The organism is Paraburkholderia lebeckiae (genome assembly GCF_050436325.1).
GTDB lineage: Bacteria > Pseudomonadota > Gammaproteobacteria > Burkholderiales > Burkholderiaceae > Paraburkholderia > Paraburkholderia tuberum.
Genome location: NZ_JBNDLZ010000002.1, coordinates 1,410,164 through 1,465,458, shown reverse-complemented (window position 1 = coordinate 1,465,458; position 55,295 = coordinate 1,410,164). Strand labels below are relative to the sequence as shown.

The 55,295-nt window shown below is 65.6% G+C and carries 54 protein-coding genes and 1 pseudogene (2 of these 55 running past the window's edge); 21 read left to right on the top strand and 34 right to left on the bottom strand.

The window, feature by feature from the left end; genetic code table 11:
- Positions 1–73 carry the 3' portion of a hypothetical protein gene (locus OKW44_RS09935; protein ID WP_162634100.1) on the top strand. The gene continues 140 nt to the left of window position 1, outside the view, so only the last 73 of its 213 coding nucleotides appear in the window; the start codon falls outside the window, past its left edge; the stop codon is at positions 71–73.
- Between the two features lie 80 nt (positions 74–153).
- On the opposite strand, the gene OKW44_RS09930 is transcribed toward OKW44_RS09935, so the two are convergent.
- From OKW44_RS09930 to OKW44_RS09915, 4 genes are read right to left on the bottom strand one after another with little or no spacing between them, the layout of a single operon-like run.
- On the bottom strand, positions 154–1,434 hold the full coding sequence (locus tag OKW44_RS09930) for an SEL1-like repeat protein (protein WP_503129140.1): 1,281 nt from the start codon (positions 1,432–1,434) through the stop codon (positions 154–156).
- A gap of 3 nt (positions 1,435–1,437) precedes the next feature.
- Complete coding sequence (locus OKW44_RS09925; protein WP_026226544.1) at positions 1,438–3,345, bottom strand: phospholipase D-like domain-containing protein; 1,908 nt, start codon at positions 3,343–3,345, stop codon at positions 1,438–1,440.
- Between the two features lie 2 nt (positions 3,346–3,347).
- Entirely contained in the window at positions 3,348–3,506 is a 159-nt protein-coding gene (locus tag OKW44_RS09920; RefSeq protein WP_018424557.1) for a hypothetical protein, read from the bottom strand.
- Positions 3,475–5,991 (bottom strand): type VI secretion system Vgr family protein, encoded by a 2,517-nt coding sequence (locus tag OKW44_RS09915; RefSeq protein ID WP_429410000.1) that lies wholly within the window; start codon positions 5,989–5,991, stop codon positions 3,475–3,477. The genes OKW44_RS09920 and OKW44_RS09915 overlap by 32 nt, the downstream gene beginning before the upstream one ends.
- 792 nt (positions 5,992–6,783) lie before the next feature.
- Here OKW44_RS09915 and OKW44_RS09910 point away from each other — a divergent pair.
- The 5 genes from OKW44_RS09910 to OKW44_RS09890 all read left to right on the top strand — a co-directional run bounded on the left by OKW44_RS09910 (position 6,784) and on the right by OKW44_RS09890 (position 11,348).
- On the top strand, positions 6,784–7,059 hold the full coding sequence (locus OKW44_RS09910; protein ID WP_018424558.1) for a hypothetical protein: 276 nt from the start codon (positions 6,784–6,786) through the stop codon (positions 7,057–7,059).
- 98 nt (positions 7,060–7,157) lie between these two features.
- Positions 7,158–8,030 (top strand): VOC family protein, encoded by an 873-nt coding sequence (locus OKW44_RS09905; protein ID WP_018424559.1) that lies wholly within the window; start codon positions 7,158–7,160, stop codon positions 8,028–8,030.
- A 289-nt stretch (positions 8,031–8,319) separates the two neighbouring features.
- Positions 8,320–10,053, top strand: coding sequence for a pyrroloquinoline quinone-dependent dehydrogenase (locus tag OKW44_RS09900; RefSeq protein WP_018424560.1), 1,734 nt, complete (start codon positions 8,320–8,322; stop codon positions 10,051–10,053).
- Positions 10,050–10,670 (top strand): c-type cytochrome, encoded by a 621-nt coding sequence (locus OKW44_RS09895; RefSeq protein ID WP_018424561.1) that lies wholly within the window; start codon positions 10,050–10,052, stop codon positions 10,668–10,670. Before OKW44_RS09900 ends, OKW44_RS09895 begins: the two co-directional genes overlap by 4 nt.
- 15 nt (positions 10,671–10,685) lie before the next feature.
- Positions 10,686–11,348: an ankyrin repeat domain-containing protein gene (locus OKW44_RS09890; RefSeq protein ID WP_026226545.1), complete on the top strand. Its 663-nt coding sequence runs from the start codon at positions 10,686–10,688 to the stop codon at positions 11,346–11,348.
- 9 nt (positions 11,349–11,357) lie between these two features.
- On the opposite strand, the gene gph is transcribed toward OKW44_RS09890, so the two are convergent.
- The 5 genes from gph to OKW44_RS09865 all read right to left on the bottom strand — a co-directional run bounded on the left by gph (position 11,358) and on the right by OKW44_RS09865 (position 15,000).
- The gene (gene gph, locus OKW44_RS09885) at positions 11,358–12,050 is read right to left on the bottom strand and encodes a phosphoglycolate phosphatase (protein WP_018424563.1); all 693 of its coding nucleotides are present in this window, start codon (positions 12,048–12,050) and stop codon (positions 11,358–11,360) included.
- Positions 12,041–12,862, bottom strand: coding sequence for an HAD family hydrolase (locus OKW44_RS09880; RefSeq protein WP_018424564.1), 822 nt, complete (start codon positions 12,860–12,862; stop codon positions 12,041–12,043). Before OKW44_RS09880 ends, gph begins: the two co-directional genes overlap by 10 nt.
- Positions 12,863–13,008: 146 nt before the next feature.
- Positions 13,009–13,431, bottom strand: a complete 423-nt coding sequence (locus tag OKW44_RS09875) for an ExbD/TolR family protein (protein ID WP_018424565.1) — start codon at positions 13,429–13,431, stop codon at positions 13,009–13,011.
- A complete protein-coding gene (locus OKW44_RS09870) occupies positions 13,422–14,189 on the bottom strand; it encodes a MotA/TolQ/ExbB proton channel family protein (RefSeq protein WP_018424566.1) in 768 nt (255 codons plus the stop codon). The genes OKW44_RS09875 and OKW44_RS09870 overlap by 10 nt, the downstream gene beginning before the upstream one ends.
- A gap of 58 nt (positions 14,190–14,247) precedes the next feature.
- The gene (locus OKW44_RS09865; RefSeq protein ID WP_204357183.1) at positions 14,248–15,000 is read right to left on the bottom strand and encodes an energy transducer TonB; all 753 of its coding nucleotides are present in this window, start codon (positions 14,998–15,000) and stop codon (positions 14,248–14,250) included.
- 179 nt (positions 15,001–15,179) lie between these two features.
- On the opposite strand from OKW44_RS09865, the gene OKW44_RS09860 reads away from it, so the two are divergent.
- Positions 15,180–16,295, top strand: coding sequence for a YVTN family beta-propeller repeat protein (locus OKW44_RS09860; RefSeq protein ID WP_026226546.1), 1,116 nt, complete (start codon positions 15,180–15,182; stop codon positions 16,293–16,295).
- A gap of 160 nt (positions 16,296–16,455) precedes the next feature.
- Here the strand turns inward: OKW44_RS09860 and OKW44_RS09855 are convergent, their stop codons facing one another.
- Positions 16,456–16,668 carry a hypothetical protein gene (locus OKW44_RS09855; RefSeq protein WP_018424569.1) on the bottom strand — a complete coding sequence of 71 codons (213 nt, stop codon included), beginning with the start codon at positions 16,666–16,668 and terminating at the stop codon, positions 16,456–16,458.
- A gap of 522 nt (positions 16,669–17,190) precedes the next feature.
- Between OKW44_RS09855 and OKW44_RS09850 the strand changes: the two genes are divergently transcribed.
- Complete coding sequence (locus OKW44_RS09850; protein WP_204357184.1) at positions 17,191–18,096, top strand: lipid A biosynthesis lauroyl acyltransferase; 906 nt, start codon at positions 17,191–17,193, stop codon at positions 18,094–18,096.
- Positions 18,097–18,135: 39 nt separating this feature from the next.
- Here OKW44_RS09850 and OKW44_RS09845 read toward each other — a convergent pair.
- Both OKW44_RS09845 and OKW44_RS09840 read right to left on the bottom strand, forming a co-directional pair.
- Positions 18,136–18,765: pseudogene (locus OKW44_RS09845) on the bottom strand (filamentous hemagglutinin N-terminal domain-containing protein); the annotation flags it as partial.
- Between the two features lie 162 nt (positions 18,766–18,927).
- Complete coding sequence (locus OKW44_RS09840; protein ID WP_018424572.1) at positions 18,928–21,303, bottom strand: TonB-dependent receptor; 2,376 nt, start codon at positions 21,301–21,303, stop codon at positions 18,928–18,930.
- 179 nt (positions 21,304–21,482) lie between these two features.
- On the opposite strand from OKW44_RS09840, the gene OKW44_RS09835 reads away from it, so the two are divergent.
- Entirely contained in the window at positions 21,483–22,481 is a 999-nt protein-coding gene (locus OKW44_RS09835) for a histidine kinase (RefSeq protein ID WP_018424573.1), read from the top strand.
- On the opposite strand, the gene OKW44_RS09830 is transcribed toward OKW44_RS09835, so the two are convergent.
- The 12 genes from OKW44_RS09830 to OKW44_RS09775 all read right to left on the bottom strand — a co-directional run bounded on the left by OKW44_RS09830 (position 22,451) and on the right by OKW44_RS09775 (position 34,034).
- A complete protein-coding gene (locus tag OKW44_RS09830; RefSeq protein ID WP_018424574.1) occupies positions 22,451–23,113 on the bottom strand; it encodes a response regulator in 663 nt (220 codons plus the stop codon). The genes OKW44_RS09835 and OKW44_RS09830 overlap by 31 nt on opposite strands.
- Complete coding sequence (pqqE, locus tag OKW44_RS09825) at positions 23,110–24,360, bottom strand: pyrroloquinoline quinone biosynthesis protein PqqE (RefSeq protein WP_018424575.1); 1,251 nt, start codon at positions 24,358–24,360, stop codon at positions 23,110–23,112. The genes OKW44_RS09830 and pqqE overlap by 4 nt, the downstream gene beginning before the upstream one ends.
- Positions 24,361–24,364: 4 nt before the next feature.
- Complete coding sequence (pqqD, locus tag OKW44_RS09820) at positions 24,365–24,643, bottom strand: pyrroloquinoline quinone biosynthesis peptide chaperone PqqD (RefSeq protein WP_018424576.1); 279 nt, start codon at positions 24,641–24,643, stop codon at positions 24,365–24,367.
- Positions 24,640–25,398, bottom strand: a complete 759-nt coding sequence (gene pqqC / locus OKW44_RS09815; RefSeq protein ID WP_018424577.1) for a pyrroloquinoline-quinone synthase PqqC — start codon at positions 25,396–25,398, stop codon at positions 24,640–24,642. The genes pqqD and pqqC overlap by 4 nt, the downstream gene beginning before the upstream one ends.
- 72 nt (positions 25,399–25,470) lie before the next feature.
- Complete coding sequence (pqqB, locus tag OKW44_RS09810; protein ID WP_018424578.1) at positions 25,471–26,385, bottom strand: pyrroloquinoline quinone biosynthesis protein PqqB; 915 nt, start codon at positions 26,383–26,385, stop codon at positions 25,471–25,473.
- Positions 26,382–27,416, bottom strand: a complete 1,035-nt coding sequence (locus tag OKW44_RS09805; RefSeq protein ID WP_018424579.1) for an alpha/beta fold hydrolase — start codon at positions 27,414–27,416, stop codon at positions 26,382–26,384. The genes pqqB and OKW44_RS09805 overlap by 4 nt, the downstream gene beginning before the upstream one ends.
- Positions 27,413–27,997, bottom strand: coding sequence for a cytochrome b (locus OKW44_RS09800; RefSeq protein ID WP_026226548.1), 585 nt, complete (start codon positions 27,995–27,997; stop codon positions 27,413–27,415). The genes OKW44_RS09805 and OKW44_RS09800 overlap by 4 nt, the downstream gene beginning before the upstream one ends.
- A gap of 81 nt (positions 27,998–28,078) precedes the next feature.
- Complete coding sequence (locus tag OKW44_RS09795; protein ID WP_018424581.1) at positions 28,079–28,915, bottom strand: formylmethanofuran dehydrogenase subunit C; 837 nt, start codon at positions 28,913–28,915, stop codon at positions 28,079–28,081.
- Positions 28,912–29,883 (bottom strand): formylmethanofuran--tetrahydromethanopterin N-formyltransferase, encoded by a 972-nt coding sequence (gene fhcD, locus OKW44_RS09790; protein ID WP_018424582.1) that lies wholly within the window; start codon positions 29,881–29,883, stop codon positions 28,912–28,914. The genes OKW44_RS09795 and fhcD overlap by 4 nt, the downstream gene beginning before the upstream one ends.
- A 10-nt stretch (positions 29,884–29,893) precedes the next feature.
- The gene (locus tag OKW44_RS09785) at positions 29,894–31,603 is read right to left on the bottom strand and encodes a formylmethanofuran dehydrogenase subunit A (protein WP_018424583.1); all 1,710 of its coding nucleotides are present in this window, start codon (positions 31,601–31,603) and stop codon (positions 29,894–29,896) included.
- Positions 31,600–32,979 (bottom strand): molybdopterin-binding domain-containing protein, encoded by a 1,380-nt coding sequence (locus OKW44_RS09780; RefSeq protein ID WP_026226549.1) that lies wholly within the window; start codon positions 32,977–32,979, stop codon positions 31,600–31,602. The genes OKW44_RS09785 and OKW44_RS09780 overlap by 4 nt, the downstream gene beginning before the upstream one ends.
- 305 nt (positions 32,980–33,284) lie before the next feature.
- Positions 33,285–34,034 carry a HisA/HisF-related TIM barrel protein gene (locus OKW44_RS09775; protein ID WP_018424585.1) on the bottom strand — a complete coding sequence of 250 codons (750 nt, stop codon included), beginning with the start codon at positions 34,032–34,034 and terminating at the stop codon, positions 33,285–33,287.
- Between the two features lie 14 nt (positions 34,035–34,048).
- On the opposite strand from OKW44_RS09775, the gene OKW44_RS09770 reads away from it, so the two are divergent.
- The 3 genes from OKW44_RS09770 to OKW44_RS09760 all read left to right on the top strand — a co-directional run bounded on the left by OKW44_RS09770 (position 34,049) and on the right by OKW44_RS09760 (position 36,955).
- Positions 34,049–35,092: an ATP-grasp domain-containing protein gene (locus OKW44_RS09770; RefSeq protein WP_018424586.1), complete on the top strand. Its 1,044-nt coding sequence runs from the start codon at positions 34,049–34,051 to the stop codon at positions 35,090–35,092.
- Positions 35,089–36,198 (top strand): hydantoinase/oxoprolinase family protein, encoded by a 1,110-nt coding sequence (locus OKW44_RS09765; protein WP_018424587.1) that lies wholly within the window; start codon positions 35,089–35,091, stop codon positions 36,196–36,198. Before OKW44_RS09770 ends, OKW44_RS09765 begins: the two co-directional genes overlap by 4 nt.
- Before the next feature lie 166 nt (positions 36,199–36,364).
- Positions 36,365–36,955, top strand: a complete 591-nt coding sequence (locus OKW44_RS09760; protein ID WP_018424588.1) for an amino acid kinase family protein — start codon at positions 36,365–36,367, stop codon at positions 36,953–36,955.
- 7 nt (positions 36,956–36,962) lie between these two features.
- Here OKW44_RS09760 and OKW44_RS09755 read toward each other — a convergent pair whose 3' ends face one another.
- The 3 genes from OKW44_RS09755 to pqqA all read right to left on the bottom strand — a co-directional run bounded on the left by OKW44_RS09755 (position 36,963) and on the right by pqqA (position 38,513).
- Positions 36,963–37,706, bottom strand: a complete 744-nt coding sequence (locus tag OKW44_RS09755) for a (5-formylfuran-3-yl)methyl phosphate synthase (RefSeq protein WP_018424589.1) — start codon at positions 37,704–37,706, stop codon at positions 36,963–36,965.
- Between the two features lie 27 nt (positions 37,707–37,733).
- Complete coding sequence (locus OKW44_RS09750) at positions 37,734–38,333, bottom strand: DUF447 domain-containing protein (protein WP_018424590.1); 600 nt, start codon at positions 38,331–38,333, stop codon at positions 37,734–37,736.
- A 105-nt stretch (positions 38,334–38,438) separates the two neighbouring features.
- Positions 38,439–38,513, bottom strand: a complete 75-nt coding sequence (gene pqqA / locus OKW44_RS09745) for a pyrroloquinoline quinone precursor peptide PqqA (RefSeq protein WP_113062024.1) — start codon at positions 38,511–38,513, stop codon at positions 38,439–38,441.
- 484 nt (positions 38,514–38,997) lie between these two features.
- Here pqqA and OKW44_RS09740 point away from each other — a divergent pair, with 484 nt between their 5' ends.
- From OKW44_RS09740 to rpe, 8 genes are all read left to right on the top strand, one after another.
- Positions 38,998–40,497, top strand: a complete 1,500-nt coding sequence (locus OKW44_RS09740; protein WP_018424592.1) for a form I ribulose bisphosphate carboxylase large subunit — start codon at positions 38,998–39,000, stop codon at positions 40,495–40,497.
- Between the two features lie 117 nt (positions 40,498–40,614).
- The gene (locus OKW44_RS09735) at positions 40,615–41,043 is read left to right on the top strand and encodes a ribulose bisphosphate carboxylase small subunit (RefSeq protein WP_018424593.1); all 429 of its coding nucleotides are present in this window, start codon (positions 40,615–40,617) and stop codon (positions 41,041–41,043) included.
- A 45-nt stretch (positions 41,044–41,088) separates the two neighbouring features.
- Entirely contained in the window at positions 41,089–42,081 is a 993-nt protein-coding gene (gene cbbX / locus OKW44_RS09730) for a CbbX protein (protein WP_018424594.1), read from the top strand.
- Between the two features lie 27 nt (positions 42,082–42,108).
- Positions 42,109–43,212 (top strand): class 1 fructose-bisphosphatase, encoded by a 1,104-nt coding sequence (locus OKW44_RS09725; RefSeq protein ID WP_018424595.1) that lies wholly within the window; start codon positions 42,109–42,111, stop codon positions 43,210–43,212.
- Positions 43,213–43,267: 55 nt separating this feature from the next.
- The gene (locus OKW44_RS09720) at positions 43,268–44,140 is read left to right on the top strand and encodes a phosphoribulokinase (protein ID WP_018424596.1); all 873 of its coding nucleotides are present in this window, start codon (positions 43,268–43,270) and stop codon (positions 44,138–44,140) included.
- A 46-nt stretch (positions 44,141–44,186) separates the two neighbouring features.
- A complete protein-coding gene (gene tkt, locus OKW44_RS09715) occupies positions 44,187–46,238 on the top strand; it encodes a transketolase (protein ID WP_018424597.1) in 2,052 nt (683 codons plus the stop codon).
- Positions 46,239–46,282: 44 nt separating this feature from the next.
- Positions 46,283–47,320: a class II fructose-bisphosphate aldolase gene (gene fba, locus OKW44_RS09710; protein WP_018424598.1), complete on the top strand. Its 1,038-nt coding sequence runs from the start codon at positions 46,283–46,285 to the stop codon at positions 47,318–47,320.
- A 22-nt stretch (positions 47,321–47,342) separates the two neighbouring features.
- Positions 47,343–48,050: a ribulose-phosphate 3-epimerase gene (gene rpe, locus OKW44_RS09705; protein ID WP_018424599.1), complete on the top strand. Its 708-nt coding sequence runs from the start codon at positions 47,343–47,345 to the stop codon at positions 48,048–48,050.
- Positions 48,051–48,063: 13 nt separating this feature from the next.
- Here rpe and OKW44_RS09700 read toward each other — a convergent pair whose 3' ends face one another.
- The 3 genes from OKW44_RS09700 to OKW44_RS09690 are packed head-to-tail and all read right to left on the bottom strand — an operon-like array spanning position 48,064 to position 52,114.
- Positions 48,064–49,446, bottom strand: coding sequence for a DUF6513 domain-containing protein (locus OKW44_RS09700; RefSeq protein ID WP_018424600.1), 1,383 nt, complete (start codon positions 49,444–49,446; stop codon positions 48,064–48,066).
- Positions 49,425–50,054 carry a flavoprotein gene (locus tag OKW44_RS09695; protein ID WP_018424601.1) on the bottom strand — a complete coding sequence of 210 codons (630 nt, stop codon included), beginning with the start codon at positions 50,052–50,054 and terminating at the stop codon, positions 49,425–49,427. The genes OKW44_RS09700 and OKW44_RS09695 overlap by 22 nt, the downstream gene beginning before the upstream one ends.
- On the bottom strand, positions 50,051–52,114 hold the full coding sequence (locus tag OKW44_RS09690; protein WP_018424602.1) for a sigma-54-dependent Fis family transcriptional regulator: 2,064 nt from the start codon (positions 52,112–52,114) through the stop codon (positions 50,051–50,053). Before OKW44_RS09690 ends, OKW44_RS09695 begins: the two co-directional genes overlap by 4 nt.
- A 388-nt stretch (positions 52,115–52,502) precedes the next feature.
- Between OKW44_RS09690 and OKW44_RS09685 the strand changes: the two genes are divergently transcribed.
- Positions 52,503–53,009 (top strand): dihydroneopterin aldolase, encoded by a 507-nt coding sequence (locus OKW44_RS09685; RefSeq protein ID WP_018424603.1) that lies wholly within the window; start codon positions 52,503–52,505, stop codon positions 53,007–53,009.
- 92 nt (positions 53,010–53,101) lie between these two features.
- On the opposite strand, the gene OKW44_RS09680 is transcribed toward OKW44_RS09685, so the two are convergent.
- From OKW44_RS09680 to OKW44_RS09665, 4 genes are all read right to left on the bottom strand, one after another.
- Positions 53,102–53,479 carry a hypothetical protein gene (locus OKW44_RS09680; RefSeq protein ID WP_018424604.1) on the bottom strand — a complete coding sequence of 126 codons (378 nt, stop codon included), beginning with the start codon at positions 53,477–53,479 and terminating at the stop codon, positions 53,102–53,104.
- Positions 53,480–53,616: 137 nt separating this feature from the next.
- Entirely contained in the window at positions 53,617–54,126 is a 510-nt protein-coding gene (fae, locus tag OKW44_RS09675) for a formaldehyde-activating enzyme (protein ID WP_018424605.1), read from the bottom strand.
- Positions 54,127–54,310: 184 nt separating this feature from the next.
- Positions 54,311–55,213 (bottom strand): triphosphoribosyl-dephospho-CoA synthase, encoded by a 903-nt coding sequence (locus OKW44_RS09670; protein WP_018424606.1) that lies wholly within the window; start codon positions 55,211–55,213, stop codon positions 54,311–54,313.
- 5 nt (positions 55,214–55,218) lie between these two features.
- Positions 55,219–55,295 carry the 3' portion of an ATP-grasp domain-containing protein gene (locus tag OKW44_RS09665; RefSeq protein WP_018424607.1) on the bottom strand. It continues 895 nt past the right edge of the window, so only the last 77 of its 972 coding nucleotides appear in the window; the start codon falls outside the window, past its right edge — the gene reads right to left on this strand; its stop codon occupies positions 55,219–55,221.

Genomic DNA, 55,295 nt, shown 5'->3' with positions numbered 1-55,295 from the left:
GCAGGGCTTCGAAACCGGACAGCACCCAGTGCCGTCCTATCTCGACGCACACGGCCAGGTGCCAGCCATTTGATCCTGCGGGCGAGACGCAGGAACAGGCACGCACGAAGGAAAAACCCCGCCGAAGCGGGGCCGATGGGAACCGCGCGCGCACTACGCCTGGTCCAGGTAAGCCTTCAGGCTCCATTCCCTGTTGGTCTTGTGCGTGCGCATGCCGAGCAACCAGTCGAGGCCCGGAATGATGCGCGGGTCATTCAGGACAAGGTGTGGCATCGTCTCGCCCTTGCTGAACCGGCGCGTCGCTTCGGGATGGCGTTCATCGAAGGGCCGCACGCACCAGTAGCCATCGTGCGGACAGACCTCACCGGGGCGCACCTCCGTACCCAATGGAACACGCTCGGCCTTCGCGCTTTTGACGGGCGCGAGCGGCAGGCCCGTTGCGGGATCGAGATTCTTCTCGCGCGCAAGACGCTCGACCAGCTTGTCATCGGGTTTCTGCGGTGGCTTCGCGGCGTCCTGCTCCTTCTGCCACTGGAATGTGCCGTCCCACGGCGGCAGCTTCGCGGGCGGCAGCGGCACGATCTGGTCAATGTCCGGCACCTTGGGATTCAGGCCGTCGTGGTCATCAATAAACTTGCCGATCAACTCGTAACGGCGCGAACGTTCTGGATCGCGTGGAAGTGCTAAAAAGAAAAGCTGATTAGTAGGTAACGGGCCGTTAAAGCCTTCTTGTAAAGCTAACGCCGATTGTGTGTCGCCCGCCATTACACCCCTCTGGAATGCTTTAGCTGCCTCCGGATACAGCTTATTGGTCGAGAGGTCTATGCCGAGATAGTTGGCCGCCTTTCCATATCCCTGATCGGCCGCACACTCCATCATCTGCTGTGAAATGTCCGGGGCACGATCCTTGGGCGAAAGCAGGTCTCCCACGTAATACTGTCCTTCCGGGCTACCCAGATCCGCCGCCTTGCGATAGTAAATCTGCGCGTTCCTCTCGTCCTGCCTCACGCCATAGCCGAGTTCGAGGTAATGCCCCATGTCGTAGTAGCCGCCGGGAATGCTCGCTGCAATCAACCGCTCGGCCAGATCGATCGTTTCCGTGGCTGCATGGGGAGACGACGCCTGCCCCGTGGATACAAGCAGTTGCAGGTTATGGTTCGCCTTGTAATGCCCGTAAGCGGCGGCGACCCGGTAATAGCGGGCAGCAGCATTGAAATCCTTCGGGCCGGGTTTCTTTTCGAGGAATAGTGCGTATTTAAATAGCGTATCGGCCTGCGGGTCGAGCGGCGGCAGATGGTCCGCCTCGTGAGCGCAGGTAAAGGCCAGTTTCGCGCGCACGGCGCTCCATTCGGCTTGGGTTGGCATCGGGTTATCCTTGTTCGAACAGGCGCATAGTACGAGCGCCAGGCAGGTCACTACGGTGCGTGGCTTCATCGTTTAGTCCAGCCGCAGGCGACTCGCGCCTGTCCACATAAAGCCGACGAGTGATGCAATAGGAGCCAAGCCGTTTTTCTGGTTGTTGGAATTTCGGGAGATTATCTGCTCCCAATATTTACCGGCAGTTTGAGGATCATCCTGCGCCCCCTGTCCGTTCGTGTGGATATTCCACAGGTGCCTGCGCAGCGGCTGCGTCACGTCCATGCACTCGTGACAGATGTTCAGTTCGCTGTCTACCTCCATGCTGCGACGATTGACGTTGGCCGAGCCGTGGGTGACAAACACATCGTCAATAATCATGATCTTGCTGTGCACGTACACGTACTGCCAGCTTGTGCCAGGCGGCGAGTCCGGTGCAACCAGCGAGCAGACGTGAACCTTCAGGCCCGGAATGGTCTGCGGCAGGATCGCCTTGCCGCCGTTGATGCTGTCGTCGTACTGCTGTTGCAGTTCGGCCTCTTTGCCTTTCGCCGTGTCAATGGCGCGCTGCGCGTCGGCCTGCTGCTGCGGACCATTTGCATTTCGCATCTGCGTGTTCGCCGCCGTGACTGCTTTCCGGGCATCCAGCAAGGCGCCGCCCAGCGTGTCGTTCTCCTCCGCCCGTGCGATGGTCGGAATGGTGTCTGCGCGGCCCAGGCTGTTGAGCATGTCGTAGGTCGTTCCCGGCCCCTGGCCGATGCCGTCCTTGTTCGCGTTGGTCACAACGAACAGATGAACTGGCTTTGAGGGATCGCGCCCCCACTCGATCTGCGTTTTCACCGCGTCCTTGATCTGTGCCGCGAGGGCTGGCCAGCGGAAGTACTGGTTCTCGATGTAGATGAAATTCGTCGCGTTCCTGACCGTCTGGAGATAAAGCGCTTCAATGTTACGCACGCCCTCCTGAGACTGCGTGCGGCATATCTGTGCCATGACGCGTGCGCCAATCTCGTCGCGCGGTTGCAGCCTGTCCTTCAGCGCCTCGCGAGTGGCGAGTAAGTCTTCTTTTGCACTGCGCTCCCATGCGCGACAGAAATTGTCGTTCAGATATTCGAGAACCGGTCCCGCCACGATGGCCGACATGTCCTGTCGCGGCGTCTCACCGTTGCGCCCCAGGTTCGGCGCTTTCTTGACATGACTGTGCGCGTCGTCGTCCCAGTACGCGTCGAGCGTGTTATGCCCCATCACGAACCCAACGGCTACCTCCGGCGCCTCGTAGTCGATCAGCACCATTTTCTGGTGATGGGAAGGTTCCAGGCCATATGCAGCAACGGTCGCACGCGTCGGCCCGTCGCCACTCGCGCGCATGAGCCTTTCCCGATGCATGATCTCCTGACGGTCGTCCAGCGAGAAGTCACGCGTCACCAGTTCAATGCCGATATCCTTGAAAGACTGTGCACCGAACATCTGGTACGGGTCTTCCCTGAGTGCCGTATACATCTGCGACCCGGCTGGGGCAGCCCCTGAAGGCTTTCCGCCAGCAGGCAATCGGGCATTGTGATACCAGTTCCGGTCGTAGGCGATCTGCCGGGCGTCCTCGTTCTGCGTCATGAACCGCGCGCCTTCAGTCCACCCCGGCACCTCCTGCTCGCCGATCTGTGCGATCCAGGCCGAATCAAGCCAGCACAGGATGCGGACCTTGACGCCCGCTTTGGCCTTCTTGATGAGCAGATCGCCAATGCGCAGCGATTTGCCATCACGTTTGAAATACATCGACGGCTGGAGGCCCCAGCAGATGTAATCAATCGTCGCGGTCGCCTTGTCGATGGCGTCATAGAGCGCACCGAACGCGGCCTCGCCATTGACCAGCGGCGTGTAGTTGGCGGCCTGGGGGCGGTATTTTGTGTGCTGCACGAACCACGGCAGGGTAAAGACGGCACTGTGCGTCTGGGACAGGGCAATGGGTACGGTAATCGGGGATTGCTGGGTCATGGTCAGGCGTCCGTGTCCGGGTCAAGCCAGTTGTTGTAGTCCGCGCGGTGCCGGGCGCGATCGACCGCCCCCGCATCCGTGCCGCTCTGGCCTTCGTAAAAGTGAAAACCGCCATTGGCAAGCGCGCCGTTATCTGCGTCGCCCCGGTACTGTTCGGCCACGGGAATCGTGTAGCTTGCACCGTTGGCGAGCTTGAGCGTGTACTGCTGCGTGGTGGGATGATGGTCGGCCTGGATCAGCCCGGTTTTCGTCCATCACACCCTGCTTGACGAGCGTATTGCCTGCGTACAGGCTGTAGGGCATGTTGGCCGGAATCGCTTCCCGGGAGGCAGGCGACGCGCCCGCGTAGAACGTCAGGGGCGTGGTCGGCATACCGGAGAGCGCCGGATGGTTCAGGTCCAGCGGCATGTTCAGTGACGCCTTGCCCTGCTTCTGTACGGTGATGGTCCTGATGAACAGATCGAGCGGGCCGCCGAGTGTAATGCTGCCGTCCTTCATCTCGATAAACGCGCCGCCCGATCCGAACGTGAGTTCCTGCTTCGCGACGATACGCACCGTGCCGTTGACGCTCGACATGGTGAAGTCCTTGTCCGCAATAAGGGACATCGGGCCACCCTGGGCTTGCACCTCGACCGGCCCTTTGGCCGCGAAGATTTTTATCCCAAGCTTCTGCGCGAACAGCGACACGAGTTCACCCGCCGCGACCGTGAACCGCTTCAGCACGCTCCAGTCGGCGTTCTTCCCGGCCACGGTCGAAATACTGTCCTGCGCCGAAAACTGCACACCACCGCCCGCGACGATGCCCGCCGAAGCGGGCGTGCTCATCAGCAGCCCCGGCTTTTTCAGGCCGTCCAGATCGTCCTTCATCTGCTGCTGCGCGTCGGTGTCGGCAGGCTCGGCCTTCGCGCTTTGCGCCGAAGCGGCAAGCGCCTTTGCGGTCGCCAGCGCGCTTTCAAGCTGTGCGATGGTTTCCTCCATGTCGAGCTGCTTGCCGGTCGCGGCGGGGCGGTCGTAGGCCGTGAGCATCATGCCCTTGCCCGCGCGATTCACCCCGTAACCCGATGTTCTCGCCTCGTAGCCTTCACCCCTGTATTCGAGTTTGCTGTCAACCAGGTAGCCGAGATTCAGTTGCGACTTGCCCGAGTGTTCGGTGCTGAGCTTGACGCCTTCCTGGCCCTCCCAGTCTTCCATGCGCAGCTTGTTGTTCTTCTGCGTGCGGATCATGTTGCGCGACAGCCAGCGGCGATCGTTGGTGACGAGGTCGCGCGCCTGGCTGTGGTAATGGAAAGCCGTGATTTCCGGCTTGTCCGGGTCCCCGTCCCTGAAGGAAATCACGGCTTCGTCGTTATCCAGCGCGACGAAATGCATGCCGGTCTGAAGCTTGCCCGCGAACGGCTTGGCCAGGCGCAACGGCACGCTCTCGCCGCCCCTGGGCCAGGTGCCGAAGTCGGCATCGAGCCGAACCACGTAGTAGCCCGCGGCATTCAAATAGCCATAGGTGTATTTGTCCGGGCTGCAAATTCGGGCAGAAAGCGTTCCCGGAATTTTTGCCCAGGTTTCCGGCTTCAGTTCCAGCCGGAAACGCCGGTCGGCAGGGATCGCCTTGTAGCTGTTGGTGTAGGATGCGTCGCGCGCGCCGCTGTGCGTGACCTCGATCACGACCTGACCTTTGGGCGCATCGGGCAGCACGATATCCGTTTCGAGTACGCTCGCGCACTGCAATGCGAGCACGTTGCTCTCGCCCTCATACACGATCTGGCGGGCAATGGCCGCCTCGTGGCGGAGCTGCGCCTCCCACTTGGCCCCGGCCTGGTCCAGGTGGTTCGTGCCATAGAGGTACGGCTGGCCGTAGGTGGTCGGATCGGCAGGCGCGACATTCGCCGTGTCGCGCAAACGCTCCCAGGCGCCTTCCGGGTTGTAGTCTGCCACGATGAACGATTGCGGCACCGTCACGGTATGGGTCCTGATGACCGTGACGGCTTCCACCCCGTCCGCTTCGAGTCCCGCCGCCTCGCGGTACGGCACGATCCGTTGCGGCTCGTCGTAGCGGTAGTGGTCGATGTCATCGGCAAAAACGGTCATGCCGCCATGTTCCGTTTCCACGATATAGCTGTAGATGCCGGCCTTCTGCATCAGCATCTGGACATAGGCCAGATCATTCACCTGGTACTGGAAACGCCACGCGTGAACCGGATACTGGCGGCGCAGGCGGAACGCCATCAGGTGAGCCGGGATACCGTGCCGGCTCAGGATGGCCTGGATGATCTGCGGGGTCGTGAGGTGCTGGTAAGGCTGGGTGGTCGTGACGGCCTCGAGCCGTCCGAAGTGCGACTTCAGGATAACTTCGTACTTCGTGTAGTCCTTCGTGGTCTGCACCGTCGAGAAGCGCGCGATGAATCCCGAAAACTTCCGCACGGTCCCATCGTCGGCCACGATGCTGAAAACCGCATCACGGTTCAGGTAGTCGGCGCGCGCAAGCTGCTGCGGATGGGTCAACTCGATATGAACCTCGTTCGGTGCACCCATCTTCTCGGTGGCCTTGAACGACACGACCGAGAGCGCCGCTGCGCTGGCCGTGCCGGGGATCTCAAGGAAATGTGCCTGACGGCCGGTAATGCCCTGGCGCAGTGGGTCAAACTCTGCCATGCGTTGGTCCTTTAAAGCGCCAGCGGCGCGGGTTAGACGGCTACAGCGAATTGCCCGGATACAGCATTCCCAGCATCGAATCGTTCCCCAATTCCGTAGCGAATACAATCAGCTAACTGTGGGAAACAGTCACAGATCAATGCGTATTGGCTCGATTTAGCAAGAATTGACATTTAAAATTCCGCGCCAGCCCTATTCCCGACGCATATTTCTGCGGCGATGCACTGGTATCAGTCGGTGGCGTCAGGCGCGCCGCCATGCGCACAGCAATGGGGGCGTGGCGGCGCGTTTGATCCTTTGATAAAAAATCAAACCGTGATGTGGGATCGATATTGACTGCCAGGTCCGGGCCGTGCGGGAGCGTGCAAACAGCTTCGCGACGTTCGCATGAATGTCCGCAAAGTTCGCATTTGCCCCAAGACATTTGCATGAGAGGTTTGCATTGTCCGCACCCGCAACTGGCCCACGCGGGAAGACCTCGGCCTCGGACGGATGCGGACCCTTGTGCCATGCGAACTCCTTTGCGCACCTGTAGCTACTCAATATCCGCGCGTCTTCGTGTCCGCATTACGAAGGTTCGCGGGAAGGAACCGCGCCGCCGTTCTACGGCCTTTCCAGCCGCTCGCGGCACTGGCGCAGCAGTTCATTCACGCGCCGCCGTTCGTCGCGCCACTGCGCCGAATACATGCCGTGTTTCAGCGCATTGAGCGACGACGCCGATTGCCGCGCACAAGCCGGAAATACTTGCGCATCTGCGCGCCGCCGCGAATGACGAGGTTGAGGTCGTCACGTATGGCAACACTTGCCCGTAGGCTCTTCAAGGTAGCGCTGTTTATCGGCCTGTTCCGTTTTTTCCTGCCCTACGTCCACACGTATCCCATACCGATGCCTGAAAGCCAGGAACCTGTCTGGCTACACGTCGCCAACCGGTTTGGTATCCGCGATCCCGATGATTTATTTTTCGTGGTGATGGTGACCGTGAATCTGATCGTTGCTGCTTTGGCGTATGTGGCGATCAAGAGGCTGTGGCGATACTATCGAAGGCGAGATGAGCACATAGCATGGTGATGCCTTGTAGTGCGCGCACCGCGCGCCGTCCGCGAAATGCCTGCCCTGTTGATGCATAATTTGTCCAGCGTTTCGCGGCTCATGCACAAGGCAAACACATGGAACACTCTTACGCTAACGACGATACGGGCAATCTGATCCTGCTCGAACACGTCAACCTGAAAATCCCCAACCAGATTCTCGCGACCGCCTTCTACGTCACCGGCCTTGGGCTCACGCGCGATCCGTTCGTGATGACCGGGGTAGAGAATATGTGGATCAACATCGGCCGGTCGCAGATTCACTTGCCGCACGGGGCGGCGCAACGTCTGCGCGGCAGTGTCGGTCTCGTGGTCGGCGAGCTCGAAGCGCTGGTGAGGCGGCTGCGCTCGGTCGAACCGCTGCTCGCCGGCACCGCGTTCGGCTGGACGGAGCGCGCAGGCAGTGTCGAAGTGACGTGTCCGTGGGGCAATCGCTACGAGTGCCTCGATCCTTTCAATCGATCCGCGTCGGCTCCGTGGTCGGAAATCGATCTGGGCATCGCGTTCGTGAAGATGGATGTGCCGGTCGGCAGCGCGTTGCCTATCGCGCGCTTCTACCGCGATATGTTCGATGCGACCGTCGACATCGAAGAGAAGCATGGATTGCACCGCGCGGTGATCGATATCGGCACGCATCAGCAACTGCTGTACGCGGAAACGACCGCGCCCATTCCTGAATACGACGGACACCACATCGCGATTTACGCCGCTGCTTTTGCGGGGCCGTTCACGCGGCTCGCCGAAAAAGGTCTGGCATATGGAGAAGAGCCGCATCAATACCGGTTTGCCGACCTGGTCGATCTGTCATCCGGAGAGCGTTGTTTCCGGCTCGAACACGAAGTACGGAGCCTGCATCACCCACTTTACGCGCGCCCGCTGGTGAACCGGAATCCGGAACAGACCAACCGGAACTATCAGCAGGGGGCCGATTGGCGCGGCGGCCGGTTCTGATCAGCTCGACGAGCGATGATCGCTCGCCACTCCTTAACGATTTAATCTAGAAAATCCACAACACATCGCCTACCCTTAATCGAGCCGGTTTTCTGCGGACCCATGCATTGCTTCTCCCCACTCTGCGAAGCCGACCCGTCCTGACAAAGCTAACAACGATTCGAAGTCGTACGCTTTTGTTGTCTGCGAGGGTTGCGCCATCGTGCTCTTTCACGCTGTCGTCCGCGTGGATCCATGTCGCACTCCTGCGCTGCAATTCATAGGAACAATAAAAAGCTAGGAGACGCTCATGCCATTCAACCGTATTCAGGGAATTGTCGGCCTGCCACTGCTCGCCATCGCGTTCGGCTTGCCTGCGGCTCATGCCGCCGACGAAGTACAGAACAGCTCGACCACCACCGCCGCGCCGGTGCCATCGACGCTTCAGCCCGTGACCCAGGATCAGCTCGATCGCGCCGGCAGCATGACGGCGGTCTGGCTCCATCCGAACGGCTCGTACGCGCAGACGCGCTATTACCCCGGCTCGCAGATCAACCGGACGAACGTCGCGAAGCTCAGGCCGGCGTTCATCTTCCAGACGGCCGTCAACGAGTCGATGGAAACGGCGCCGATCGTGAAGGACGGCGTGATGTTCCTGACCACGTCGTTCAATCACCTATACGCGATCGATGCGACGACGGGCAAAGAGTTCTGGCATTACAAGCACAAGATGGGTCCGGTCACGACGTTCTGTTGCGGGCCGAACAATCGTGGCGTCGCGATTTCGGGTGACCGGCTCTATATGGGCACGCTCGACTCCAAGCTCGTCGCGCTCGACGCCAAAACCGGCAACGTGCTGTGGCAAAGCCAGATCGCCAATCCCGACGAGGGCTACTCGGAAACGATGGCGCCGACGGTCGTCGACGGCAAGGTGCTGATCGGCACGAACGGCGGCGAGTACGGCATTCGCGGCTTCGTGAAGGCGTACGACGCGAATTCCGGCCAGTTGCTGTGGACCTTCTACACGATTCCGGAAACCGGCCAGGAAGGCGTGTGGGCCACCAAAGACGCGACCGGCCGCGACGAGAAACGCGACATCGACGCGGAGAAGAAGCAGTTGGCCGACAAGGGCGGCGACTTCTACAAGACGCTCGGCGGCGGTGTGTGGATGACGCCGGCGGTCGACCGGAAAACGCACACGGTGTATTTCGTGGTCGGCAACCCGTCGCCGGACCTGTATGGCGCGATCCGGCCGGGAGACAACCTCTATACGGATTCGCTCGTCGCGATCGATCTCGACACCGGCAAGTACAAATGGCACTACCAGTACGTGCCGCACGACGTCTGGGATCTCGACGCAGTGAGCCCGCCGGTGCTGATCGACGTGCGCGACAACGACGGCAAGATGATCCCCGGCATCGTGCATGCGGGCAAGACCGGTCACGTGTACGTGCATGATCGTGCGACCGGCCGTCTGATCCGCTTCTCGCAGGCGATGATTCCGCAGGAAAACATGTGGACCCTGCCGACAGCAGCCGGCGCGCGCATGCTGCCGGGCGCGAACGGCGGCGTCGAGTGGTCGCCGATCGCGTTCGATCCGCAAACGCGCCTTGTCTACGCGGCCAACCTGCATCAGCCGATGACGTACCAGGTCGAGGACGCCGCCTATCCGGGCGGCAGCAAGCTGTGGCTCGGCGGCGCCTTCAAGGTGATTCCGTCCGAGGCGCAATGGGGCAAGCTGTCGGCCGTCAACGTCGACACCGGCAAGGTCGCGTGGGACTACAAGACCGACCAGCCGCTGATCGGCGGCGTACTTGCAACGGCGGGCGGTCTCGTGTTCAACGGCGAGGGCAACGGCCTGTTCCGCGCGTTCGATGCCGCCAGCGGCAAGAAGCTGTGGGAGTTCCAGTGCGGCGCGGGCGTCAACGCGCCGGCCGTGTCGTACACGGTCAACGGCAAGCAGTACATCGCGGTCGCGGCGGGCGGGAATACGCAGATCGACTTCAAGCGCGGCAACAGCGTCGTCGTGTTCGCGGTGCCATGAGGCGGCCGGCGCTGCGGGGAGCGGCGGCGGTGGCGCGCGCTGTATGGGTGGCGCTGTTGTGCGGCGGGTTGATGGCCGCACGGCTGCCGACGGGCGCGCGCGCCGATGCCGAGGCGGGCAAGGCGAAAGCGCAGGTGTGCGCGGCCTGTCATGGGCCGATGGGCAATTCGACCAATCCGGACTTTCCGATTCTGGCCGGGCAAAATGCGCGCTATCTGTATCTGGAACTGAAGGACTTCAAGCAGGGACGGCGCAGCCATCCGCCCATGTCGCCGATGGCGTCGGATTTATCGAGCGAGGACATGCAGGACATCGCCGACTACTTCGCCGCGCAGAAGCTCGTGCCAGTGCGGTTCAACGCCGATGGCGCGAGCATCGAAGCGGGCAGCAGGAAGGCCGCCGAGGTGCTGTGCACGATGTGCCATCAGGGCGGCTTCTCCGGGCAGAACGAGATTCCGCGCGTCGCTGGTCAGCAGTATCAGTACATCGTCAAGCAGTTGCAGGACTTTCGCTCGCACACGCGCACCAACGATGCGGGCAACATGGCCAGCGTGACGCGCAATCTGACCGACGAGGACATCCATCATCTGGCCGCTTATATCAACAATCTGCAGTAGCACGGGGAAGACACCATGACAGATATGTTCATTCGGCCGCTTGCGAGCGCCGTTCTGTTCGCTGCCGCATTCGGTGCCTGCGTGCCGGTGTTCGCGCAGGACCAGGGGGAAATCAACCGCCAATTGCTGGTAGCCGCGAAGGACGACGATCGGCAGTCGGTCGTCGCGGCGCTGCAGCGCGGCGCGTCGGTCGATGCGATGAACCGGATCGGCGACACCGCGCTCGTCACCGCGTGCAAGAAGGGCGATGCGGCGATGGCGCGCACGCTGATCGAGCGCGGCGCGAACGTGCAGCATGCGAACGCGCCGGGCGATACACCGCTGATGGCCGCCGCCTATGGCGGCTTCGACGAGATCGTCGCGCTGCTGCTCGCGCATGGCGCCGATCCGCTCGCGACCGATCGCGTCGGCAAGACCGCGATGGAATACGCGGCGGGCCAGGGACAAACGAAGGTCGTCGGTCAGTTGCTCGATGCGGGCGTCGACGTGAACCGGACCTACAAGAACGATCTGACCGCGCTGATGTGGGCGGCGGGATACGATCGCGCGGAGACCGCCCAGCTGTTGCTCGCGCGCGGCGCGAACCGGTCGTTGAAGGACAACCGGGGGATGACGGCGAAAGATATCGCGGTGCAGACGAAGTCGGAGCGCGTCGCGGGATTGTTGTCGGCGGGTTAGCGGCTCGAATCACGCTCGCAATGCCGGTCGCGCTCGCGCCAGAATCGCCGGCAATGCCTCGAACGAATCGATCAGCGCGTCGCAGCGCGGCAGGTCGGCGCCGCTCGCGCTGCCATAGCCGTAGCTGACGATGAAGACCGGAAGACCGGCCGCGCGCGCCGCCGCGACATCGACCGATGAATCGCCGACCAGCACGCAACGTTCGGGCTCGACATCGAGGAGCCGGCACGCGTGCCAAAGCGGCTCGGGCGACGGCTTCATGCTCGCCACGGTGTCGCCGCCGACCAGCCCATCCATATAAGCGGCAAGCCCCGTTTTGTCGAGCAGCGCCGCCGCCAGCGCCTGCGGTTTGTTGGTCACGCACGCGCGACGGTAGCCGTGCTGCTGCAACGCGCGCAGCCCGGCCATCACGCCAGGAAAAACCCGACCCAGTGCCGCGTTGGTCACCGCGTAGTGCCGCTCGAACACGGCCTGCGCGTGGTCCAGTTCGACGCGCTCGCCGAGGCCCGCCGCATCCAGCGAGCGTTGCACGAGCTTGCGCACGCCGTTGCCGATGAATCCGGTCACCCTGTCGTACGGCAGCGGCGTGGCGCCGAAGTCCGTCAGCATCAGGCCGGCAGCCGCGACGATGTCCGGCGCGGTATCCACCATCGTACCGTCGAGATCGATCAGGACAGCGTGGTAGTCGCGGTTCATTGCCATGACGCGCTCGCGTTCGCCTGGTCCGCGTTCAGTGCGCCGTGCGCGGCCGAATCGGGACGACGCGTGGCGTCCCGATGCCAGCGGCGCAGTGTCGCCAGATCCACCCAGCGATGCCATTCGCCGCGCACCATCGGAACGATCGGCGCGTGCGGATCGCCGAGATGAGGCAGCACGGCCAGCGCGCCATCGAAGTCCTCGTGCGCGGTAAAAGCGCTCGGCGTGACGACGACGGGCACGCGCGCGGCGCGCGCCGCCAGCAGGCCGTTGCGCGAGTCCTCGAAGGCGAGACAGGCCGCGGGCTGCAAGCCGAGCTGTTCGAGCACGTGACGATAGACGTCGGGGGCGGGCTTTTTTGCCGGCGTGGTGCCGGCGTCGCCGATCGCCGCGAAGCGATGGCGCCAGCTGGCGCCGAAATGCGCCTGCAGCAGCGCGTCAAGGTTGGCGGGCGTCGTGGTCGTCGCGATCGCCACGCGTAGACCGGCCTCGTTCGCCTCGTCGATCAGACGCGCGATGCCGGGTCGTAGCGGCACGCCGCGCTCGCGCATGCGCTCGGTGTAGTGGCGCGTCTTCAGCGCGTGCAGCGCGTCGACGGCCTCTCGCGCTCGCGGGCCCCCGGCTTCCTCGCACTCGACCGTGCGCCAGTAATGCAGCAGACGCTCCTTGCCGCCCGCCACTTTCAGTAAGCTGGAATAGAGCGCTTCGTCCCAGAACCAGTCGAGGCCCGCTTCCGCGAACGCGGCGTTGAATGCGTGCAGATGTGCAGTCTCGGTGTCGGCGAGCGTGCCGTCGACGTCGAAGATGAGGGCTTGCATCGTGCGGTCCTCGCGAGGGTGGGGTGCCGTTCAGACACGCACCACGATAGCCGAGCCGTCCGCCGATTCAAATTCAGAGATTCTTTCGCCGCCGATAAGCGGGACTTTACGTGCCGGCACGCACCGAACACGCACGCCGCGCCGCGTCATTTGCCCAACTGCGGGTCGGTCACGAAGCCCAGCTTCGTCAGCCCGCCGCGCTGCGCCGCCGACATCACGATCGCGACACGTTCGTACGGCACCTTGCGATCGGCGCGCAAATGCAGCTCCGGCTGCGGCGTCGCGAGGGCGGCTTGCGCGATGCGCGCGCGCAAGGCGTCGTCGGTCACGGGCTGACCGTCCCACAGCACCGTGCCGTCCGCCTGCACCGCGACGTCCACGTGCGCGGGCTTGAGCGCTTCCGGCTGACTGCTCGCGTGCGGCAGATCGATCCTGACCGCGTGTTGCAGCGCCGGAATGGTGACGAGAAAAATGATCAGCAGTACCAGCATCACGTCGACGAGCGGCGTCATGTTGATCTCGTTCATCAGACCTTGATCGTCGTCGTCGGAGAAAGGGCTCATTGCCATTCGAGGTCTCCGTCGCGGTTTGCGTTCGTCGCGCTGGTGCCGCGCGGCACCACACGCATCTGCGGCCCGGCGCTCGACGGCAACTGCGAGCCGGTCACGAAGTACGCGTGCAAGCCGTGCGCGAATCGCTTCAGGCGCGCGACGATCGAGCGGTTCGCGCGCGTCAGACCGTTGTAGCCGAGCACCGCGGGAATTGCGACGAAGAGCCCGAACGCCGTCATGATCAGCGACTCGCCGACCGGGCCGGCGACATGGTCGATCGAGGTCTGACCGGTCTCGCCGATCACGATCAGCGCATGGTAGATGCCCCATACGGTGCCGAACAGCCCGACGAAAGGCGCGGTGCTGCCGATCGACGCGAGAATCGCCAGGCCGCTTTGCAGGCGCGCGATCGTCTCGTCCATCGTGTCCTGCAGACGCCGGGTGATCCAGTCGGACACGTCGATGCGGTCGTGCAGATGCTGCTGCGTCTGCCGATGATGCGTCGCGGCTTCATGGCCCGCCAGCGCGAGCGCGAGCAGCGGGTTGTCGTGCGTGCCCGATTCCGGATGGCCGAGGCTGCGCAGCCCGTCGTCGAAGCGGTCCGCGCTCCAGAAGCGCGCGTCGCTCCGGGTTGCGCGCCTGAGGCGGATCAGCTGCCACAGCTTCACGATGATCACCGTCCACGACAGCACCGACATGATCACGAGCACGCTCAGAATGCCGCGCGTGACGATATCACCTGAATCCCAGACGTTTGCGAGTCCGTAGTGTTGCATGGCGAGTTCCTTCGTTTGGTGTCCCTGGTCTGTTTGGCGGTGCGCTCAACCTGTCGCGTCACTCGGTCAGTCCGAACACGAACGACTGCGAGTACGCGGCGCGCACCGGCGTGCCGTTTTCGGTGTACGGCTGGCAGGCGCCCGCATGGACGGCGGCGAGCGCCGCGTCGTCGAGCCGAGGGGAGCCGCTGCTGGCTTGCAACTGCGCCGTTTCGATATGCCCGCTCAGCCCGACGACGAAACGCACGATCGCCGTGCCATGCTCGCCGCGGCGCTTCGCGATGTCGGGATAGTCGGGCTTCGGAATCGAGCAGTCGACGTGCGACACGTTGCGCGGCTCGGTCGACACGGGCACCGCCGGATGGGCGGCGGGAGCCGATGCCGCCGACGGCGCGGCGGTCGTTGGCACGGCGGGCATGGCGGCTTGCGCGGTGCTTTCACGCGACGCGGACGGCGTGGGTAGCGGCGTTTCCATACTGCGCGGCACCTGCGCGCGCGGCTGCGGCGCAGGTTTGACGCGCACGGGGGGATGCGTGACCGGCGGCGTTGGCGCCGTCGGAACGACAGCGGCGGGCGGGGGCGGCGCGGGAGGTGAAACAACCGGAGCGGGAGGCTCGGGGCTCAGCAGCGACGCGGTGATCGTGCGCGGCTCGACCGGACGCTCGACGATCCGGTTACGCGAGCTCAACGCGATGGCGAGCAGCGCCAGATGCGCGACGATCACGGCGCCCAGCACGATGGCCGCGCGACGGTAAGCGGCCGTGGCATTCGTAGGACGTCCTGGGTTCACCATGGCAACTTGCAGCATCATCGCCACCTCCGCGCTCATTGTCCCCCGCCGACCCTGCTTTTCAAACCCGCAACGGCCGGCGCGAAGCAATTCGGGAAAATCTCCCGCCGATCCGCGTTGTCAAACAATCGCCCGGTGGGCTACCTTGAAACGATGACGCGAATCATCGCGGCGCCGCGATATCAACCCGGAGTACAACGATGCTGGAGACACGGATTTCCCCCCGACCACCACGCCGTTCCCTCGCGCTGGCCTGCGCGCTCGTGCTGGCCGCGAGCGCCGCGCATGCTGCGGCCGCGCCGCTCGCCTACGTGACGAGCGAGAAGGCCGGCGTCGGCGTGATAGATCTCGACCGGATGACGCTCACGCAGACCTTTCCGGTAGGCGCCGATGGCCCGCGGGGCCTGAGCCTGAACGCCGACGGCACGCGTCTGCTGGTCGCCAACAAGAACACGAACGATCTCGCGGTGATCGACACCGCGACGGGCAAGGTGGTCCAGCGCGTGAAGATCGGCAAAAACCCCGAATATGTGCGGGTGCGCAACGGCTATGCATACGTGACCTACGAGCCCGGCGAGGACGGCGGGCCGCCGGGAGCCAAACCCGACGCGAAGGGGGACAATAAGCCCGAAGCGAACGCGGGCAACAAGCCCGGCGCGGACGACGACGACGCGAACAAGCCGCCCGCCGAAATCGCGATCATCGATATGAAAAACTGGCACGTGATCCGTTCGGTCACGAGCGGCCACGAAACCGAAGGCATCGAATTCTCGCGCGACGGCCAGATGATGCTGGTCACCAACGAAGGCGACGATACGGTGTCGATCTATCACGCTCGAACCGGCGCGCCGATCCGAACCGTGAAGCTCGCGGCGGGCGGGCGGCCGCGCGGCATTCGGCTGTCGCCTGACGGCAAGCATTATGTTGTCACGCTGGAGTCGCTCAGCAAGTTCGTCGTGATCGACGCGCGCACGTTCGAGGTAGTCAAGACCGTCGACACCAAGCTTGGTCCCTATGGCGTCGCGTTCGGCCCGAACGGTCAGCGGCTTTTCGTGGCCGCCGCGCGCGACAAGGTGGTGCAGGTGTTCGACGGCCATACCTTCGAACATGTCGCCGATGTGCCGGTCGGCCAGCGCTGCTGGCATTTCAGCTTCACGCCGGACGGCTCGAAGCTGATGGTCGCGTGCGGTCGCTCCGACGCGGTCTACGTGCTCGACGCGAAGAGCTATCAGCCGCTCAAGCAGATCGGCGAGCTGCCGCTCGCGTGGGGCATCGTCACGTATCCGCACAGCGACGGCTCGATCGAATCGCATTGAGCGGGGCGGGCGAATGAGCTGTTATCGGGTCCTGCCATACCAGTACGTTCGCGGGCGGCACCGCCGCCGCGAGCTGTTCGCGGGTGAGGATCATTGCGCGTCTCCAAAAACGAAACAGCCCCGTCGAAGCGGGGCTGTGTTGATGAAACCGGCGGGGAAATCAGGAAGTGCGACGCGTCGCGAGTGCCCGGTCGATGAACCAGAAGGTCACCGTCCCGCTAAAAATTTCCATGTCACTTGACGTCCAGATGAGATTCGTCGCATCCGCAAGCGATGCGTGCTGCGAGAATGCGATATAGACCGTGAGCGCCTTGTCGAGCGAATTCTCCTTACCTCGGACGCGACCGAACAAACTCGACACTCGCAATACCATGCTGTCTCCCTCCCGCTTGAGGGTATGCATATGGCATCGCTAGGTACAACTCTGCGTGGCATCGCCGATGTCACGAAAACGACCGCGATCATCCGAGCGGCCCAGCTTGCATATCAGGAGCAATACTGGCGTGCTCGGGCAGAACGTGGATGGAATGGGCGTTATATGAATAAGTCGAGACGCGAGCTGACACTGACAGTCCGATCCAGTCGCCAGCGGCCGCTTTCGAGGTAAAGGACGGCAGTCGATCCGGATCTACCCTTCGCCCCCATACGAACTCGGTGGCGGCTTTCGAGTAGAATGGCCGCCTTGGTGGTCTATCGGTGGCGCGGGCGCCTGCCGCCCATGCACAGTTGTTTTCGCCAGGAAGAACCCGTAGCCCGTCCACTTGGGTAGCCCGTCATAAAGTAGTGCGTGCGATACAGTAGGGCGTGCGATACTTCGCTGCCGTCGCCATGCTACGCCGCCAGGATCTCGAATTGTGTTAGACGTCCGTAAGTATTCGTATTTTTCCGTTTCGCGATGAGTGATTCTCACGAGCGGGGTAATTTCCTGGCGCGATTTGGCTATGTTCTGATTGTAGTGCTGCTGCGCGTCTTCGCAGTCCTTCCCTATACGCTCGTCGCAAGGTTCGGCACCGCGGTTGGGGCAATGTTATATGCACTTCCAAGCTCCCGAAAACATATCGTTCTCGTCAATCTGCGTCTCTGTTTTCCCGGCAAGAGCGAGTGCGAGTACGACGACCTTGCCAGAAACCATTTTCGCCACGTCGTTCGAAGCTATCTCGAACGAGGGATTCAATGGTTTGGCAGCGCGAAAAGGATACGGAAGCTGGTCCACATCGAAAGTCGAATCGATCTGGAAGACAGGAATGCTCCACCGACCATCTTTCTGGGCTTCCATTTCGTGAGCATCGAGGTCGGCTGCATACTCTACTCAACGCGCCTGCCCGCCGCCTCGCTGTATACACGCATGTCGAACGCGCGCCTTTGCAGTCTAGCCAAGCGGCAACGCGGCAGATTTGGCGCCGAGATGATCGAACGTTCGACAAGCGCCAGAAAGATCGTCGGCTTACTTCGTTCAGGCAAGCCAGTCATGCTGGCTGCTGATATGGATCACGGCACACACAACTCCGTTTTTGTGCCGTTTTTTGGCGTCCCCGCCTGCACACTTACTTCGGTTTCGCGCCTTGCCCGACTGGCCCATGCGCGGGTTGTACCATTCGTGACTGAAGTATTGCCAGATTACCGCGGGTATAAGCTGACCATCTTCGAGCCGCTCAGCGACTTTCCTTCAGAAAGTGAGACGATCGACGCGCGCCGAATGAATGAATTTCTTGAAACGCAGATCAATCGGTGCCCAGCGCAATATTACTGGGTGCATCGTCGCTTCAAGAATCGTCCACCGGGCGTGCCAGGCGTGTACTGAGCACGCCGTCCTTAAGGCATGCGACCGTTCCTGGTTGTGTGCTCTCGTGAGGGAACGCGATGAGCTCGACTGACAGGCAAGCGTATCGTGATTGACCTGATTCGCGCCGGTGATGACATTCAGGTCGTTGGCACGGATGGCCGCGTTAGCCTGCACCGCGCGGGAGATCAGGTCCACCTGATCAATATTGGTCGCGTCCAGGCCCGCGCCCTGGACGGTAATCATGCCGCCAGTTACTTTGAAACCGCTCAAGTTGCCGCCCGCATCGAGCATCGGCGTACCGGTGGTGAGAATGCCGCGCGTGGTATTGATGAAGCCGCCGCCATCGACCACGATCCCCGAACCGTTTGCCACGACGACTTCGGCCCTGTTGCCCGCCACTTCGAGATAGCCGCGCAACTGGCTGGGCGAACTGCTGTTGACCTGGTTGAGAATGATCCGCGCGGACTGGCCTGGCGAGAGATTCGGGTTACCACTCACCTGTCCTGCGAGTTGCGTGTTCGTGATAACGGGCGAGTTGTTCAGGATCGCGCCGTTTTTCTGCACATCGAACTGCGAATACGTATTAACCGAAACACCCGCATTCGACGCCTTGTTGATATCGACCTGCGGCAGGCCATTGCGCGTCTGGATGACGTTCGGCGCATGCGCGCCCGAGGGCACGATTTGGCGAGCACGAAGTCGTTAGGCATCGAACGCCGGGCCTACGGGTGCCGCGACGAGGTGAACTTATTCCTCAAAAACCGAGCTGCGTTCCCGGGCAGTGCGCTCGTGATAAAGCGTCAGGTGGCGGAAAGAGTGAAGCCATGCGATCCGCCGCGCCAGACGTGACTACTTCCACGCATACCTCATCCCCACCCAGAACCCCCTCGGCGCACCGGGCCCAACGAACTGTTCGTTGACCGGCGCCGCGCCGTTGAACGTATTGCCCGGCCCGGTAAAGAAGTTCTCCCCGAGCGCGCCGAAGCTCGCATAGCGCTTGTCGAGCAGATTCGACACCGACGCGAACACCTGCAACTGCTTCGTCACCTGGTACGAGGTGTCCATATCGATCAACAGATAGCCGGAGATCTTGCCGTTCACGTCCTGGTTGTTTTCGTCTCCCTGCGCGTAGATGCTGCCGCGCCACGTCAGGTTCGTGCCGATTCGCCATTTCGCGGTGGCCGCGTAATCGAGTCGCAGCTTGACGGTCGTCGCCGGAATGCTCGGGATGTGGTCGCCGGGATGCACGGTGATGTTGCCGTTCGCGTCGGCGCTCGAGTTGCTGGGGCTGCTTTCGACCCATGTCGACTGGTAGGTCGCGTTGACGTAGCTGTAGCTGCCGGTCACTGTGAACGGCCCATATTTCGTCTGCCCAGCCAGTTCGACGCCTTGCCGGCGGGTGCGCCCGACGTTCTGGAAAAAGCCCTGCGAACTGCCCGCGCCGTTGCTGCTGATGAACTCGATGTCGTTGTCGAGCGTCGTGCTGTAGGCAGCCGCGCTCCATGTCGTGTTGCCGCCGATCCTGCCGCGCGCGCCGACTTCATAGGTCTTCGAAATGACCGGCTGCAACGACGGATCGGAGATGAAGTCGTTAGGTAGCGAACACGGCGCGTTCGGATCGGCGCAGGCCAGCTCGATTGCGGTCGGCGAGCGCATGCCCTCGTTGTAGGTCGCATAGGCGGTGAGCGCCGGCGTCGGATTCCAGTTGATGCCGACCGCCGGATTGAAGCGCGAGAACGTATGGTGGCCGTCGAGCTGCGGCTGCGTGCCGGTTTCGTCGCCGATCGTCGCATCGGCCCAGTTGTAGCGGCCCGACAGCGTCAGCGACCACTGCGGCGTCAGGGAGAGCGTGTCCGTCAGGTAGATGCCGTAGTTCGTGTTGTGCGTGTTCGCGTTGGTCTGCTGTGCGAAATTCCCGATGCCGACCGTCGCGCGCGAATCGGTAAACGCCGCGTCCTGCGACGACTGCGTGAAGCGCGAATCGGCGGCGTCGACGGCCATGCCCGCGATGAACTGGTTCTGCATGCCGCCGAGCTTGCCGAGCAGCGTCAGTTGCAGGCTCGCGCCGTAGCTGTCGGTCGTCACGGTGGACTGTACGTTGGTCGCCTGCAACGTATCGACGGTGCCGTCGGGATTGATCGTGCCGTAGTCGTTGTTGACGTTGCTGCTGGTGTTGGCATTGCGAAAGTGCCGGTAGTACGCGTTGCCGCTCAGCTCGACGTTGTCGTTGAAGTAATGATCGCCCGACAGCGTCAGGTAGCCGGCGCTGTTCTGATTCCGATCGGGATACGTGTACGGTTGCCTGGGGTTACCGAGGAACGAGCGCGGAATGGTTTGCGCGCCGTGCAGATCGTTGTCCGCGCCGCCGGCCGATAACGACAGCGTCGTGTCGGCGTCGGTATAGCGCAGCTTGCCGAACGCCTGGCGGATGCGGCTCTCGTTCTGCTCGGCCCAGCCGTTGTCGTTCGCGGCGTTGGCGGTGAAGTAGTAGTCGAGGTTCTGGCCGATCGTGCCGCCCTGTTCGATCTGCGCGGCCTTGCGTCCCCACGAGCCGCCCTGAATTTCGGCCTCGCCGACCGGGTTGTCCTTGCCGTTTTTGGTCGTGATCGACAGCGCGCCGCCGAGCGTATTGAAGCCGAAAGTCGGATTGGAGCCGGGGATCAGCTGCATCGTGTCGATCGCCTGTTGCGGCAGCAGGTCCCAGTTCACGACGTCACCGAACGGTTCGTTCACGCGCACGCCGTCGACGAATACCGACAAACCTTGCGGCGTGCCCAGCAGCGGCGACGCGGTGAAGCCGCGATAGAACAGGTTCATCTGATACGGGTTGCCCTGCGCGTCGGAGATCGTGACGCTAGGCAGATTCGCCGCGAGGTAGTCGCTGAGTGTCTGGCGGCCCTGCCGTTGGATATCGGCCGCGTGGACCGTCTGCACGTTGGCCGGCACCAGCGTGAGCGGTGTGCCGATGCCGAGCAGCGGCGTGGTGCCTACGACGACGATCGGCGCGAGGGTCGCGGTAGGTGTCGTGTTGCTGCTGGCGTTGTCGTCGGCTGCCCTGGAAGAGGCAGCGGAAGACGCCGAGGCCGGCGCCGACGCCGCGACTGGCGGCTCCGCCTGCGCCCATACGCTCGTGGACAGACCGGCGAGCGCGCCGCCGACGCAGAAGGTGATGCCGGCACGCCGCTGAAGCCGGCGTTTGCGGCGTGCTTGTGATCGCATGCTCATCGTTATTGTCTCCTGCCGGCTTGATATATGCGCGTGTCGCGCGTTGTTTGACGTTGGTGTAAAGCTTCGCATACGCGTCTGTAAGACGCGCGGGAGCTTTTCCCGATCTGCCGGGGAAGCGTTCCCAAACTCGCGCAAAACCCGCTGCGCGTGCCGGCGCTGAGTAGAATGCAAGCGTCATGTCAAGCGAACCGATCCATTCCTCTTCCGCTGACCGAGCGCCGCCATCGTCGCCGATATGGCGCGACGTCGGCTGGGTCGTCGCCGTGACCGTGCTCGCGGCGGTGCTCGGCGCCGCCTTCGATCTCAGCGAGAAGGTCTACCGGTTCACGCGTGGCATGGAGCGCTTCCAGCTCGACGAGTTGCCGGGCACGCTGTTCGTGCTGTCGATCGCGCTCGCGTGGTTCGCGTGGCGCCGCTATCGCGATGCGCGCCGCGAAGCGCGCCATCGCCGCATGCTCGAGGAACAGGCCGAACGGCTGCTCGCCGACAACCGGCGCCTTGCCAGTCAGGCGCTGCAGGCGCAGGAACTGGAGCGCCGCCATATGGCACGCGAGCTGCACGACGAACTGGGTCAATACCTGAACGCGATCTCGCTCGACGCGGCGCGCATCCGCGATCTATCGGGCGAGCGCGAGCCGGAAATTCATCGCATCGCGCTTGGGCTGATGCAGAGCGCGACGCATGTGTACCGCGAGATCGGTGGCATGATCCGCCGCCTGCGGCCGATCGGTCTCGACGAATTCGGCTTGCCGACCGCGCTCGAACATTGCGTCGACGGCTGGCGCGAGCGCTTGCCCGAGGCGTCGTTCTCGATGACGATCGAAGGCGATTTCAGCGGCCTCAGCGATGCGTTGACGATCACGCTGTACCGGCTCGTGCAGGAAGGACTGACGAATGTGTCGAAGTTTGCGCGCCGCTCGCGGGTCGAACTGTTCATGGTGCGCGCGCCGCGTGAACACAACGGCACGCAGATCGACGAGATCGTCGTCACGATGGCCGACGACGGCCCCGGCACCGATCTGACGAAGCCGCGCAGCGGGCTCGGGCTGATCGGCATGCGCGAACGCGTCGAGGCGCTCGGCGGCGAATTTCACATCGCGAGCGAGCCGCAGAGCGGTTTTCTGTTCTGCGCGCGCGTGCCCGCTCACGCGGGGCTGGCCGAGCCCGTGAACTGAAGCCCGAGGCGGCTTGCCATCTGCGCGAGCTGTACACCGTTGTCGGCGCCGAACTTCTGCCGGATCACTGATTGGTGGTTGGCCACCGTCTTCTGACTCAGGCCCAGCCTTTCGGCGATGCTCGGCAGCGTATAGCCCTGCACGAGCAGCCGCAGCACCTCGAACTCGCGCGCCGACAACTGACGCCCCGGCGGCCCTTCGTTGAACGCGGTGCGCAGCGCGAGCGCCTGCGAGATGTCCGGGCTCAGGTAGCGGGCACGCCGCGCAATCGAGCGCACCGCTTCGACCAGCACGTCGGGCGCGCTCGCCTTGGTCACGTAGCCGAGCGCGCCCGCGTCGAGCGCGCGCCGCACGAAGATCGATTCCTCGTGCACGCTGAAGATCAGCACGCGCGCGTCCGGTTCGCGCGCGAGCATGCGCCGCATCGCTTCGATGCCGCTTGCGCCCGGCAGCGACACATCCATCACGACCACGTCGGGCCGCAGCGCGCAAAAACGCTGGTAGGCCTGCGCGGCGTCGCCCGCTTCGCCGCACACCTCGACGTCGGCATTCAGTTCGAGCAGACGCCGGTAGCCTTCGCGCACCACCGCATGGTCGTCGACGAGCAGAACGGAGATGGTGTCGGCACTCATGATTGGACTCCGGGTGACGCCCGGTTATCGCCGCCGGCGTCGGGCTCGCGGGCAGCGGCCGCGAACTTGCGTGAGTTGGCGTCGTTGCGGAACAGGATCGGCTGTTCGCGGGCCGCTGCTGTCGCCCCGGTTTCCGATGCAGATCCCGATGCTGCACGCCGCACGATCTTGACCACGGTGTCGTGAAACGGCGACTTGTCGCAGACCGGGTCGGCGTTGGCCGCGTCGCCGGTCAGCAGGAAGGCCTGGCAGCGGCAGCCGCCGAGATCATGTTCCTTTTCATCGCAGCTACGGCACGGCTCCTTCATCCACTGCAAACCCCGAAAGCGGTTGAACGCGTCGCTGTCGTACCAGATCTCGCGCAACGGCATGTCCTTCACGTTCGGCAGCGTCAGGCCGGGCAGGCCGCGCGCCGCGTGACACGGCAGCGCGGCGCCGTCGGGAGCGACGCCGAGGAACACCGCTCCCCAGCCGTTCATGCAGCGCTTCGGACGCCGCTCGAAATAGTCGGGCACGACGAAGAAGATCTTGCAGCGCTCGCCATGCGTGCGGCGATAGCGCGCGACCACCGCTTCGGCTTCTTCGAGCTGCTGTTGCGTCGGCATCAGTTGCGCCTGGTTCTCGCGCGCCCAACCGTAGAACTGCGTGTTCGCCAGCTCCAGATATTCGGCGCCGAGAGCCAATGCCATCTCGATGATCTTGTCGACATGCGGCAGGTTGTAGCGATGCAGCACGCAGTTCATCACCATCGGAAAGCCGTGCCGCTTGAGCGCGACGGCGACGCGCTGCTTCAGTTCGAAGGTGCGCGTGCTGCTCAGGAAGTCGTTCAACTGCTGCGTCGAATCCTGGAAGGACAACTGGATGTGATCGAGCCCGGCGGCCTTCAGATCGCCGAGGCGCTGATCGGTGAGACCGACGCCCGACGTGATCAGGTTCGTGTAGAAGCCGAGCCTGTGCGCTTCTGCGACCAGTACTTCGACGTCGTCGCGCACCAGCGGCTCGCCGCCCGAAAAGCCGAGCTGCACCGCGCCGAGCGCGCGCGCCTCGCGCAGCACGTCGAGCCATTGCACGGTGGTCAGTTCGCGGTTGTGATCGGTGTAGTCGAGCGGGTTGTAGCAGAACGCGCAATGCAGCGGACAGCGATAGGTCAGCTCCGCGAGCAGCCACAGCGGCGGCGGCACGACGGCGGCCGCGCCGGTTTGCGCTTGCGCGCCGGGTTGAGAGCCAGGTTGAGAAAGATCGGTCATCGCGCTACTCCAGCCAGCCGCGCCCATGCGCGTCGGCGATGAAGGCCCGCACCTCGCTGCCGATGCCGGTCGTGTGGAACGCCTGTTCGAGCTCGGCGATCAGCGTATCGATGTCGCGTGTGCCGTCGCAGCGCTTGAGGATTTCTCCCGCGCTTTGATTGAGTTTCACCATGCCCTCGGGGTACAGCAGCACGTGCGCGTTCTGCGCGGGCTCCCATTGCAGGCGGAATGGCTTCGCGATCGCGAGCGGCGTGGCGGGGTCGGCGCGTGTCGAGTCGTTCATTGCGGAAACGCCTTCTCGATCGCGTCGAGCATGGTCCACAGAATGTCGAGCTTGAACTGCAGGATGTCGAGCGCCCGTTCCTGCTGATCGCGTCGCGTGAAATGGGCAAGCGTGACCTCGAGTCCGTGCTGCACATCGCGCTGCGCGAGCGAAATGCGTGAGCGGAAGTACGCGAGGCCCTCGGGTTCGATCCACGGATAGTGCTCGGGCCAGCTCGCGAGCCGGTCGCGATGCACCTGCGGCGCAAACATTTCGGTCAGCGACGAGCACACCGCTTCCTGCCACGGCGCGCGGCGCGCGAAATTCACATACGCATCGACGGCGAAGCGCACGCCCGGCGTCACGTGTTCGAGCGACCACAGTTCGTCGCGCGTGAGGCCGACCGCGTCCGCGAGACGCGCCCAGGTTTCGATGCCGCCTTCCGCGCCGTCGTAGCCGTCGTGATCGAGAATGCGCAGCACCCAGCGGCGGCGCGTCTCGCGGTCCGGACAGTTCGACAGCACGGCCGCATCCTTCAGCGGAATGTTGATCTGGTAGTAGAAGCGGTTCGCGACCCAGCCGCGAATCTGCTCGCGCGAGCAGCCGCCGCTATTCATCTTCACGTTGAACGGATGGTGGATGTGATAGGCGGTGCCCTTCGCGCGCAACTGCGCCTCGAATTCTTCACGGCTCCAGGCGGGTCGGTCGATGCCTTGAGTTCCCGTTGTACTCACGTCGCGTGTTGGTGTCGTGTCCTGAATGTCTTTCGCGTTCATGCCGTCTCCGTTTTATCGTCGTTCGCAGCCGCGCCTCGTTACCGCATCGCTCCGTAATCTTCACTGCGCGCTTCAAAGCTCGAAGCTCATTCCGTCATACGCGACCTCGATGCCATGCTCGCCTAGCACGCGCCGCTCGGGGCCGTCTTCGATCAGGATCGGATTCGTGTTGTTGATATGGATCAGCACTTTGCGTTTCGCGCCGAGCGAATCGAGTGTTTCGATCATGCCGCCCGCACCGCTCTGCGGCAGATGGCCCATATCCGCCGAGGTCTTCTTCGACAGGCCGAGGCGGATCATTTCGTCGCCGGTCCACAGCGTGCCGTCGACGAGTAGCAGATCAACCTCGCGCATCGCCGCCAGCACGTGCGGCTCGATCGCGCCGAGCCCCGGTGCGTAGAACACGCGCCGGCCCGATTGCAGGTTCGTCAGGAGGAGTCCGATGTTGTCGCCGCGCTCCGGCGCATTGCGATGCGGTGAGTACGGCGGCGCCTTGCTCGACAGCGGCAGCGCGTCGATGCGTATGCCGGGCAGCGCGTCGACGGCGAGCGGCGCGCCGTCGAGCGCGATACGGCGGTGCTCGACTCCGCAGTAGTGCGACAGGATCGGCGCGACCGGAAAGCCGGAGCGGAGGTCTTGCCAGACCGCATCGGTTGCGTATAGCGGCAGCGGGGTGTCGCGTTCGCGCAGCATCAAGAGGCCGGTCACGTGGTCGATCTGCGCGTCGATCACGAGCACCGCGGCGATGCCGCTGTCGCGCGCGCGCCGCGCTGGTTGAAGTTCGGGATGCGCGGCGATCTGCGCGAGCAGATCGGGCGAGGCATTGACGAGCAGCCAGTCCTCGCCGTTCGCGCTGACCGCGATCGACGACTGCGTGCGGCGCGTCGCCTTCACCGTGCCGCGACGCACTCCGTCGCAATTGCGGCAATTGCAGTTCCACTGCGGAAAGCCGCCGCCCGCCGACGAGCCGAGTACCTTGATCTTCATGCCGCGCGACGCATGCTGCTGCGCCCCTCTTCGACGGTGGGAGTGAACATCGCGGCGAGCGCCCGCGCGACGCATGCATGCAGCGCGGGGTCGCTCGCCAGATGACCCGCCGCGCTGACAGACTCGACGCGCGCCGACGGAACCGCGCGCGACAGACGTCGCAGATTGCCGCGCGGACACACCGGATCGCGCCCACCATGCACGGCCGCAATCGATACCCCGGCCGCCGCCGCGCGGCGCGCGAGCGACAGCAAACGCGTCTCGCCGAGCCAGCAGCGATGCGCGAGGTAGTGCGCCTGAATCCGGTATTTGCCGATCAGCTTGCGCGCGTGGCGTTGGGATTCGCGTGGGTTTCGCAGGTTCGCACGTCGTTGTGCGGCGCCTCGCGGCGATGCGCTCGCGAGCACCGCGTTTTCATAGCCGCGCCAGGCCAGCGCGAGCGCCCGTTGCCGCGCTTCATTCGCGCCGTATTGCGAGGTCTCGCCGCAACGCGCGGCCAGTGTCGCGGGCTGCTCGCAGCGAGCAGCGGCACGCAGTCTCGACCACGCACGCGGCGCACGCTTGCGTGACCCGATGAACAAACCGCGCACTTCGCGCGCGGACGTCAGGAACAGGCCGCGCAGCACGACGCCCGTCACCGACCGCGGACACTGCCCCGCATACGCGAGCGCGAGCGCCGCGCCCCACGATCCGCCGAGTACGCCCCAGCGCGCGAAGCCGAGCCGCGCGCGAATCGCTTCGAGATCGGCGATCAGATAGTCGGTGCGGTTGTGGCGCACGCTGCCGTGCGGCGTCGAGGCACCGGTGCCGCGCTGGTCGATCAGCACGACGCGAAAGCGCCGCAGATCGAACAGCCGCAGCACGCCAGGCTGACTGCCGCTGCCCGGGCCGCCGTGCAGCACCGCGACCGGCACGCCGTCGCGCGCGCCGGCCAGCGCATACCACACGCGATGACCATCGCGCGTGCGCAGCGTATGGACTTCGAGCGCGGCGGCCGCCTGCGTGTGGCGCGATAAGCTTGGCATCGTCATGGCAGCATCCTCGCGAGCAGGTTGTCGCGATCGATCCACTGATGCTTGAACGCGCCCGCCACGTGCAGCACGATCAGCACGATCAGCGCGAAGCCGATGGCGTGGTGAAGGCCGAAGAACAGTGCGCGCAGATGCGCGTCGTCCCAGCCCCACTTCGGCAGCAGGATGCCCCAGAAGCGCGTGCCGTAGGTGTTGAACGACGAGCCGAGATACCCGGCAAGCGGCATCGCCACCATGCCGACATATAAAAGACCCTGCGTAGTGCGCGCGGCGGCGCGTTGCCACGGTGGCATCGGCGGCAGCGGAGGCCGGTGAAGGACCAGCCGCGCGACGATGCGCAAAAGCACCAGCAGGAAAACCGTCAGTCCGAGCGACTTGTGCAGATTGATCAGCGTCGCTTTGACAGGCAAGCCCTTCGGCAATCCGACCATATAAAGCCCGAGCGCGAGCAGCCCGACGATGCCGAGCGCGATCAGCCAGTGCAGCGCGATCAGCAGCCCGGCATAGCGCGGGCCGCCGGCGCTGGCATTTGCGTTGACGTCGATATCAGGCTTCGCGTTTGCGGAATCTGCTGTCGTCATGCCCTGTCTCCATGCAACATCGTTGCGGGACGTTTCTTTTTCGCCGAACACCGTTTCAGTCGCGGCTGACATAGCGCTGCGTCAGCCGACGATCAGTATTTCACCGCGGCCGTCGACCGCGAGGTCGCCCGTGAAGCGGACCGGCAGACGATCCGCGCGCCACTGCGAAAACGGCGCGATTTCGGCCGCGAGACTGCGTATGAGCAATGACCAGAATACGTCGAAACCGTGTCCGCCGCCGGTGAAAGTAGGGGGCGGCAGTGGCTCGGGCCGTTGCGCGAGCAGCAGCGTGCCACGCCTCATTGCATAGGCATAATGCGCGCCCAGTTGCCCCGCCACGCCGACGGTCCCCGCCACCAGTCGCGACGCCGCGAAGTCGCCCGCGTTGCCGCCGACCAGCACGAGGCCGCGGCGCATCCGGTCGGCGAGCCGCGCGCCCGCGTTGCCGTGGATCGTCAGCGTGCCGCCGCTCATGCCTTCCATATCGCCCGTCAGTGCGCCGGCGGCGAAGTCGCCGCTGTCGCCGCGCACCGTCACGCGTCCGCCGCGCATTTCGCAGCCGGTGAAGTGCCCCGCGTCGCCGTCGATTTCAAGCAAGCCGCCGCTCATTCTGAAGCCGCTGTAGTCACCGACCGAGCCGCGCGCGACGAGCCGTCCGCCATCCATCTGCGCGCCGAGCCGGTCCAGCCACCGCGCGGCGCCGTCGATCAGCAGCGTGGCCATGTCGTCGCCGGACGCAGGCGCGTCGTCGCGCGAAACCTCGAAGACGTCGCCGACCACGCAGCGCTCGTTGCCGGCCGGCAGCACGATGCGCTCGATCTCGGCCACGCTCATGCTGGCCAGCGCCGAGGGTGACAGCGCTGCGGCATCGACGCGAAAGCCGGGTGGTGTCGTCACGCGCAACGTGGTCGTGCTCATGCGTGACTCCCGTTGAGCCCCGCAGCCAGTTCGTGCAGATGAAAGTGATACGGCCCGAGCTTGCCGCCGTAGTTGCCCGCCGAAATGCGCAGCACGCCGGCCGCGCGGCCGAGTCCGGCGGCCGCGCCGATCCCGGCCGTCATCGCCGCGCCGACGTCGGCGTCGGTCAGACCGTCGATGACGATCTCCAGCACGCAGCCAACGTCCGCGCTCAACTCGCTGCGCCGCGCGAGGCCGGTCAGGCTCGGGCAGAACGCGTCGTTGGTCGACGCGGTCGCGCCCGCGTACTTCGAGCCGATCTTCGAGCCCGAGCGCACGATGCCGCCGGGAAACGGCATGATCACGTTCGGCAGCCGGCGCATCGCGGCGACCGCGGCTTCGGCGGCCGCGAGCGCGGCGCCGAGGTCGCGCGCGAGCAGCAGCAGGTTGCCGCCGCCGACGGCCTTGACCGTCGCCGCCGTGTCTTCGCAGACGAACTCGCCGTCCATCACCGGCACGCGCCAGTACCGCGTGGGTCCGTTCCCCGCGTCGATCATCTTCGCGATCTGCCAGCCGTCGCCGAAAAAGCGCAGTCCGCTGCCGAGCGGCGCCGGGTCGGACAGCGGCGCGCGGCTCGTGGCCGGATCGATGCCGCCGTAGACGGCCGTGCTCGGGCAGGTGAGCACGCACTGGCCGACGCGCCGCCCGATCTGCTTCGCGAGTTCCTTCGACGACACCGCGAACAACAGCACCGCGACGCCGGGCCGCCCGTCGGGCGTGGCATCGGGCGCGAGGGTACGCTCGACGCCCGCCTCGCAGCCGCAGCCGATCACCGAGGTCGCGAAGCCCGCCAGCGAGTTCGCCGCGTGCATCGCCCACGTCGGCGTGTGCGCGGTGATCACGAGCCGGGTCGCCTTCATCGGAAAGGCTTCGGCGAAGGTCGCGTCGATCGCGGTGCCGTTGATGTCGAGCGGGGCGGGTGCGTTCATCGTGGACGCGTCAGGTTAGACATTCCACGGGCAATAGTCGTCCGCCGCGGCAGCAGCGGCAGGCTTCGTCGTCGCTGATCGCGGCGTGGGCGAAGTTGCTCGCGAGGTTCGCGTCGCTATACGCGCGCAGCGTGGTCTCGATGCCGCGATCGAATTCCGGCGCGACGAAATGGATACCGCCCGTCGGCGTCGCGACCAGCGTGCCGTCGCGCGCGACCAGTTCGCCGTCCTTGAACACATAGGCCGGCGACGTGAACATCCGCTCGCGGTCCGGGTCGTCGCGATAGACGGCGATGTCCGCCGCCGCGCCCGCGCCGAGATGGCCGCGATCGCGCAGACCGAGCAGACGCGCGGGACCGGCGCGCGTGATGATCGCGATCTCGTACAGCGAGAATTCGCGCTTGAGCTCCGGCAGCGCACTGGCGACCTGCGCTTCGGGATGCAGCTTCGCCAATTGCTCATCGCGAAACGGCTTGTCCATCAGCAGGCGAATCAGATGCGGGTAGCTGGTAAACGGTCCGCCGTTCGGATGATCGGTGGTCATCGCGACGCGCCACGGGTCGTCGACGAGCAGGAAGATTTCGAGGCCGATGATCCATTGCAGCGCGTTCACGTAGCTCTGTTCGCGATAACGGAACGGCAGCACGCCGCAACCCGCGTCGCACTCGATATCGCCCACCACCCACTTGTGCGGCCGCGCGAGCGGCGCGTTGCGGAACTGCATCATCGTGTCGCCGGAGGCCGTGACGGTCTGTCCGAAGATGATCTGGCCGACGTCGATCGACACGTTCGGCCGCGCGTTCACGGCCTCGGCAATCTGCCGCGCGCCCGACGAAAACTTGCGCGAACCCTCGGTGCCATAGCTGTGAAACTGGATATGCGTCAGATGGATCGGCAGGCCGTCGGCGGCGTCCATCGTCGCGATGGTCGAGGCGAGGTTGCCGGGCACGCCGAGGTTGCTCGTGTGCACGTGCAGCGGATGCGGCACGCGCAGCTCGGTCAGCGCGCGCGTCAGCGTGCGCAGCACGTCGCGCGGCGTGATGCCGTAGTGCGCGTGCGGCTCGTCGACGTTTAGCGAGCGCTGGTTGAACTTGAACGCCGAGATGCCGCCGGGGTTGACCACCTTGACGCCGAGCGCCTTGCTCGCGTCGATCGTCCAGCCGACGTAATCGCGCAGACGTTCGAAGTCGTCGCGCGCGGCGAGCATCCGCAGAAACAGCTCGTCGTTGCCGAGCATCACGTACGCGCCGTGATCGATGATCGGCGTGTCGCCCATTTCGAGGTGCGTGTGGCGCGCGTTGGACGGCATCATCGCCGGCTCGAACGCGGCCGTGTAGCCCATTTCGGCGTAGCGGTAGCCGGTCGCGAGCGTGCCCGGCGTGCAGACGCCGCACGACGGCAGGCGCAGGTAGCGGCCGTTGTCGTCGCGCGCGGCTTCGTAGGCGGCCTCGCGCGGCGCATGGGCGCCCCGCGCATCGGCGCGATGGTCCTCGGGCAGCAGCAGGCGCGACAGATTGGTCTTGCCGCCGCCGATATGCGAATGCAGGTCGATGCCGCCCGCCATCACGATCATGCCGGTCGCGTCGTATTCACGATCGACGGGCGTGGTGGCGGGCACGTCGACGATGCGGCCGTCGCGGAACGTGAGGTCGCGGCGCTCGCCGTTGACGTTGTGGATCGGGTCGAACAACGTGCCGCCCTTGAGCCGGACGAGAGTCATGGCTGATCCTCGCGCGTACTCGAGCGTTCGCTCAATCGCCCGCTCAACTTCGCGGCAATCGACGCCACCGACTCCAGCGCGGCACCACGCGCGGCGGTGAGCGGCATCACGACCGTGCCGTCGATGCGAAACAGATGCCCGCCGCTATCGACGCCCGGTGTCGCGACCGGCACGAACACGGTGTTCGCGCCGCGTGCCCTGGCGGCATCGGCGAGCGCCGGATGACCGAGCACGATCAGGGGAAGCGCGGGATCGAGCGACGCGGGCCACGCGTGCGGCGCGAAGCCCGCGATCCACAGCAGCGCATCGACTTCGCGTTCGGCGAGCAGCCGAGCCGTCCGATAGCGGTACGGATCGTGATCGAGCGGCGCGGTGCCCGCGGCGTGCGCCGGCATCGACACGCGCGTGCGCAGCGGCAAGCCGGACAGCCACGTGACGGTCTGATTGACCGTCAACGCGCCGTCGTCGCCGCCGAGCGCGAGACATGCCGCGCGCGTCGTGCGATTCACGGCCTTCACGATCCGGTTCAGCGCTTCGATCAGCAGCGCCGCGTGCGGCGCGGGCAGTGCGGCCGGTTCGTAGACGACCACCGTATAGCGCGCGCCGGCGATGCGCGCGTGCAACGACGCGAGCGCGGTTGCCACGTTGGCTGCGCGGCCATCGCCGTGGCTCAGCGCGGCGGCGTCGCGTCCTTCCGCGAGCGCTGACCACAGCGCGAGCGTGTCGTACGGATCGGTGTCCGGCAGCAGCGTGTCGATGCGCGTTTGCGCGAAGCCGGCCGCGGCGGGGTCCGCTTCGCAGCCGACGAAGACCAGCTCGCGCGCGAGTTCGGTGCCCGCCAGCGCGCGCGTGAAAAAGCGCGGATAGCGCCGCGACGGCTGACAGCCGAAGAACACCAGCAGGTCGGCGCGCGCACGCACTTCGGAGAGCGTCGTAAAGAACGAGCCGCGGTCTTGCAAAGCGAGCGTCGCGGGCGTCAGCGCATCGCCGTGCAGATGATCGAGGATCGCGCCGCAGGCGGCGGCAAGCGGATACAGCGCGCGGGTGCCGGCGACGTCGGTGGCGAGGCCGCCGAATAATGGGCGGCGCGCGTTCGCGAGCAACTGCGCGGCGCTCGCCAGCGCGGCATCCTTGTCCACTTCGTTGCCATCGACGGTGCAAGCGCATTGCGCGTCCGTCGCGCCGTACTGCGCGAGCGCGTGAGCGAGCCGCGGACATTCGGTGTCCGGCACATCGAGCGTGCCGTCGTCGTGGGCAGCGGCGGCCAGGTCGTCGCACAGCAAAGGGCAAAACGGACAGATCCAGTCGCGTGTGAGCGCCGCGGCGCGCGTTGCGCTCGGGCTGGGGGGCGATGGATCGATGGAGGGGCTATGCATGGGGCAGGTTTAGCAAGCTCCATGCCGATCTTTCGACACGCCTCGGCGGGCGAGCGCCGCGCTGAAGCGGGCCGCGCCTACGGTCGTACTGCTTTGCATTCAGCGGATGAACATGCGCGGGTCCCTGCGGCAAGCGTGCCTGATCCTGCGTCGGCGCGCGGCGTCAAAGGCCCGCTGCGCCATACAAAATGTGTGCCGTTCTGGAGCAGAGTGTCAAGCAGAGTGTCACGCGCGAACAGTCCGGCTCGTGTTGCGTTTACCGACAGCGCTGTCAGAACGCGTGGCATGGAAATTGTATGGAAGGCCTACGCGGAATCGGAATGCGCGCAGTCGATCTGTCGATCGTGCAGCGCGGACGCCACCAGCCAGGCGCTTGCGCCGGTGCGGGCCGCGGCGGCCAGATCGTCGCGATTGCGAATGCCGCCCGCGCCGATCAGCGTGGTGTGCGCGGCGGCCTGCGCGCGCACGCGCTCGAACGTCGCGAGATCGGGGCCGGCGTAGCTGCCGACCTGGTCGAGCGTCATCGCGATCACGCGCGACGGCCACCGCGCCGACGAGCGATCGAGCGCGGGCGCGGCGAGCAGTTCGCCCGCGCGATGATCGAGCGACAGGATCGGCGCGAGACCGGCGCGCTGAGCCGCGTGCAGTGCGTGGATATCGCGCAGCGTCTCCGAGCCGAACACAGGCACGAGAGTCGCGAGGTGGGAACCGGCAGCAGGGCTGTCGTGTTGATCGATGGCGTCGTCGATGCGCTCGAACAGCGCGCGCATCGACGCGTAGTCCGCGAAACCCGCGTCGAGCCACAGTTCGATGCCGGGCAGCGCGGCCCGCAATGCGGCGAGTGTCGAAGCATGCGCGCCGCGCTGCAGGATGGCGCCGAGATCGGCGATATAGAGCGTGCGCGCGCCGCTGGCTTCGAGCAGCGCGCGGGCGGTGGCAAGTGGGTCGCTCGTCGCGACGAGGCGGGACTGGATGGGCCGATAGGCGCTCCGCTCGCCGCGCACGGCGCGTACGACCTGGCCGTCGAGCAGATCGAGAACAGGTATCACCTGCATAGGGGCGCTTTCCTTTGAACAGAATCTTTGTCTACGAGTATCTCACCGGCGGCGGCATCGACCCCCAGCTCGCCGGCCCGGGCAGTCTCGCCGATTTGAGCGCGCTGATCGTCGAAGGACGCGTGATGCGCGACGCGCTGGTCGCCGCTCTGCGTGAACTCGACGGCGTGCAGGTCACGTTCGCGACCTCGCGCTTCGAAACGCCAGGGGCGGGCGAGGCCCATTGTATGGCCGCACCCGGCGAATCGATGACGGCGTTCGTCGCGCGCGCGGCGCGCCAGCACGATTACGCGTGGGTCGTCGCGCCGGAATGCGACGGGCTGCTGCTGCGCTTTCACGATGCGGTCGGCACCGCGCGCTGGCTCGGCTGCGCGAAGGAAGCGATCCGCGTCGCGTCGAGCAAGAGCGCGACGGCGGCGTGTCTTGCCGCGCATGGCATTGCGACGACGCCGGCGCTCGAACCCGGCGACTCAGCCGCGCAGCACGACGGCCGGTGGGTGGTCAAACCGGACGACGGCGCGGGCGGCCTCGACACCATCGTGTACGAGCGCTTCGCCGATGCCTGCGCCGAGTACGAGGCGCGCGCGGCGGCGGCGCGCAATCCGGTGCTGCAGGCGTGGGTCGATGGCGAGCCGTTGAGCCTGTCGCTGATCTGCCGCGGCGACGCTACCAAGTTCCTCAGCATCAATCGTCAGGAGATCGGGCTGAGCGGCGGCGACGCGTCGGGTGATGTTGCGCGGATCGTCGAGTTCGACGGCGTGCTGGTCGATCAGATCGACCAGCACAGCGACATGGGCCGCGCGCTCGACACGCTCGCGCATCGCGTCGCGCGGGCCATCCCGGGTTTGCGCGGCTTCGTCGGCATCGATGTCGTGTGGCACCCACAACTCGGGCCGGTCGTGATCGAAGTGAATCCGCGTTTGACGGTCGCTTATGCGGGGCTGTCGGCGGCGCGCGGCAGCGGCCTGACGCGCGCGCTGCTGGCCGCGCATGGCGTGCGCCTCGAGCGCTGCGGCGCGGCGCGCGCCAATTGGCCGACGTACGAGGTGCGCCCTTGAGCCCCGCCCGTTCGAACCCGGCGGCGCGGTTCGGCTGGGACGTCGGCGGCGCGCACGTGAAGGTGTCGCTCGTCGACGGCAGCGACGCCGTGCTGGACGTCGTGCAATGGCCGTGTCCGCTTTGGCAGGGGCTCGACCATCTGCACCGCACGATCGACCTCGTTTTCGAGCGTTGGCCGCAGGCCCGCACGGACGCCGCGCAGCATGCGGTGACGATGACCGGCGAGATGGTCGACCTGTTCGCGGATCGCGCCGAAGGCGTGCGCGCGATCGTGGCCGCGCTCGCGCAGCGGCTCGGTCCATCACTGCGTTTCTACGCCGGCGACGCCGGCTGGCTCGCCGCCGCCGACTGCGCGGCCGGCTGGCGTCACGTCGCGTCGGCGAACTGGCTCGCGACCGCGAGCTGGGTCGCTACCCGCATGGCGAACGCGCTGCTGATCGACATCGGCAGCACCACCACCGACATCATTCCGATCGTCGACGGCCGCGTCGTCGCGCGCGCCGCGACCGATGCGGGCCGGCTCGCGACCGGCGAACTCGTGTATCACGGCGTCGTGCGCACGCCGTTGTGCGGCGTTGCGCATCGGATCGAATTCGGCGGCGCCATGCTGAACGTGATGAACGAATGGTTTGCCACGACCGCCGACGTCTACCGGCTGACGGGCGAACTGGACCCGCTGCACGACGTGCAGCCGAGCGCCGACCAGGGGCCGAAAACGCAGGCGGCGAGCCGCGCGCGGCTCGCGCGCATGATCGGGCACGACGCGCACGACGCGTCGGACGTCGAATGGCTGCACTTTGCGCGGCGCTGGCGCGCGCTGCAGGTGCGCGAAATCGGCGCGAACCTGATGCGCGTGGTCGCCGCGCAGCCGGTGCTCGCGGCCGCGCCGCTGGTGGGCGCCGGCTGCGGCCGCTTCCTCGTCGCCGCATTGGCGCGCGACGAGGCGCGCGGCTATATCGATTTCGGCGCGTTGGCGGGCGTGCCCGATGCTTGCGCGGCATGGGCGGCGACCTGCGCGCCGAGCGTGGCGGTCGCGCTGCTCGCGGCGCGCGAGCCGGGCGCGCAACGGCGCGGCGCGCGTGGTATCGCGGCGCGCGCGGCATGAGTCGAGAGGTGCGGCGCGCAATCCGGGGACGCGGCGCGCCGGCGCACGAGTAGCACAAAGAGGGGCAGTGGACACGACAAGGCGAGCGGGACAAGTTCGGTGATGAACGAGGTTGCGAAACGACGCGACCCGGCCGGGCACTCAACTGGACACGAGGGCAACAGTCATGTGGGTGGTCAAGATCGGAGGCAGCCTGAGTCACGACCCGGCACTGCGCCACTGGCTCAGTGAGCTATGCGAAGTCGGCGGCGGACGGGTCGTGATCGTGCCCGGCGGCGGCGATTTCGCGGACAAGGTCCGCCAGTACCAGGGCGAGTGGAACTTCGACGATCTGGCCGCGCACAACATGTGTCTGCTCGCGATGACGCAATATGCGCTGCTGATGCAGGGCGTTTCGCCCGAACTGGTGATCGCGTCGAGCGAGGCGAAGATTCGCCGCACCCTGCGTGACGGTCACGTCGCCGTGTGGGCGCCGACCGCGCTGATGCGCGACACGCCCGACGCGATGAGCAACTGGGACACGACCTCGGACAGCCTCGCCGCCTGGCTATCGACGATGCTCAACGCGGAGCGGCTGGTCGTCGTCAAATCCTGTCCGATCGCCGTCGACGATCCGCTCGAAACGCTGGCCGCGTCGGGGGTGATCGACCGCAAGTTCGTCGACTACGTGAACGATGCGAACTATGTGGTCGAATTGCTCGACAAGAGCAACGTCGCGCTGATGCGCGACCGTTTGCTGAATATTCCGGTGATGTGAGCGGCTGCTACAGCCGCGTCGCGTCGGTCGTGCCCGGCAACGGCGCGCCGCCATCGACGCGAATCTCTCCAGCCGGCCGGTGCAACGCGCTCGCCCATTGCGCGACGCGCTCGGGGTCGAGCCGCGAGCGGCGCCCGTCGGCGCACAGCGCGGTGCGAAAACCGGCCACGTCGGGCGCCAGCGCGCGGATCTGCGGCAGTTGCGCCCAGCCGAGCGCACCGGCGATGCCCGCCATCGCGCCGCGCTGACGCGCGAGCCGCAACCAGCGCGCGAGCGAGTCGACATCGACGTGATCGAACAGCGTGCCGCCGTCCTTGCTCGCGGTATCGAACATCAGCCCGGCGAAGCCGAGCGCCGCAGTGTGGCTGACCAGTTCGTCGTCCATGCCGCCGTCGCATAGCAGCACCGGCACGACGCTAGCCGGCAGATTCGCGAGCTGCTCGATGCAGCGGCGCGCGGCCGGTCCGCGCGCGACGCCGACCTTCACATAGTCGACGCCGGCATCGCTGACGTCGATCACGCGCGCGGCGATCTCGTCGAACGCATCGGCCGGCACGTCGCCGATTGCCGCGCTGATCGGCTTGACCGGGTAGCGCGCGCGAAGTTGTTGCGCGATGTTCGTGATGGCGCCGATCGACAGGCCGCCGAGCGCGCCGTCGTCCGGCTCTTTCAGGTCGATCAGCTCGGCGCCGGCGCGGGCGGCGTCGAATGCTTCGTCAGCCGAGCGGACGCTCGCGAGCAATGCGGTCATCGGGGTTCTCCGCGGAAGAAAGGGTTTTCAGTGATGGGCCGAAGCGGCGGCCTGATGCGCCGCGTCTTCGAGGCTCGCGCGATATCGCGCGATCGCGGCGACGAGCCAGCTCCATGCGGTGCGCTCGTTGTCGCCGGCGGTTTTGTCGATCGCGATCTGCAGATACGCCATTTCCCGATCGACCTTGTCGGCCGGCAGCATGAAGAGCCGGCTCACCAGAATCGCGCCTTCCACGACCGCCGACTGCGCGCGATTGAAGCCCGCGAACGGCGCGTGGTTTTCACGGTGCACGCATTTCATCACCAGCACCGGGCGCTCCGCGTCGTCGCGCAGCTCGTCGAGTTCGAGCTCGGCGTGGGCCAGCGACTCGGCCAGACGTACGCTCGGCACGCGGCTCGCAGCCACGGTCGGCCAATCGGTCGCGCAGTGCGTGACGCAGCCGGCGAAGATACGCACGTCGGTGGTGAAATTCAGCACGGCCGCGCGCGTCGCGATCACGTTGTCGAGCGTGACCGACGGACGGAACGGCGCAAGGATGATGCGCTCACCCTCGTAGCGCGCGCCCATTGGCGCGATATGGGGACGGCCATCGCACGCTGCCGTGGTGACGATCGTTTCGTGGATCATGGCTGGGAACGTGTGTCCCGACAGCGCCGGAAGGCCGGCCGTCAGCAGAAGTCAAACACAAACGGGAACCGCAAAGGGGCCGCGGCGTGCGGCCCGGTTGCGGGCTTAACGCGTAGCGACATACATCACGATTTCAAACCCGAGGCGTACGTCGGTGTAGCTCGGAGTCGTCCATTGCATACGTGCTTCCTCCTTCGATTGAAACAGCGGGTGGAACAGCGTTGCGCCGCCGGCCCGGCGTGATGCCCGGTGTCGACGGCAGCCGGCATGACGCAAGCTCCGTGCCCACGCGCGTACCGGCCGGCCAGGCGTGCGTGCATTCGACGGCCAATACAGCACCCGGCGAATTGCGCCACGCCGTGGCGCTCGCACGGGTTGCCAGACGCAAAGAGCCGCGCGGTGTGGCGAAAACGAAGCAAAGTGTGCCATCGCGATTCGCTAATTCGATTGCGCTGTCACGCTGCACGCGCCTCGCTCACCAACACATTCTGCTCCCATTCGCGTCGCATGGCTCGAAAAAGAACCTCACGATGTGATAGCGATAACCGATCCGTTAAGTCTGCCAAATAAAATCGTGAATTCACCTTGGGCGTGTCCGTGCCTACAGTGCAACTCAAGCGCTTCGTTCTTCTGGCAGTGCGCTTGCCACCTTCGAGGACACGTCATGAACGATTTCAGTCAACCGCCGATCCAGCCCGAATCTCAAGCGCGCGATCCGCACAATCCGCGCGAACGGTACGCGGCGGGCGTGATGAAATACCGCGAGATGGGGTACTGGCAACCGGACTACGAACCGAAAGACACCGACGTGATCGCGCTGTTTCGCATCACGCCGCAACCCGGTGTCGAACCCGAGGAAGCAGCGGCCGCGGTGGCCGGCGAATCCTCGACCGCGACGTGGACGGTGGTGTGGACCGACCGCCTGACCGCCTGCGACATGTATCGCGCGAAAGCGTATCGCGTCGAGCCGGTGCCGGTGTCTCGCGCCGACGAGCCGCAATACTTCGCGTATATCGCTTATGAACTCGATCTGTTCGAAGAGGGCTCGGTCGCGAACCTGACCGCGTCGATCATCGGCAACGTGTTCGGCTTCAAGCCGCTGAAGGCATTGCGGCTCGAAGACATGCGCATTCCCGTCGCGTATCTGAAGACGTTTCAGGGGCCGCCGACCGGCATCGTCGTCGAGCGCGAACGGCTCGACAAGTATGGTCGGCCGCTGCTCGGCGCGACGGTGAAGCCGAAGCTCGGTCTGTCGGGCAAAAACTATGGACGGGTGGTCTACGAAGGCCTGCGCGGCGGCCTCGATTTCCTGAAGGACGACGAGAACATCAACTCGCAGGCGTTCATGCATTGGCGCGACCGCTTCCTGTTCGCGATGGACGCGGTGAACCGCGCCCAGGCCGAAACCGGCGAGCTCAAAGGGCACTACCTGAACGTGACGGCCGGCACCATGGAGGACATGTACGAGCGCGCCGAATTCGCGAAGGAGCTCGGCTCGTGCATCGTGATGATCGACCTCGTGATCGGCTGGACCGCGATCCAGTCGATGTCGCGCTGGGCCCGCAGGCACGACATGATCCTGCATCTGCATCGCGCGGGGCATGGCACCTACACGCGGCAACGCAACCACGGCATCTCGTTTCGCGTGATCGCCAAATGGCTGCGCATGGCGGGCGTCGATCACGCGCATGCGGGCACCGCGGTCGGCAAGCTCGAAGGCGATCCGCTGTCGGTGCAGGGCTACTACAACGTGTGCCGCGACGCGCACAACGCGGTCGATCTGTCGCGCGGCATTTTCTTCGATCAGCCGTGGGCCGGCTTGCGCAAGGTGATGCCGGTCGCCTCGGGCGGGATTCACGCGGGGCAGATGCATCAGCTGCTCGACCTGTTCGGCGACGACGCGATCCTGCAGTTCGGCGGTGGCACGATCGGCCATCCGGCCGGCATCCAGGCCGGCGCGACCGCGAACCGCGTCGCACTCGAAGCGATGGTGAAGGCGCGCAACGAGGGCCGCGACATTCTGCGCGAAGGGCCCGACGTGCTCGAAGCCGCCGCGCGCTGGTGCACGCCGCTCAAGCAGGCGCTCGATACGTGGCGCGACGTGACCTTCAACTACGCATCGACCGATACGCCCGATTTCGCCGCCACGCCGACGGCGGCCTAGCCACGCCGAGCTTTTCCCGCGAGCGCCTCACTAGCGCATCCGCAACGCGGTGCAACGGCACCGCGCGGGGCACCGTTGACGCCGCTCCGAACGCGACATCCATCCACGAGGTTCGTCATGCGTATTACTCAAGGAACGTTTTCTTTTCTGCCCGAGCTGACCGACGAGGAAATCGGTCTGCAAATCGACTACGCGCTGCGCCAGGGCTGGGCCTGTTCGGTCGAATTCACCGACGACCCGCATCCGCGCAACACCTACTGGGAAATGTGGGGTCTGCCGATGTTCGACCTGCACGACGCGGCCGGCGTGTTGCAGGAGGTCAGGGCTTGCCGCGAGGCGCGGCCGCAGCACTACATCAAGGTCAACGCGTTCGACTCGGTGCGCACCTTCGAGACGATGCGCCTGTCGTTCATCGTCAACCGGCCGGACGTGGAGCCGGGCTTCCGGCTGTTGCGGCAGGACGCGCAGGGGCGCACGCAGCGCTACAGCATGACGGGCTACGCGGCTGACCGGCCAGCGGGCGAGCGTTACGGCGCGGCGGGCTGATGCCTATGACAGGTCGCACGACCCCACCCGCAGCTAGGAGGAACCATGACAGACGCCGCCACCGTGGACGCACGCTCCGCGTCCACCGCGCACAGCGACGCCGCCGCGCCCCACATCGACCTCGCGGCGCTGTACCGCGACTCGGGCATCGGCGACGTGCTCGGCGAACTCGATCGCGATCTGGTCGGGCTCGCGCCCGTGAAAACGCGCATTCGCGAAGTCGCCGCGCATCTGCTGGTCGAGCGCGCGCGGGCTTCGCTGGGTCTCGCGGGCGGCGCGCCGACCTTGCATATGTGCTTCTCCGGCAACCCCGGCACCGGCAAGACGACGGTTGCGCTGCGCATGGCGGAAGTGTTGCACCGGCTCGGCTACATTCGCCGCAATCATCTGGTGTCGGTCACACGCGACGATCTGGTCGGCCAGTACATCGGCCACACAGCGCCGAAAACGCGCGACGTGCTCAAGCGCGCGATGGGCGGCGTGCTGTTCATCGACGAAGCGTATTACCTGTATCGCCCGGAGAACGAGCGCGACTACGGGCAGGAAGCGATCGAAATTCTGTTGCAGACGATGGAGAACCAGCGCAGCGACCTGGTCGTGATTCTGGCCGGCTACGCGTCGCGAATGGAAGTGTTCTTCGAGAGCAATCCGGGTTTCCGCTCGCGCATCGCGCATCACATTACGTTTCCCGATTACGAGGAAACGGAGTTGCTCGAAATCGCCGAACGGATGCTCGGCGCCATGCATTACCGCTTCGATGCCGCGTCGCGCCGCGCGTTCGCCGACTATCTGGCGCGCCGCATCCGTCAACCGAATTTCGCCAACGCGCGCTCGGTGCGCAACGCCCTCGACCGCGCGCGGCTGCGCCAGGCGAACCGCCTGTTCGCGAGCGCCTTGCAGGGCGGCGAGCCGATCGACGCCGCCACGCTGACGCTGATCGATGCCGCCGACGTGCGCGCGAGCCGCGTGTTCGACGCGCCGCCGCAGTCCTCGCAATCGCCTTCCACCGCGCGCGCCGTCACGGCGCCGCCGGGCTGAATCACGACACCATCGACGGAGAACGCCATGCAGGACGGACGCACGACACTTTCGAAGTTCCTGATCGACACGCTCGATCGCCCGCCGTGTACGGACGACACGCGCGACACTGCAGGACTCTCCGCGCTGCTGATCGACGTAGCGGCGGCCATCAAGTCGATCTCTGCGATGCTGACCAAGGGCGCGCTAGGCGGCAACTACGGTTCCGCGCAAACGCTCAACACGCACGGCGAGCAACAGAAGAAGCTCGATGTCTCGACCAACGAGATCTTCGTGCAGCAATGCGAGTGGGACGGCTTGCTGGCCGCGATGGTGTCCGAGGAAATGGAGCACGTCTACGCGATTCCGCCGGACTATCCGCGCGGCGAATATCTGCTCGCGTTCGATCCGCTCGACGGCTCGTCGAATATCGACATCAACGGCGTGGTCGGCTCGATCTTCTCGGTGCTGCGCACGCGCGACCCGGCAGAGGATGCAACCAGCGAAGCCGCGTTCTTGCGGCCGGGCTGCGAACAGGTCGCGGCCGGCTATGCCGTGTATGGACCGTCGACGATGCTGGTGCTGTCGGTCGGCAATGGCACGCATGGCTTCACTCTGGAGCGCGACATCGGCAACTTCGTGCTCACGCATTCGAACATCCGGATTCCGGAGGAAACCGGCGAGTTCGCGATCAACGCATCGAACGAGCGCTTCTGGGAGCCGCCCGTGCGCCGCTACGTGCAGGAGTGCAAGGACGGCCGCAGCGGTTGCCGCGCGCGCGACTTCAACATGCGCTGGATCGCGTCGATGGTCGCGGAAGTGCATCGCATCCTGATGCGCGGCGGCGTGTTCATGTATCCGCGCGACTCGAAAACACCGGCGATGGAAGGGCGCCTGCGCCTGCTCTACGAAGCGAACCCGATGAGCTTCCTGGTCGAGCAGGCGGGCGGCCTCGCGATGACCGGCCGGGAACGCATTCTCGACGTCGCGCCGCGCGCGCTGCATGGCCGCGTGCCGGTGATTCTCGGCTCGAAGAACGAGGTCGAGCGCATTGCGCGCTATCACGGCGAATACGACCGTGGCGAGGACAAGCCGTTCACGTCGCCGCTGTTCGGCACGCGCTCGTTGTTCCTGCCGGATTTCACGGCGTGATCAGCGACTGACGGCGCGCTCAGCGCACAGAACACAGTCATCCGGAGACAAACGCATGTCAGTCAAACATCCGATCATCGCGGTGACCGGCTCGAGCGGCGCCGGCACCACCACCGTCATGAAGAGCTTCACGCATATCTTCAGACGCGAGCACATCAATGCGCAGATCGTCGAAGGCGACGCGTTCCATCGCTACGACCGCAACGGCATGCGCGCGGCGATGCAGGAGCGCGAACGCGACGGTGTGCCGAACTTCAGCCACTTCGGGCCGGAAGCGAATCTGCTCGAAGAGCTCGAAACGCTGTTCACGCGCTACGGCGAAAACGGCAGCGGGCAGCTTCGCCACTACGTGCACGACGCGGGCGAAGCGCAACTGTACAAGCAGGACGGCGGCACCTTCACGCCGTGGGAGGAGGTCGCGCCCAATACCGACCTGATGTTCTACGAAGGGCTGCATGGCGCGGCGGTGACCGACAAGGTCGATATCGCGCGGCATGCGGATCTGCTGATCGGCGTCGTGCCGATCATCAACCTCGAATGGATCCAGAAGCTGCACCGCGATCAGACGATGCGCGGCTACACGCACGAAGCGGTGGTCGACACGATCTTGCGGCGCATGCCCGACTACGTGAACTACATCTGCCCGCAGTTCTCGCGCACGCATGTGAACTTCCAGCGCGTGCCGACCGTGGACACGTCGAATCCCTTTACCGCCCGCGAGATTCCGCAACCGGACGAGAGCTTCGTCGTGATCCGCTTCGCGCGGCCGAAGGGTATCGACTTCCAGTATCTGCTGACGATGCTGCACGACTCGTTCATGTCGCGCCCGAACGTGATCGTCGTGCCTGGCGGCAAGATGGGACTCGCGATGCAACTGATCTTCACGCCGATGATCCTGCAACTGATCGACCGACGCTCGCGCGCCTGAGCGGTACCAGACGGATACCGAGGTTCATTTCGCAAGGAGAGATTCGATGAGTGCAGTCGCGCAACCGCTTGACGCACCCGCCACGCGCTCGATGGCCGACGCGCTGCGCATGCTCGCGATCGATGCGGTGGAAGCCGCGAAGTCGGGACATCCTGGCATGCCGCTCGGCATGGCCGAGATCGCGGTCGCATTGTGGGACCGGCATCTGAAGCACAACCCACGCAATCCAGCCTGGCCCGACCGCGATCGGTTCGTTTTGTCGAACGGGCATGGTTCGATGCTGCTCTATGGACTGCTGCATCTGACGGGCTATGACCTGCCGATCGACGAATTGAAGCGTTTTCGCCAGTTGCACGGCAAAACGCCGGGGCATCCCGAAGTGGGCGTGACACCAGGCGTCGAGACGACCACCGGGCCGCTCGGCCAGGGGCTCGCGAACGGCGTCGGCATGGCGCTCGCGGAGGCCTTGCTCGCGCGCGAGTTCAACCGGCCCGGGCATAGGATCGTCGATCATCGCACCTACGTGTTCGTCGGCGACGGCTGCCTGATGGAGGGCATCTCGCACGAAGCGGCGTCGCTCGCGGGCACGCTGAAGCTCGACAAGCTGACGGTGCTCTACGACGACAACGGCATCTCGATCGACGGCCACGTCGCGCAATGGTTCGGCGACGACACGCCCGCGCGCTTCGCGTCCTATGGCTGGCACGTGGTGCGCGAGGTGGACGGCCACGACGTCGATGCAGTGGATCGCGCGTTGCACGCGGCGCGCGCCACCGGCCGGCCGACGCTGATCTGTTGCCGCACGGTGATCGGCCAGGGCGCGCCGTCGAAGGCCGGCACGCACGATGTACACGGCGCGCCGCTCGGCGCCGACGAGGTGCAACGCACTCGCCGCGCGCTCGGCTGGCCGCATCCGCCGTTCGAGATTCCCGGCGAGATTCGCGCGAACTTCGACGCGAGCGAGCGCGGTGCCGCCGCTGAAGCCGGGTGGCGCGCGCGTTTCGACGCGTATCGCCGGCACTATCCGATGGAAGCCGCCGAATTCGAACGACGTATGGATGGCAGCTTGCCCGCGCATTGGCACGACACGGTTCGCGCGCTGCTGCGCGATGCGGATGGCGCGGCCGAATCGATCGCGACGCGCAAGGCTTCGCAAAAGGCGATCGCCGCGCTCGCGCGCTGCCTGCCGGAGCTGCTCGGCGGCTCGGCCGATCTGACCGGTTCGAACCTGACGGACTGGCCGGGCGCCGTCGATGTCCGCTGTGACGAAAACGGTCTGCGCGGCGGCAACTACGTGCACTACGGCGTGCGCGAGTTCGGCATGAGCGCGGTGATGAACGGCATCGCGCTGCATCGCGGCTACCTGCCGTTCGGCGGCACCTTCCTGACGTTCTCCGACTATGCGCGCAACGCGTTGCGTATGGCCGCGCTGATGAAGACGCGCTCGATCTTCGTGTTCACGCACGACTCGATCGGACTCGGCGAAGACGGACCCACACATCAGGCGGTCGAACACGCGGCGAGCCTCAGGCTGATTCCGGGGCTCGACGTCTGGCGTCCGTGCGACACCGTCGAGACCGCGCAGGCGTGGGTCGGCGCGGTGGAAAGGGACGGGCCGTCGTGTCTGTTGCTGAGCCGGCAGAACCTGCGCTTCGTGACGCGCTCCGCCGAACAGGTCGCCGCGATTGCGCGCGGCGGGTACGTGTTGCGCGATTGGCCCGCCGAAGAAGGGCAAGAGCCACCGGCGCGCATCGTTCTGATCGCCACCGGCTCGGAAGTTTCCCTCGCACTCGATGCGATCGCGCCGCTCGCGGTCGCCGGTATTGCCGCGCGCGTCGTATCGATGCCATCGACCACCGCGTTCGACCGGCAACCGCGCGCCTGGCGCGACGTCGTGCTGCCGCCGGGCGTGCCGCGTGTCGCGATCGAGGCGGGCGTGCGCGCGTTCTGGCGGCAATACGTCGGGCTCGACGGTGGCGTGGTCGGCATCGATACGTTCGGCGAATCGGCTCCGGCCGCCGCGTTGTTCGAGCATTTCGGGCTGAACGCGCAGGCGGTGATCGACGAAGCGCGGCGCGTCGCGGACCGCGCGCGTTGAGCCCGCCGCTCGCCAAGATTTCATTTCATATCGAGGAGCACGCAATGGCCTTCATCACCCTGCGGCAACTGCTGGATCACGCGGCCGAACATGACTACGGCGTGCCCGCGTTCAACGTCAACAACATGGAGCAGATTCACGCGATCATGCGCGCGGCCGAGGCCACCGATAGCCCGGTGATCCTGCAGGCGTCGGCCGGTGCGCGCAAGTACGCCGGCGAGCCGTATCTGCGCCATCTGGTGCTCGCCGCGCTCGAAGCGCACCCGGACATTCCGCTCGTGCTGCATCAGGATCACGGCGCGAGCCCCGCGGTGTGTCAGCAGGCGATCCGCTCGGGCTTCACGTCGGTGATGATGGACGGCTCGCTGCTGCCGGATCAGAAAACCCCGGCCGCATACGACTACAACGTCGACGTGAGCCGGCGCGTGGTGGACGCCGCGCATGCGGTCGGTGTGTCGGTGGAAGGCGAACTGGGCTGTCTCGGTTCGCTCGAAACCGGCACGGCAGGCGAAGAGGACGGCGTCGGCGCACAAGGCAAGCTCACACGCGAGCACCTGCTGACCGATCCGGATGAAGCGCGGCGCTTCGTCGACACGACCGGCGTCGATGCGCTCGCGATCGCGATCGGCACGTCGCACGGCGCGTACAAGTTCAGCCGCGAGCCGACCGGCGACATCCTCGCGATCGACCGGATCGCCGATATCCATGCGCGCATTCCGAACACGCATCTGGTGATGCACGGTTCGTCGTCGGTGCCGCAGGAATGGCTCGCGGTGATCCGCGAATATGGCGGCGAGATTCCGACCACCTACGGCGTGCCCGTCGACGAAATCCGCCGCGGCATCGCGCACGGCGTTCGCAAGGTCAACATCGACACCGACATCCGTCTCGCGATGAGCGGCGCGATGCGCAAGTCGCTTGCCCATGCCCGCGCGGAGTTCGATCCGCGCGCGGCATTGAAGGCCGCCACCGCCGCGGCGAGCGCGATCTGCGTCGAGCGATTCGAGGCGTTCGGCTGCGCGGGGCAGGCGGCGCGCATCAAGCCGCTGCCGCTCGATACGATGGCGAGCCGCTACCACTAACGCCACTGCCACGGAGAACGCAATGCGCGAATTCCTGATTGCTCCGTCGCTGCTGTCGGCGGATTTTGCCCGGCTCGCCGACGAGATTCGCGACGTGACGGCGGCTGGCGCGGACTGGGTTCATCTGGACGTGATGGACAACCACTACGTGCCGAACCTGACGGTCGGCCCACTCGTGTGCTCGGCGATCCGGCCGTACACGACGCTGCCGTTCGACGTGCATCTGATGACCGCGCCCGTCGATCCGCTGGTGTCGGCGTTTGCCGAGGCCGGCGCGAACCTGATCAGTTTTCATCCGGAGGCGACGCTGCACGTGCATCGGACCATCGACCTGATCCGCTCGCACGGTGCGCGCGCGGGGCTGGCGCTGAATCCGGCCACGCCGCTCGCGGCGCTCGATCACGTGCTGGAGATGCTCGACGTCGTGCTGGTGATGTCGGTGAATCCGGGCTTCGGCGGCCAGGCATTCATCGCCGAAACGCTCGACAAGCTGCGGCTGCTGCGCGAGCGCGTCGACACGACGATGCAGCGCACCGGGCGGCCCTTGCTGATCGAAGTGGACGGCGGCGTGAAGGCCTCGAACATCGCGCGTATCGCCACGGCGGGCGCGGACGTGTTCGTTGCCGGGTCGGCCGTGTTCGGTGCGGGCGATCGCGCGCAGGCGATCCGCGGCATGCGCGGCGAACTGGCTACTGTCGACGAACACGCGGGGGTGGCCGCCATGCAGTGATGGCGCTGCTGTTTCAGCGCTTTTTCATCGTCTCGCCAGGCGCGCACCATGCGCTGAGATCTTCTTCAGGCCGGTCGACCGCGCAGCCCCAGTCGAGCGGCTGGTCCTGATCGAAGCGCTTGCCGAGCCGCCATGCAATCTCGGCGCGCGCAAGCTGCACGCCCATATAGAACGCGTGACCGCCGTCTGTTTCGAGGTTCAACTGCGGGTACAGCGCGAACGGATCGTCGCCGCGACGATGGCCGTCGCGGTTGTACACGTGAATGCCGTCGGCGCTGATCTGCACGCGGAAATTCGGGTCACGCACGCCGCGCGCGAATTCGTCGATTTCTTCGGTGCTGTAAGGAAACGGCCGTTTCGCGTGGACCGTCGCGAGTTCGGTGCTGATGCCCTTCGGCAGCACCTGCGCATCGCGCGCGGCATGCATCACGCGGCGCGCGACATCGGCTTCGCGCAACGCGCGCCGCGCATGCTGGCTCACCGACGTCGCCAGCACCGCGCCAACGCGCAATTCAGCCGCCATGCCGAGCAGCACCGCGTTGATGCCGCTCGTGTCGGCCTCGGTCAGTTCGGTCACGTTGCCGATGCCCATCATGATCGCGATGTCGGGATAGCGCTCGCGCAAACGCACATAGCGCGCAATCGACGCGGCCAGCCCGAACGGAATCGGATCGAGAATCGGATCGGCGAGAAACGCGCGGCCGCGCGCGGACAGCGCGTCGATCGCGGCGTCGAGCGAAGCGGGGTCGGCCGGTTCGCGCGCGACGAGGATCGGCGTCGACGGTACTTCGTCGGCGATCCATAGCGTGTCGAGGTTCAGGCTCATCAGATAGTCGGCGCCCGCGCGACCGCCGCGCAGCAGTTCGTCGTTGCGCATCGAATCGACGCTGACGCGATAGCCTTCGGCCTTCAGCCGCCGGACCGCGTCTTCGAGATGCGGAAACGGCGTGTCCGGCAGACAGCCGATGTCGATCACGTCCGCGCCTTGGGCCGCATACTCGCGCGCCCTTGCCGCGATGCCGTCGAGGTCGAGGCGCGGCGCATCGACGATCTCCGCGAAAATCTCCGTGTCGTAGCGGCTCAGATCGAACGGCTTCGCCTTGCGGCCGAAAAACTGCGGCAAGTCCTTGACCTCCTCGGGACCGCGTTCGAACGGCACGCCGTAGTGCGCGCTCAGCGCGTCGAGATCGCCACGGCAGCGGCCCGGCACGATCACGCGCTGCGCGGCGAGCGGCGCGCTCACGCGGCGCTGGATCAGGTCGGCGGTCATCAACCCGGCCACTTGCAGGCCGATTTCGCGCACCTCCCAACTGAACGGCGTTGGCGCCATGCCGTCGAGCACGCGCCGCAGGCTCGGTTCGGCAAGCCGGCCGGTCAGGAAGAGGAGGTGGTCCATGCGAGGTCGAGGGTCGCGAGGCGTTGGGTGAGCGCCGCTTCGAGTTCGTCGAGCGAGCGCGCGAGCGTCGTGTATTCGAAGCGCGCCAGACGCTCGACGTTGTCGAGTTCGATCGCCCGTGGCCGCAGTTCGACCCATTCGTCCGGGCTATGCGTGATCACGCTCGGTTCGGTGTCGCACGCAAAGACGATGCCGGGGATGCATTGCTTGCCGGCCTGCGCGTACATATTGGTCGGCAGCGTATCCGAGATGCCGTAAGCACATTTGGCGACCGTGTTGCTGGTGGCGGGTGCGATCACGACCGTGTGATAGACGCCGTGATACAGCATGCCGACCGGCACGCCGCTCGCGCTGTTGTCGCGCAGTACGCGAAAGTGTTCGCGCAGCTTGTCGAGCGACCAGCCATAGAGCGGCAGCACTTCCTCGGCCGCCGCGGACAGAAACAGATCGACGAGGGGCAAGCGCCGGGCGAGCGCGATCGATTCTTCCAGCATATGACCGGAGCCGGTCACGCACCACGCGAAGTGCGCATCCGGCTTGAAGTCCGCGAGATCGCGGGCGCCCTTGCGAGCAGTCTCGCTGGGGGACCTGAGGGACGACCCCGTCATGCGTCGAGATCGAACGGCATGCCGTCGGCCGGCGAGCCTTCATGCGACAGCCGGATGTGCAGCCGGCGCATCTTGCGATACAGCGTATTGCGGCTGATGCCGAGCGCCTTCGCGACGTTGCTGACGTTCCAGCGGTGCTCGTCGAGCAGCGACAGCACCGTTTCGCGCTCGTTCAGCTGGATCGCGTTCAGCGAAGAAATGTCCGCTTCGTCGGCGAGATGCCCGTCCATGTCCGCGTTCGAGAGGCGCAGCGCGATCGGCAGGTCGACCGCCGACGTGCGTTGCGTGACCTCGGGCGGCAGATGCTCGCAGCGGATCGGCTCGCCGTCGGACAGCGCGATGGCCATCTGCAACACGTGACGCAGCTGACGGATGTTGCCGGGCCACGCGTAGGTCAGCAGCGCGTGTTCGGCTTCCGGCGTCAGATCGGGCGGATCGTCGGTTTCATTCGCGAGCAGATGATGGATCAGCGGCAGCTTGTCGACGCGCTCGCGCAGCGCCGGCAGATTCAGCTCGACGCCCTTGAGCCGGTAGTACAGATCCTCGCGGAATTGCCCGCTTTGCACGAGTTCGAGCAGATTGCGGTGGCTCGCGCTGATCAGCTGGAAATTGACCTTGACGGTGGTCTCGGCGCCGAGCGGCGTGACCTCGTGTTCCTCGATCACGCGCAGCAGGCGTGCCTGCAACACGAGCGGCATGTCGCCGATCTCGTCGAGAAACAGCGTGCCGCCGTTGGCTTGCACGATCTTGCCGCGCCGTCCTTCGCGCTGCGCGCCGGTAAATGCGCCCGCGCGATAGCCGAACAGCTCGCTCTCGATCAGGTTCTCCGGCAGCGACGCGCAGTTGACCGGCACGAACAGACCGGCGGCGTGCGGGCTGATGCTATGCAACGCCTGCGCGAAGACTTCCTTGCCGGTGCCGGTCTGGCCGCGCAGCACGATCGGAATCTTGCGCTGGATCACGCGCGCGGCCAACTGGATCTGCGAGGCCATGCGCGGGTCGCCGAATTCGAGGTGCGCGATCTCGTCGAGCTTCGGCTCCGGCCGATGTTTGTCGTGCTTCTCGTGTTTTTCGGCGGCGTTGGCGCGCATGGCGGAGTCGGGGACGAGCACGCGCGTCACGCGCCCCGCGGCGTTCTGCGGCGTCTGCGCGACGAGGAAAAAGCGGTTCGTCGCGTTCGCGCTGTAGACGGTGACCGGATGGAACGAGCCGCGAATGCTGCGCGCGATCATGTCTTCGAGCGACGCGTTGAATGCTTCCTCGATGCGCCGGCCGCGCAGCTCGCTCAGCGAGCGGAAGCCCAGCTGGAACAGCGCGCTGCGATTCGCCGCGAGCACGGTGCTGTCGTCGCCGACCGCGAGCTTGCCGCCGTGCAGCGTGCCGACGAATTCCGGGCGGCTGTGGAAATGGATCATGTTGGCGTGCCGGTAACGCGCATCGAGCAGACGGTTTTCGATCATCTGCCGCGACATGCCGACCAGCACCAGCGAGTGCTGCTGCAGCAGCTTCGAGCGGCTCGTGACGTCGAGCACGCCGGCGATTTCGCCGCCATCGTCGAAGATCGGCGCAGCCGAGCACGTCAGCGACGTATAGCGCGGATAGAAGTGCTCGTTCTGACAGACGGCAATGCAGTCGCGCTCCGCGAGACAGGTGCCCATGCCGTTGGTGCCGGCTTCGCGTTCGCTCCACAGCGCGCCGACGCGAAAGCCGTCGACGGCGACCGCCTCGGCGAACGGCACGGACGACACCTGATGCACGATCACGCCGCCAGAATCGACGAGCACGACCGCGAGCTCGGGATCGGCCAGTTGCTGGTAGAGCGTCGTCATCTCGAGCTTCGAACACGCGATCAGATCGCCGAGCGCCTCACGGCGCGCGCTGAGTTCGTACTCGGTGAGCACCGGCGGCGGCACGAAACGCGCGGGGTCCAACTGGAATTCGTTGATGCAGCGCGTCCACGACTGAGCTACGGGTTCGCTTGTCGGGCGCGTGGTCAACTGATGGTTAACCACGTTCAGAACTTCCCGGACGTGCGTACTGCTGTCAGCGAGCAACGACATGGGATTTGTCTCCGTTGCGTCATTTCGGAAGCGTGACTGCTTCGCACGCCGCGAATGCCGCTTTATCAAGCCTGCCTGCCCTTGGTGCGGCGGAATCTCGGTTCGCCTGCGCCCTCGCGACCGGCCCTACTACGAGGCGGGTGTTTAAAACTGTACGCCCGATGCAGGATTGGTTCAACAGAAAGTCACACTGGGTTTACCTCACTGTGCCCGGAATTTGCTTTTCTCGATGAGCGACGCGTTAAACGGGTTGCAGATTGCATGCCTGTCGCAGCTTCGGCACAGAGTGTGCCGCGCGTCGTTCAGTTCTACTGTTCTACTGTTGCATCGTTTCGCTCGTCATCACTGGCTGTTCAATCCTGGGCCGCGCCGCGGCGGAGATCAAATCATGGATCGTTTCGATACTGTTCGCCTTGCCGCATTTTCCAGCCTCGGCGCCGATCCCGGCTCGCAGGTCGGCGCGTTGCCCGAGCGCCTCGACATCGTATTCATCGAGAACTTCATCGGCCAGACGGTCATCGGTATCGATAGCAGCGAGTTGCATGTTGCGCAACCGGTGCGTGTGAACCTGGCTATCGGCGTGCCAGCGATCCGCGCCTGCGCGACGGACCGGATCGAAGATACGGTCAACTACGCGGCCGTGCGCGGGGCGCTGCTCGAGCTGTTCGCGTCGCATCGCGTGAGGCTGCTGGAGGCGCTTGCCGAGACGATCGCGCAACTGCTGATCGCCGACTTCGGCGCGCACTGGGTGCGCGTGTCGCTCGCGAAGCCGGCCAAGTTCGCCGACCTCGCGGCTGTCGGCGTGCAGATCGAGCGGCGTCGCGGCGATGGCTCCGCGGCGGCCGTGGGTCTCGCGCGGTACGCGTCGCTGGGCGAGGGGCTGGTGCCGAATTGAGGGGCGCGCCGAGCGGGGGGCGCCTAGCCGGGGGCGCCGAGCGGGGGGCGCCGAGCCGGGCGCGCAGAACGCCCGGCGCTTTCAGGCCGTGGTCATTTAGCCACGGTCGACGTTTTCTGCGGACCGAGTCCGCACGCCTGATATGCGCTGGTTTGCAGCGCGCGGAAGCGCTTGGTTTGCGCCTTGGCGTGGTCGACGCGGAATTCCGCGCCGCCTTCGCCGCCTAGCGTCGCGTACTTCGAGAAGGTCGACTGGTCGACGAATTCGTCGTACGGCAACGACGCGGCCATCTTGTCGATCACGCACGAGCACTTGTAGACGTTCGCGAAATCGTGGCCGTTATCGTCCATGCAGCTGAGCACGTATTCGACGCGACCCTCGGTCGGATAGTTGTAGCCGCCCGCCCACGCGAGCGGCGCGGCGAGCACGAGCGAGGTAAAGGCGAGAAGCGCGCGACATCTGTTGGTCATTGAATGCCTCTGCGAGAGCATTGAACCTGCTTCGCGAACCGCTGCGCGAGATGCGTGCCTTGCGGCCGCGAGGCGACGGGATGCGCGAGGAGGCGGCGCCGGCAACGGCGCCGCGTCTCCTGCGCTTGCATGAGCCGTCAGTTCGGCGCGAACGGATGCGCTACGCTGCCCTTCTTCGCCACCACTTCAGCCGCGCTCGGGTCGCCGGTGACCGCGCGCTTGATCGCCTCGCGCGTCGCCTGATAGTTGAACTGCTGAATCTTCTTGTCGTCCTCGGCCTGCCAGTGGATGAAGACGCCGACGCAAAGGAACAGATCGTCGGCCTCTTCCTGCGGGATCGTGCCGTCCTCGACGCTGTCGGCCACCGCGAGCGCGACCGCGTGCTGCGCCGGGCCGAACATCTGCACGGCCTGCTTGGCGCCTTTGATCGTCACCTTGTTGAACAGGATCGTATTGGGCTTCGTGATGAGATTGGGCGCGACGACGGCGAGCAGCGACGTGAAGCCGTCCTTGTTGTTGGTGAGGGCGTGGCAGAACGCGGTTTCCGCAGCCGAACCTCGCGGTCCGATCAGCAAGTCGATGTGCGCGACCTCGTTGCCGTCGCCGACGAGCGACTCACCGATCATGACGCGGTTGATCTTGGCCATTCTGTTCCTCCAAAAGAGTAGGTATGGACCTGCTGACGAGGCGCCGCCCGCGATCGTCCAGATCAGCATCGCGAGAGCGGTGCGGGAATGCACGGCGGTACTAACTAACAGGTTCCGTGCCAGTTGTGGCAAAGGGCCTGCTGACGCGCCTGTTCGGGTCGTGTTCAGTCCAGACGATTCAGGGTTAACCGCGCCCTTCGACACAGCGCGCAAGAAAAAGCGTGGCCACCGCGAGGTCAGCGCTGGTGCCGGGATTGATCGCGCGAGCCTTCAATTCGGCGTCCCAAGCATCGAGTTGCGGATCGCTTGCCGGGCGGGGCGCGGCGGATCGCGTTTGGCGCCAGCGCGCGTGCTGTTCGCGTGCCACGAGCGTGACACTCTGCGCCAGCGCGAGGCCGTGCTTGCGCACAATGTGAGAGTCGGGCCAGCCGCCGAGGAACGTGAGAAACACGTTGAGCATCGCGATTTCGCCTGGATCGGCGGGCGCGGGTTCGGGCGTCGGTATCGAGGCTTCGAAGTAGGCGGCGAGGCCGGTGTCGAACAGGTCGGCGAAACCGTTCGCGTACTGCCGCGCGATGCTGTCGCGTTCGCGGGCGAGCCGCATCGCGTCGCACAGGCCGATCGTCGGCGGTGCGTGGACCGATTGCTCGGGCGCGTCGCCGAGGCCGCCGGGATTGGCGAGCGCGATCGCGCGGTAAGCAAGCCGAGCGTCTTCGACGTCGAGCCGGCTCAGCACGTCGCCGACGGCCGCGCGCCACGCTTGCGCCGACACCGGCGGTTCGCCGGTTTCGTCGAGGGCCGCGGCGAGCGGCGCGACCAGCAGCACGATGCCGAGATTCGTATTGCAGCCGACAGCCGCGCGCGTGCGCGTGACCGCGTCGAGAATGCGCTGTCCGACGCGCTCGCCGCGCGCGAATAGCGCATCGAGCGAAGCGTCCGCGCTGGCGAGGAACTGGGCCGCGTGCATGCCGTGGCCGGGGCTTTGGGTGCTGACGTTGCCGGGTTTCGGCGTGGTGACGTCGAGCGCGCAGGCTTCGAGGAAGGCCGCGCGCGCGTGCTCGACGGGAATCGCATGAGTGTCGGGCATCGCGCTCAAGCCCGGCGCTGCGGCGACTGCTCAGGCAACCCCGCGCTAGCGGCTTGCCCGGCCAGCCTGCGATCGAGCAGAT

What these genes read in the sequence shown, in the direction of transcription:
- pqqC (WP_018424577.1), bottom strand. Translation starts at nt 25,398, where the DNA reads ATGAACGCGAAAGACATTCAGGACACGACACCAACACGCGACGTGAGT.
- rpe (WP_018424599.1), top strand. Translation starts at nt 47,343, where the DNA reads ATGCGCGAATTCCTGATTGCTCCGTCGCTGCTGTCGGCGGATTTTGCC.
- OKW44_RS09890 (WP_026226545.1), top strand. Translation starts at nt 10,686, where the DNA reads ATGACAGATATGTTCATTCGGCCGCTTGCGAGCGCCGTTCTGTTCGCT.
- OKW44_RS09690 (WP_018424602.1), bottom strand. Translation starts at nt 52,114, where the DNA reads ATGTCGTTGCTCGCTGACAGCAGTACGCACGTCCGGGAAGTTCTGAAC.
- OKW44_RS09835 (WP_018424573.1), top strand. Translation starts at nt 21,483, where the DNA reads ATGTCAAGCGAACCGATCCATTCCTCTTCCGCTGACCGAGCGCCGCCA.
- OKW44_RS09895 (WP_018424561.1), top strand. Translation starts at nt 10,050, where the DNA reads ATGAGGCGGCCGGCGCTGCGGGGAGCGGCGGCGGTGGCGCGCGCTGTA.
- OKW44_RS09830 (WP_018424574.1), bottom strand. Translation starts at nt 23,113, where the DNA reads ATGAGTGCCGACACCATCTCCGTTCTGCTCGTCGACGACCATGCGGTG.
- OKW44_RS09680 (WP_018424604.1), bottom strand. Translation starts at nt 53,479, where the DNA reads ATGACCAACAGATGTCGCGCGCTTCTCGCCTTTACCTCGCTCGTGCTC.
- gph (WP_018424563.1), bottom strand. Translation starts at nt 12,050, where the DNA reads ATGGCAATGAACCGCGACTACCACGCTGTCCTGATCGATCTCGACGGT.
- OKW44_RS09860 (WP_026226546.1), top strand. Translation starts at nt 15,180, where the DNA reads ATGCTGGAGACACGGATTTCCCCCCGACCACCACGCCGTTCCCTCGCG.
- OKW44_RS09910 (WP_018424558.1), top strand. Translation starts at nt 6,784, where the DNA reads ATGGCAACACTTGCCCGTAGGCTCTTCAAGGTAGCGCTGTTTATCGGC.
- OKW44_RS09670 (WP_018424606.1), bottom strand. Translation starts at nt 55,213, where the DNA reads ATGCCCGACACTCATGCGATTCCCGTCGAGCACGCGCGCGCGGCCTTC.
- OKW44_RS09750 (WP_018424590.1), bottom strand. Translation starts at nt 38,333, where the DNA reads ATGATCCACGAAACGATCGTCACCACGGCAGCGTGCGATGGCCGTCCC.
- OKW44_RS09840 (WP_018424572.1), bottom strand. Translation starts at nt 21,303, where the DNA reads ATGAGCATGCGATCACAAGCACGCCGCAAACGCCGGCTTCAGCGGCGT.
- OKW44_RS09915 (WP_429410000.1), bottom strand. Translation starts at nt 5,991, where the DNA reads ATGGCAGAGTTTGACCCACTGCGCCAGGGCATTACCGGCCGTCAGGCA.
- fba (WP_018424598.1), top strand. Translation starts at nt 46,283, where the DNA reads ATGGCCTTCATCACCCTGCGGCAACTGCTGGATCACGCGGCCGAACAT.
- OKW44_RS09740 (WP_018424592.1), top strand. Translation starts at nt 38,998, where the DNA reads ATGAACGATTTCAGTCAACCGCCGATCCAGCCCGAATCTCAAGCGCGC.
- tkt (WP_018424597.1), top strand. Translation starts at nt 44,187, where the DNA reads ATGAGTGCAGTCGCGCAACCGCTTGACGCACCCGCCACGCGCTCGATG.
- pqqD (WP_018424576.1), bottom strand. Translation starts at nt 24,643, where the DNA reads ATGAACGACTCGACACGCGCCGACCCCGCCACGCCGCTCGCGATCGCG.
- OKW44_RS09725 (WP_018424595.1), top strand. Translation starts at nt 42,109, where the DNA reads ATGCAGGACGGACGCACGACACTTTCGAAGTTCCTGATCGACACGCTC.
- OKW44_RS09775 (WP_018424585.1), bottom strand. Translation starts at nt 34,034, where the DNA reads ATGCAGGTGATACCTGTTCTCGATCTGCTCGACGGCCAGGTCGTACGC.
- OKW44_RS09735 (WP_018424593.1), top strand. Translation starts at nt 40,615, where the DNA reads ATGCGTATTACTCAAGGAACGTTTTCTTTTCTGCCCGAGCTGACCGAC.
- OKW44_RS09755 (WP_018424589.1), bottom strand. Translation starts at nt 37,706, where the DNA reads ATGACCGCATTGCTCGCGAGCGTCCGCTCGGCTGACGAAGCATTCGAC.
- OKW44_RS09870 (WP_018424566.1), bottom strand. Translation starts at nt 14,189, where the DNA reads ATGCAACACTACGGACTCGCAAACGTCTGGGATTCAGGTGATATCGTC.
- OKW44_RS09875 (WP_018424565.1), bottom strand. Translation starts at nt 13,431, where the DNA reads ATGGCAATGAGCCCTTTCTCCGACGACGACGATCAAGGTCTGATGAAC.
- OKW44_RS09695 (WP_018424601.1), bottom strand. Translation starts at nt 50,054, where the DNA reads ATGACGGGGTCGTCCCTCAGGTCCCCCAGCGAGACTGCTCGCAAGGGC.
- fhcD (WP_018424582.1), bottom strand. Translation starts at nt 29,883, where the DNA reads ATGAACGCACCCGCCCCGCTCGACATCAACGGCACCGCGATCGACGCG.
- OKW44_RS09880 (WP_018424564.1), bottom strand. Translation starts at nt 12,862, where the DNA reads ATGCAAGCCCTCATCTTCGACGTCGACGGCACGCTCGCCGACACCGAG.
- OKW44_RS09805 (WP_018424579.1), bottom strand. Translation starts at nt 27,416, where the DNA reads ATGACGATGCCAAGCTTATCGCGCCACACGCAGGCGGCCGCCGCGCTC.
- OKW44_RS09855 (WP_018424569.1), bottom strand. Translation starts at nt 16,668, where the DNA reads ATGGTATTGCGAGTGTCGAGTTTGTTCGGTCGCGTCCGAGGTAAGGAG.
- OKW44_RS09900 (WP_018424560.1), top strand. Translation starts at nt 8,320, where the DNA reads ATGCCATTCAACCGTATTCAGGGAATTGTCGGCCTGCCACTGCTCGCC.
- OKW44_RS09850 (WP_204357184.1), top strand. Translation starts at nt 17,191, where the DNA reads ATGAGTGATTCTCACGAGCGGGGTAATTTCCTGGCGCGATTTGGCTAT.
- OKW44_RS09720 (WP_018424596.1), top strand. Translation starts at nt 43,268, where the DNA reads ATGTCAGTCAAACATCCGATCATCGCGGTGACCGGCTCGAGCGGCGCC.
- pqqB (WP_018424578.1), bottom strand. Translation starts at nt 26,385, where the DNA reads ATGAAGATCAAGGTACTCGGCTCGTCGGCGGGCGGCGGCTTTCCGCAG.
- OKW44_RS09905 (WP_018424559.1), top strand. Translation starts at nt 7,158, where the DNA reads ATGGAACACTCTTACGCTAACGACGATACGGGCAATCTGATCCTGCTC.
- OKW44_RS09925 (WP_026226544.1), bottom strand. Translation starts at nt 3,345, where the DNA reads ATGACCCAGCAATCCCCGATTACCGTACCCATTGCCCTGTCCCAGACG.
- OKW44_RS09930 (WP_503129140.1), bottom strand. Translation starts at nt 1,434, where the DNA reads ATGAAGCCACGCACCGTAGTGACCTGCCTGGCGCTCGTACTATGCGCC.
- OKW44_RS09760 (WP_018424588.1), top strand. Translation starts at nt 36,365, where the DNA reads ATGTGGGTGGTCAAGATCGGAGGCAGCCTGAGTCACGACCCGGCACTG.
- OKW44_RS09865 (WP_204357183.1), bottom strand. Translation starts at nt 15,000, where the DNA reads ATGATGCTGCAAGTTGCCATGGTGAACCCAGGACGTCCTACGAATGCC.
- pqqE (WP_018424575.1), bottom strand. Translation starts at nt 24,360, where the DNA reads ATGACCGATCTTTCTCAACCTGGCTCTCAACCCGGCGCGCAAGCGCAA.
- OKW44_RS09700 (WP_018424600.1), bottom strand. Translation starts at nt 49,446, where the DNA reads ATGGACCACCTCCTCTTCCTGACCGGCCGGCTTGCCGAACCGAGCCTG.
- OKW44_RS09800 (WP_026226548.1), bottom strand. Translation starts at nt 27,997, where the DNA reads ATGACGACAGCAGATTCCGCAAACGCGAAGCCTGATATCGACGTCAAC.
- fae (WP_018424605.1), bottom strand. Translation starts at nt 54,126, where the DNA reads ATGGCCAAGATCAACCGCGTCATGATCGGTGAGTCGCTCGTCGGCGAC.
- OKW44_RS09795 (WP_018424581.1), bottom strand. Translation starts at nt 28,915, where the DNA reads ATGAGCACGACCACGTTGCGCGTGACGACACCACCCGGCTTTCGCGTC.
- OKW44_RS09685 (WP_018424603.1), top strand. Translation starts at nt 52,503, where the DNA reads ATGGATCGTTTCGATACTGTTCGCCTTGCCGCATTTTCCAGCCTCGGC.
- cbbX (WP_018424594.1), top strand. Translation starts at nt 41,089, where the DNA reads ATGACAGACGCCGCCACCGTGGACGCACGCTCCGCGTCCACCGCGCAC.
- OKW44_RS09785 (WP_018424583.1), bottom strand. Translation starts at nt 31,603, where the DNA reads ATGACTCTCGTCCGGCTCAAGGGCGGCACGTTGTTCGACCCGATCCAC.
- OKW44_RS09780 (WP_026226549.1), bottom strand. Translation starts at nt 32,979, where the DNA reads ATGCATAGCCCCTCCATCGATCCATCGCCCCCCAGCCCGAGCGCAACG.